54 protein-coding genes (1 of these 54 running past the window's edge) are annotated in these 55,169 nt (G+C 73.8%); 40 read left to right on the top strand and 14 right to left on the bottom strand.

The features are described 5' to 3' along the window. From ABT048_RS33250 to ABT048_RS33215, 8 genes are all read left to right on the top strand, one after another. Positions 1-962, top strand: partial view of a glycosyltransferase gene (locus ABT048_RS33250; RefSeq protein ID WP_350525295.1) — the 3' portion only. 193 nt of this gene lie to the left of the window's left edge; the window shows 962 of its 1,155 coding nt (coding positions 194-1,155); its start codon lies off the left edge, out of view; the stop codon is at positions 960-962. A gap of 393 nt (positions 963-1,355) precedes the next feature. Then, positions 1,356-2,879 carry a sugar transferase gene (locus tag ABT048_RS33245; protein WP_350525294.1) on the top strand — a complete coding sequence of 508 codons (1,524 nt, stop codon included), beginning with the start codon at positions 1,356-1,358 and terminating at the stop codon, positions 2,877-2,879. A gap of 5 nt (positions 2,880-2,884) precedes the next feature. Further along, positions 2,885-4,228: an O-antigen ligase family protein gene (locus tag ABT048_RS33240; protein WP_350525293.1), complete on the top strand. Its 1,344-nt coding sequence runs from the start codon at positions 2,885-2,887 to the stop codon at positions 4,226-4,228. Further along, positions 4,225-5,952 (top strand): murein biosynthesis integral membrane protein MurJ, encoded by a 1,728-nt coding sequence (gene murJ / locus ABT048_RS33235; RefSeq protein ID WP_350525292.1) that lies wholly within the window; start codon positions 4,225-4,227, stop codon positions 5,950-5,952. The genes ABT048_RS33240 and murJ overlap by 4 nt, the downstream gene beginning before the upstream one ends. Further along, positions 5,942-6,808 carry a polysaccharide deacetylase family protein gene (locus ABT048_RS33230; protein WP_350525291.1) on the top strand — a complete coding sequence of 289 codons (867 nt, stop codon included), beginning with the start codon at positions 5,942-5,944 and terminating at the stop codon, positions 6,806-6,808. The genes murJ and ABT048_RS33230 overlap by 11 nt, the downstream gene beginning before the upstream one ends. Next, positions 6,805-7,920 carry a glycosyltransferase gene (locus ABT048_RS33225; protein WP_350525290.1) on the top strand — a complete coding sequence of 372 codons (1,116 nt, stop codon included), beginning with the start codon at positions 6,805-6,807 and terminating at the stop codon, positions 7,918-7,920. Before ABT048_RS33230 ends, ABT048_RS33225 begins: the two co-directional genes overlap by 4 nt. Before the next feature lie 49 nt (positions 7,921-7,969). Beyond that, positions 7,970-8,923 carry a Wzz/FepE/Etk N-terminal domain-containing protein gene (locus tag ABT048_RS33220; RefSeq protein ID WP_350525289.1) on the top strand — a complete coding sequence of 318 codons (954 nt, stop codon included), beginning with the start codon at positions 7,970-7,972 and terminating at the stop codon, positions 8,921-8,923. Beyond that, positions 8,920-10,077, top strand: a complete 1,158-nt coding sequence (locus tag ABT048_RS33215; RefSeq protein WP_350525288.1) for a GNAT family N-acetyltransferase — start codon at positions 8,920-8,922, stop codon at positions 10,075-10,077. The genes ABT048_RS33220 and ABT048_RS33215 overlap by 4 nt, the downstream gene beginning before the upstream one ends. Before the next feature lie 4 nt (positions 10,078-10,081). Here ABT048_RS33215 and ABT048_RS33210 read toward each other — a convergent pair whose 3' ends face one another. Continuing rightward, entirely contained in the window at positions 10,082-11,338 is a 1,257-nt protein-coding gene (locus ABT048_RS33210) for a glycoside hydrolase family 26 protein (RefSeq protein ID WP_350525287.1), read from the bottom strand. Positions 11,339-11,707: 369 nt separating this feature from the next. Here ABT048_RS33210 and ABT048_RS33205 point away from each other — a divergent pair, with 369 nt between their 5' ends. The 9 genes from ABT048_RS33205 to ABT048_RS33165 all read left to right on the top strand — a co-directional run bounded on the left by ABT048_RS33205 (position 11,708) and on the right by ABT048_RS33165 (position 19,087). Beyond that, the gene (locus ABT048_RS33205; RefSeq protein ID WP_350525286.1) at positions 11,708-12,844 is read left to right on the top strand and encodes a PQQ-binding-like beta-propeller repeat protein; all 1,137 of its coding nucleotides are present in this window, start codon (positions 11,708-11,710) and stop codon (positions 12,842-12,844) included. Positions 12,845-13,062: 218 nt separating this feature from the next. Beyond that, a complete protein-coding gene (locus ABT048_RS33200; protein ID WP_350525285.1) occupies positions 13,063-14,661 on the top strand; it encodes an ABC-F family ATP-binding cassette domain-containing protein in 1,599 nt (532 codons plus the stop codon). A 327-nt stretch (positions 14,662-14,988) separates the two neighbouring features. Beyond that, on the top strand, positions 14,989-15,222 hold the full coding sequence (locus ABT048_RS33195; RefSeq protein WP_030059940.1) for a helix-turn-helix domain-containing protein: 234 nt from the start codon (positions 14,989-14,991) through the stop codon (positions 15,220-15,222). A gap of 250 nt (positions 15,223-15,472) precedes the next feature. After that, a complete protein-coding gene (locus ABT048_RS33190; RefSeq protein ID WP_350525284.1) occupies positions 15,473-16,279 on the top strand; it encodes an enoyl-CoA hydratase/isomerase family protein in 807 nt (268 codons plus the stop codon). A gap of 203 nt (positions 16,280-16,482) precedes the next feature. Continuing rightward, on the top strand, positions 16,483-16,995 hold the full coding sequence (locus ABT048_RS33185; RefSeq protein ID WP_350525283.1) for an Asp23/Gls24 family envelope stress response protein: 513 nt from the start codon (positions 16,483-16,485) through the stop codon (positions 16,993-16,995). A 49-nt stretch (positions 16,996-17,044) separates the two neighbouring features. Continuing rightward, on the top strand, positions 17,045-17,236 hold the full coding sequence (locus tag ABT048_RS33180) for a hypothetical protein (protein WP_350525282.1): 192 nt from the start codon (positions 17,045-17,047) through the stop codon (positions 17,234-17,236). After that, a complete protein-coding gene (locus ABT048_RS33175; protein ID WP_350525281.1) occupies positions 17,236-17,577 on the top strand; it encodes a hypothetical protein in 342 nt (113 codons plus the stop codon). Before ABT048_RS33180 ends, ABT048_RS33175 begins: the two co-directional genes overlap by 1 nt. Positions 17,578-17,738: 161 nt before the next feature. Further along, positions 17,739-18,443 carry a DUF6286 domain-containing protein gene (locus ABT048_RS33170; RefSeq protein ID WP_350525280.1) on the top strand — a complete coding sequence of 235 codons (705 nt, stop codon included), beginning with the start codon at positions 17,739-17,741 and terminating at the stop codon, positions 18,441-18,443. After that, on the top strand, positions 18,440-19,087 hold the full coding sequence (locus ABT048_RS33165; RefSeq protein WP_350525279.1) for an alkaline shock response membrane anchor protein AmaP: 648 nt from the start codon (positions 18,440-18,442) through the stop codon (positions 19,085-19,087). The genes ABT048_RS33170 and ABT048_RS33165 overlap by 4 nt, the downstream gene beginning before the upstream one ends. 3 nt (positions 19,088-19,090) lie before the next feature. On the opposite strand, the gene ABT048_RS33160 is transcribed toward ABT048_RS33165, so the two are convergent. Continuing rightward, positions 19,091-19,852, bottom strand: a complete 762-nt coding sequence (locus ABT048_RS33160; protein ID WP_350525278.1) for an SDR family oxidoreductase — start codon at positions 19,850-19,852, stop codon at positions 19,091-19,093. Between the two features lie 108 nt (positions 19,853-19,960). On the opposite strand from ABT048_RS33160, the gene ABT048_RS33155 reads away from it, so the two are divergent. Further along, positions 19,961-20,368 carry a MerR family transcriptional regulator gene (locus ABT048_RS33155; RefSeq protein WP_350525277.1) on the top strand — a complete coding sequence of 136 codons (408 nt, stop codon included), beginning with the start codon at positions 19,961-19,963 and terminating at the stop codon, positions 20,366-20,368. A 3-nt stretch (positions 20,369-20,371) separates the two neighbouring features. Beyond that, positions 20,372-20,710, top strand: a complete 339-nt coding sequence (gene trxA / locus ABT048_RS33150) for a thioredoxin (RefSeq protein ID WP_350525276.1) — start codon at positions 20,372-20,374, stop codon at positions 20,708-20,710. 13 nt (positions 20,711-20,723) lie between these two features. On the opposite strand, the gene ABT048_RS33145 is transcribed toward trxA, so the two are convergent. Together ABT048_RS33145 and ABT048_RS33140 are read right to left on the bottom strand one after the other, a co-directional pair. Continuing rightward, on the bottom strand, positions 20,724-21,524 hold the full coding sequence (locus ABT048_RS33145) for an SURF1 family cytochrome oxidase biogenesis protein (RefSeq protein WP_350525275.1): 801 nt from the start codon (positions 21,522-21,524) through the stop codon (positions 20,724-20,726). A gap of 31 nt (positions 21,525-21,555) precedes the next feature. After that, complete coding sequence (locus ABT048_RS33140) at positions 21,556-22,539, bottom strand: DEDDh family exonuclease (protein WP_350525274.1); 984 nt, start codon at positions 22,537-22,539, stop codon at positions 21,556-21,558. 125 nt (positions 22,540-22,664) lie between these two features. Here ABT048_RS33140 and ABT048_RS33135 point away from each other — a divergent pair, with 125 nt between their 5' ends. From ABT048_RS33135 to moaA, 4 genes are all read left to right on the top strand, one after another. After that, the gene (locus ABT048_RS33135; RefSeq protein ID WP_350525273.1) at positions 22,665-23,708 is read left to right on the top strand and encodes a zinc-dependent alcohol dehydrogenase family protein; all 1,044 of its coding nucleotides are present in this window, start codon (positions 22,665-22,667) and stop codon (positions 23,706-23,708) included. 259 nt (positions 23,709-23,967) lie between these two features. After that, positions 23,968-24,324 (top strand): DUF485 domain-containing protein, encoded by a 357-nt coding sequence (locus ABT048_RS33130; RefSeq protein WP_350525272.1) that lies wholly within the window; start codon positions 23,968-23,970, stop codon positions 24,322-24,324. Further along, positions 24,321-25,940: a monocarboxylic acid transporter gene (locus ABT048_RS33125; RefSeq protein WP_350525271.1), complete on the top strand. Its 1,620-nt coding sequence runs from the start codon at positions 24,321-24,323 to the stop codon at positions 25,938-25,940. Before ABT048_RS33130 ends, ABT048_RS33125 begins: the two co-directional genes overlap by 4 nt. Positions 25,941-26,016: 76 nt before the next feature. Then, positions 26,017-27,006 (top strand): GTP 3',8-cyclase MoaA, encoded by a 990-nt coding sequence (gene moaA, locus ABT048_RS33120; RefSeq protein ID WP_350525270.1) that lies wholly within the window; start codon positions 26,017-26,019, stop codon positions 27,004-27,006. A gap of 116 nt (positions 27,007-27,122) precedes the next feature. Here moaA and ABT048_RS33115 read toward each other — a convergent pair whose 3' ends face one another. From ABT048_RS33115 to ABT048_RS33090, 6 genes are all read right to left on the bottom strand, one after another. Further along, on the bottom strand, positions 27,123-27,350 hold the full coding sequence (locus tag ABT048_RS33115; RefSeq protein ID WP_350525269.1) for a hypothetical protein: 228 nt from the start codon (positions 27,348-27,350) through the stop codon (positions 27,123-27,125). A 263-nt stretch (positions 27,351-27,613) separates the two neighbouring features. Then, the gene (locus tag ABT048_RS33110) at positions 27,614-27,997 is read right to left on the bottom strand and encodes a DUF3099 domain-containing protein (RefSeq protein ID WP_350525268.1); all 384 of its coding nucleotides are present in this window, start codon (positions 27,995-27,997) and stop codon (positions 27,614-27,616) included. A gap of 231 nt (positions 27,998-28,228) precedes the next feature. Further along, on the bottom strand, positions 28,229-28,777 hold the full coding sequence (locus ABT048_RS33105) for an RNA 2'-phosphotransferase (protein ID WP_350525315.1): 549 nt from the start codon (positions 28,775-28,777) through the stop codon (positions 28,229-28,231). Positions 28,778-28,808: 31 nt separating this feature from the next. Next, entirely contained in the window at positions 28,809-30,206 is a 1,398-nt protein-coding gene (locus ABT048_RS33100; RefSeq protein ID WP_350525267.1) for a metallopeptidase TldD-related protein, read from the bottom strand. Next, positions 30,206-31,759: a TldD/PmbA family protein gene (locus ABT048_RS33095; RefSeq protein ID WP_350525314.1), complete on the bottom strand. Its 1,554-nt coding sequence runs from the start codon at positions 31,757-31,759 to the stop codon at positions 30,206-30,208. Before ABT048_RS33095 ends, ABT048_RS33100 begins: the two co-directional genes overlap by 1 nt. 213 nt (positions 31,760-31,972) lie before the next feature. Then, complete coding sequence (locus tag ABT048_RS33090; RefSeq protein ID WP_350525266.1) at positions 31,973-33,118, bottom strand: MBL fold metallo-hydrolase; 1,146 nt, start codon at positions 33,116-33,118, stop codon at positions 31,973-31,975. A 314-nt stretch (positions 33,119-33,432) separates the two neighbouring features. On the opposite strand from ABT048_RS33090, the gene fabG reads away from it, so the two are divergent. After that, on the top strand, positions 33,433-34,152 hold the full coding sequence (gene fabG / locus ABT048_RS33085; protein WP_350525265.1) for a 3-oxoacyl-[acyl-carrier-protein] reductase: 720 nt from the start codon (positions 33,433-33,435) through the stop codon (positions 34,150-34,152). A 2-nt stretch (positions 34,153-34,154) separates the two neighbouring features. After that, complete coding sequence (gene fabI / locus ABT048_RS33080) at positions 34,155-34,922, top strand: enoyl-ACP reductase FabI (protein ID WP_350525264.1); 768 nt, start codon at positions 34,155-34,157, stop codon at positions 34,920-34,922. A gap of 111 nt (positions 34,923-35,033) precedes the next feature. Here the strand turns inward: fabI and ABT048_RS33075 are convergent, their stop codons facing one another. Continuing rightward, on the bottom strand, positions 35,034-35,708 hold the full coding sequence (locus tag ABT048_RS33075) for a FadR/GntR family transcriptional regulator (protein ID WP_350525263.1): 675 nt from the start codon (positions 35,706-35,708) through the stop codon (positions 35,034-35,036). Positions 35,709-35,831: 123 nt separating this feature from the next. On the opposite strand from ABT048_RS33075, the gene ABT048_RS33070 reads away from it, so the two are divergent. From ABT048_RS33070 to ABT048_RS33060, 3 genes are all read left to right on the top strand, one after another. Next, positions 35,832-37,130: a CynX/NimT family MFS transporter gene (locus ABT048_RS33070; RefSeq protein ID WP_350525262.1), complete on the top strand. Its 1,299-nt coding sequence runs from the start codon at positions 35,832-35,834 to the stop codon at positions 37,128-37,130. A gap of 146 nt (positions 37,131-37,276) precedes the next feature. After that, positions 37,277-37,399 carry an SGM_5486 family transporter-associated protein gene (locus tag ABT048_RS33065; protein WP_267883116.1) on the top strand — a complete coding sequence of 41 codons (123 nt, stop codon included), beginning with the start codon at positions 37,277-37,279 and terminating at the stop codon, positions 37,397-37,399. A 134-nt stretch (positions 37,400-37,533) separates the two neighbouring features. Then, entirely contained in the window at positions 37,534-38,061 is a 528-nt protein-coding gene (locus ABT048_RS33060) for a SixA phosphatase family protein (RefSeq protein WP_350525261.1), read from the top strand. A 178-nt stretch (positions 38,062-38,239) separates the two neighbouring features. Here ABT048_RS33060 and serB read toward each other — a convergent pair whose 3' ends face one another. Beyond that, positions 38,240-39,502, bottom strand: a complete 1,263-nt coding sequence (serB, locus tag ABT048_RS33055) for a phosphoserine phosphatase SerB (protein WP_350525260.1) — start codon at positions 39,500-39,502, stop codon at positions 38,240-38,242. A 224-nt stretch (positions 39,503-39,726) separates the two neighbouring features. Between serB and ABT048_RS33050 the strand changes: the two genes are divergently transcribed. The 4 genes from ABT048_RS33050 to ABT048_RS33035 all read left to right on the top strand — a co-directional run bounded on the left by ABT048_RS33050 (position 39,727) and on the right by ABT048_RS33035 (position 45,241). After that, on the top strand, positions 39,727-42,306 hold the full coding sequence (locus ABT048_RS33050; protein ID WP_350525259.1) for an FHA domain-containing protein: 2,580 nt from the start codon (positions 39,727-39,729) through the stop codon (positions 42,304-42,306). A gap of 295 nt (positions 42,307-42,601) precedes the next feature. Further along, the gene (locus ABT048_RS33045) at positions 42,602-43,699 is read left to right on the top strand and encodes a GAF domain-containing sensor histidine kinase (RefSeq protein ID WP_350525313.1); all 1,098 of its coding nucleotides are present in this window, start codon (positions 42,602-42,604) and stop codon (positions 43,697-43,699) included. Further along, positions 43,692-44,360: a response regulator gene (locus ABT048_RS33040; RefSeq protein ID WP_350525258.1), complete on the top strand. Its 669-nt coding sequence runs from the start codon at positions 43,692-43,694 to the stop codon at positions 44,358-44,360. Before ABT048_RS33045 ends, ABT048_RS33040 begins: the two co-directional genes overlap by 8 nt. Positions 44,361-44,416: 56 nt before the next feature. Further along, positions 44,417-45,241 carry a hypothetical protein gene (locus ABT048_RS33035; RefSeq protein ID WP_350525257.1) on the top strand — a complete coding sequence of 275 codons (825 nt, stop codon included), beginning with the start codon at positions 44,417-44,419 and terminating at the stop codon, positions 45,239-45,241. A 100-nt stretch (positions 45,242-45,341) separates the two neighbouring features. On the opposite strand, the gene ABT048_RS33030 is transcribed toward ABT048_RS33035, so the two are convergent. Continuing rightward, positions 45,342-46,145, bottom strand: a complete 804-nt coding sequence (locus tag ABT048_RS33030) for an Rv1486c family protein (RefSeq protein ID WP_350525256.1) — start codon at positions 46,143-46,145, stop codon at positions 45,342-45,344. Between the two features lie 148 nt (positions 46,146-46,293). Here ABT048_RS33030 and ABT048_RS33025 point away from each other — a divergent pair, with 148 nt between their 5' ends. The 7 genes from ABT048_RS33025 (at position 46,294) to ABT048_RS32995 (ending at position 52,533) form a co-directional block, all read left to right on the top strand. Further along, positions 46,294-47,085 (top strand): ABC transporter ATP-binding protein, encoded by a 792-nt coding sequence (locus ABT048_RS33025; RefSeq protein WP_350525255.1) that lies wholly within the window; start codon positions 46,294-46,296, stop codon positions 47,083-47,085. A gap of 153 nt (positions 47,086-47,238) precedes the next feature. Then, on the top strand, positions 47,239-47,661 hold the full coding sequence (locus ABT048_RS33020) for an NfeD family protein (protein WP_350525254.1): 423 nt from the start codon (positions 47,239-47,241) through the stop codon (positions 47,659-47,661). 10 nt (positions 47,662-47,671) lie between these two features. Then, positions 47,672-48,721: an SPFH domain-containing protein gene (locus ABT048_RS33015; protein WP_350525253.1), complete on the top strand. Its 1,050-nt coding sequence runs from the start codon at positions 47,672-47,674 to the stop codon at positions 48,719-48,721. 215 nt (positions 48,722-48,936) lie between these two features. Continuing rightward, entirely contained in the window at positions 48,937-49,695 is a 759-nt protein-coding gene (locus ABT048_RS33010) for a sulfite exporter TauE/SafE family protein (RefSeq protein WP_350525252.1), read from the top strand. A 60-nt stretch (positions 49,696-49,755) separates the two neighbouring features. Next, positions 49,756-49,935 (top strand): DUF1272 domain-containing protein, encoded by a 180-nt coding sequence (locus ABT048_RS33005; protein ID WP_350525251.1) that lies wholly within the window; start codon positions 49,756-49,758, stop codon positions 49,933-49,935. A gap of 61 nt (positions 49,936-49,996) precedes the next feature. Beyond that, a complete protein-coding gene (locus ABT048_RS33000) occupies positions 49,997-50,302 on the top strand; it encodes a 4a-hydroxytetrahydrobiopterin dehydratase (protein ID WP_350525250.1) in 306 nt (101 codons plus the stop codon). Positions 50,303-50,418: 116 nt separating this feature from the next. Continuing rightward, positions 50,419-52,533: an outer membrane protein assembly factor BamB family protein gene (locus ABT048_RS32995; RefSeq protein ID WP_350525249.1), complete on the top strand. Its 2,115-nt coding sequence runs from the start codon at positions 50,419-50,421 to the stop codon at positions 52,531-52,533. Between the two features lie 81 nt (positions 52,534-52,614). Here ABT048_RS32995 and ABT048_RS32990 read toward each other — a convergent pair whose 3' ends face one another. Next, entirely contained in the window at positions 52,615-53,145 is a 531-nt protein-coding gene (locus ABT048_RS32990) for an HNH endonuclease (RefSeq protein ID WP_350525248.1), read from the bottom strand. Between the two features lie 316 nt (positions 53,146-53,461). Between ABT048_RS32990 and tyrS the strand changes: the two genes are divergently transcribed. After that, positions 53,462-54,730, top strand: coding sequence for a tyrosine--tRNA ligase (tyrS, locus tag ABT048_RS32985; RefSeq protein ID WP_350525312.1), 1,269 nt, complete (start codon positions 53,462-53,464; stop codon positions 54,728-54,730). Positions 54,731-55,169 lie beyond the last annotated feature (439 nt).

The following is a 55,169-nucleotide window of genomic DNA, read 5'->3' as shown; positions in this document are numbered from 1 at the left end:
GCACCGCCGCCGAGGCCTGGCGGCTGCGCCGGATCGTCCGCGCGGCCGCGCCCGACGTGGTCCACCTGCACAGCGCCAAGGCCGGACTGGCCGGCCGGCTGGCGGTGCGCGGCGCCGTCCCGACCGTCTTCCAGCCGCACGCCTGGTCCTTCGCCGCCGTGGACGGCGCGCTGGCCGCCGCCACCCTGCGCTGGGAACGCTTCGCCACCCGTTGGGCGCACCGGCTGCTGTGCGTCAGCGTCCAGGAGCGGGCCGACGGCGTGGCCGCCGGGGTGCACGCCGACTGGGCGGTGGTGCCCAACGGCGTGGACGTCCGGCACTACGCGCCCACCGACCGCCGGGCCGCCCGGATCGCGCTCGGCCTGGACCTGGACGCCCCGCTGGCGGTCTGCGTGGGGCGGCTGTGCCGGCAGAAGGGCCAGGACGTGCTGCTGGCGGCCTGGCCGGAGGTGCTGCGCCGGGTGCCGCAGGCCCGGCTGGCGCTGGTCGGCGGCGGGCCGGAGGAGCAGCGGGTGGCGGAGCTGGTCCGGGAGACCGTCGAGCCCGCCCGGGTGCGGCTGGTGGGGGACGTGGCGGACCCGCGCCCGTGGCTGGCTGCGGCCGACCTGGTGGTGCTGCCCTCGCGCTGGGAGGGGATGGCGCTGGCCCCGCTGGAGGCGATGGCGGCCGCCCGTCCGGTGCTGCTGACCGACGTGCCGGGTGCGCGGGAGTGCCTGCCGGCGGCGGAGCGGGAGCACGCGGTGGTCCCGCCCGAGGACGTGCCGGCCCTCGCCACCCGAATGGCGGAAGCGCTGTCCGATTCGATCGAGTGCGAGCGACGCGGCGCGCGACTGCGCGAGCACGTCGTCGCGAGGCACGACGTGCGCACCGTGGTCGAACAGGTGGACGTCCTCTACCGCCATCTGCTGGGTGCCGGGCCGGTCGCCGGGCGCCGCCGGGCCCGTGTCCCAGAGCGGATCTGATCGTTTCACAAGCCGTGAATGCCCGCTGGTCCGGCGCCGGCGTATTCGCACCCTCAACCGGATAAGGGCGAGGCGTCAAATCCGAATTACCTATTAATGGGCGGCTGGAATGAAACGGCAAGTCAACTTCCAGCCCACCGCGCCAGGTTCGGTATTGTCGGATTTTGCCTGCTTCGTTCGGATTCCATGCGGGGAATTCACGGCTGAGCCCCTCGCGACCGAGTCCGGTGCGACCCGCCCCTCCGCGATCGGCCTCGCCGCGGGAGAGCCGAAAGCCACCGGCGGCAGCAGGTGCTGTCAGGACCGCGCCCACCAGGCCGGGACGGCCGCCCCGCGCAAACCGGTGCCGGGGCGCCGTCACCCCGGGCACACAGCAGGGGAGATCGTGCGCTGATGACCATTGACCATGACAGCGTGCCGCGATCCGGCGGGCCCCTGTCCGGCCCCCGCCGGCCGGGTACCGGACTGCTCGACCGCCCGGTGGGGGCGGCCCGCAGCCGGACGGTCCCGGCGCCGCACCGGCACCGCGGGACGGTCCGCAACCGGCTGGCCCTGCCGCTCGCCCTGGTCCAGGCCGACACCATCGCGCTGTGCTCCGCCGGCGGCATCGCCAACCGCGCCATCGACCCGGGCGCCCCGCTCGACCCCCTGCTCGGCGTGCCCGCCGTCCTGCCCCTGCTGATCCTGCTCAACCTGGTCGGCGGCCTCTACCGGGCCCGGCTCACCCTGTCCGTCCTGGACGAACTGCCCGCGCTGGCCGCCCGGGCGGTGGTCGCCACCGCCTTCGCCGTCACCCTGTCCGGCTGCCTGGGCGGCCGCTGGCCCGACTACGGCCCGGCCACCCCGGCCCGCCTCACCGTCCTGCTCGGCACCCAACTGCTGGTCGCCGCCATCGGCCGCGCCGTCCTCTACCACCTCGTCCGGCGGATCCGCCGCAGCCGCCCCAACCCGGTCCTGGTGCTCGGCGCCGGCGGGCTCGGCCGGCGGGTCGCCGCCGCCCTCCGCGAGCACGCCGAGTACGGGATGCGCCCGGTCGGCTTCCTCGACGCCGACCCGCCGCTGCTGGCCGGTGACACCGACCCGCCCGTCCTCGGCGGCCGCGAGGTGCTGGAGCGCGAGGTGCGCCGGCACCGGATCCAGCACGTGATCGCCACCGCCGGCGCCGCCGACGAGGCCGAGACCGCCGCCGCCCTGCGGGACGCCGCCCGGCTCGGCTGCCAGATCTGGCTGGTGCCCGCGCTGCGCGAGTTCGGCGCGCTGCCCACCGCCCCGATCGCCGGCGGCGACCACCTGTGGGGCTTCCCCTGCCTGCGGGTCGCCGGCCCGGCGATGCGCCGGCCCGGCTGGGCCGCCAAACGCGCCCTGGACATCACCGCCGCCGCGTTCGGCCTGCTGCTGCTCGCCCCCGTCCTCGCGCTCTGCGCCCTCGCCGTCCGCTTCGACACCGGCCCGGGCGTGCTGTTCCGCCAGCAGCGCACCGGGCTGGACGGCCGGGTCTTCACCGTCCTCAAGTTCCGCACCCTGCGCCCGAGCAACGAGCACGAGTCCGCGACCCGCTGGAACATCTCGCAGGACCACCGGATGGGCGCCGTCGGCCGGCTGCTGCGCAAGAGCTCGCTGGACGAGCTGCCGCAGCTGTGGAACGTGCTGCGCGGCGACATGAGCCTGGTCGGCCCGCGCCCCGAACGCCCGTACTTCGTGATGCGCTTCGGCCAGGCCTACCCCGAGTACGCCGACCGCCACCGCGTCCCGGTCGGCCTCACCGGCCTGGCCCAGGTCAACGGCCTGCGCGGGGACACCTCCATCGAGGACCGCGCCCGGTTCGACAACCGTTACATCGAGAGCTGGAGCCTCTGGCAGGACGTCAAGATCCTGTGCCGCACCGCGGCCCTGATGCTCCACCCGGACGGGAGCTGACCCCCGTGGCCCTGACCCTGCCCGCCGTCCCGCGTCCCGTCTTACGGAAGGCGCTGCCCGCACTCGCCGACCGGCCCAGCCTGCTCGCCGCGGCCACCGTCCTGCTGGTCTGCGTGCCGACCGGCGAGAAGGACGTCACCGCCGCCGTCCACATCACTGCCGCCGACCTCGCCTCGCTGGCCCTGGTCGCTCTCACCGCGGTGGACCTGCTGCGCGGACGGCTGCCCGCCGTCGACCGGAGCACCGGAGCGCTGTTCGCCGGGATCGTGGTCGCCGCCGCCGTCGCCACCGTGGGCTCGATCGACCCGGCCACCAGCGTCACCGGCTTCGTCCGGCTGGTCCAGGTCTTCGTGCTGGTGCCCGCCGCGGTGCTCTGCTCGCTGCGCGACCGCACCGACCAGCGACTGGTCCTCGGCTCCTTCGTCCTCGCGGCGCTGATCCAGGGCGTGGTCGGCGCGAAGCAGTACCTCACCCACACCGGCGCCTCCTACACCGGCCAGCCGATCCGGGCCGTCGGCACCTTCGGTGCGCTGGACGTCATGGCGATGTCCACGGTGGTCAGCTTCGGGCTGCTCGCCGCCCTCGCGCTGGCGCTGGGCGAGCGCCGGCCCGGCGGCGACGCCCGGCTGCGGCGGTCGATGTTCGCCGCCGCCGCCTTCCTCGCCTTCCCGCTCGCCGTCTCGTTCAGCCGCGGCAGCTGGATCGCCACCGGCGCCGCCGCCACCGTGCTGCTGCTGCGCGCCGACGCCCGGCTGGCCGTGCGCAGCGCCGTCCTCGGCCTGGCCGCCGCGGTCGTCCTGGTCGGCGGCCTCGGCCTCGGCGGCTCCGGCGTCACCAAGCGGCTCAGCTCGATCGGCTCCGTCTCCGCCGCGCCCGACCAGTCCGTCTCCGACCGCTACGACCTGTGGGCCACCGCCGGGCGGATCTGGCAGGACCACCCCGTCCACGGCGCCGGGCCCAAGGCCTTCCAGCAACTGCGCGACAGCCACGCCCCGTTGCGGCTGTCCTCCGGCAGCGACGCCGCCGACCCCACCATCGGCTTCCAGCGCGAACCGCTGCTCTCCCCGCACAACATGTACTTCCTGGCCCTCAGCGAGCAGGGCCTGATCGGCATCACCGCCTACGCCGCGCTCTTCCTCGGCCTCCTGCTCGGCTGCCTGCGCCGCTCCCGCGGCCTCGGCCTCGCGGCGCTCGCCCTGCTCACCTGGGTGCTGGTGGACTACCTGTACGCCGACATCGGCGGCACCACGACCGTGCTGACCTCCGTCGTCCTCGGCCTCGCCGCCCGCGCCGCGGCCCACCGCCCCCGGCCGGAGGGACACGCCGCCGACGGGGAGGCGGATCAGTGACCACCGACCGCCCGGCCGCCCTGGCCTCCACCCTCCCGGCCCCGCGCAGCGCGCCCGGCGAGCACCCGGCCGCCGTGCCCGGCCCGGCGCCCCGGGGCGGCTTCCTCGCCAGGGCCTTCGGGATCACCGCCCTGCTCAGCGCCGCCGGCTCCGGTCTCGGCCTGCTGCGCGACCTCCTGCTGGCCCGCTACTTCGGCGCCAACCAGGGCACCGACGCCTTCCTGGTCGCCTGGACCGTCCCCGAGACCGCCGCGCCGCTGCTGATCGAGGACGCCATGTCCTTCCTCATGGTGCCCGCCTTCGCCCTCGCCCTGGTGCTGCGCGAGGAGGACCCGGACGCCCCCGACCCGGTCCGCCAACTGGTCCGCGCCACCCTGCCCTGGCTACTGCTCGCGCTCAGCGGCCTCGCCCTGGCCACCGCCCTCGGCGCCCCGCAGCTGGTCGCGCTGCTCGCCCCCGGCCTGCCCGACCCCGGCCTCGCCGTCACCTGCACCCGGATCACCGCGATCACCGTGCTGCCCTTCGGCATCGCCGGCTACCTGGCCGCCGCGCTGCGCGCCCACCACCGCTTCACCGCCCCGGCCGGCATCTACGTCGTCTACAACCTCGGCATCCTGGCCGTGCTGCTCGGCTTCCACGCCTCGCTCGGCGTGCGCTCCGCGGCCCTCGGCGTCGCGGCCGGCAGCCTGCTGATGACCGGCCTGCTGGTCGGTCCGTTCCTGCGCCGGCTGCGCCAGGGCCAGCCCGGCGCCGGCCGCGCCCGCCGCCCGGGCAAGGCGCTGGTGCTGATGCCGCTCGCCCTGCTGCCGGTGGGCGCCTTCACCCTGACCCGGCAGTCGCAGGTGTTCGTCGAGCGCTACCTCGGCTCGGCGCTGCCGCCCGGCACCATCTCGCACCTCAACTACGCCGCCAAGGTCTCCCAACTCGCCATGACGGCGGGCATCCTGATCTGCACCGTCACCTTCCCGCTGGTCGCCCGGGCGCTCGCCGCCGGGGACCTCACGGCCGCCCGCGACCGGGTCGAGAAGGACCTCGGCCAGGCGGCGGCGGTCGTCCTGCTCGGCACCGCCTTCCTGATGGCCTGCGCCCCCTCCGTCGTCTCGCTGCTGTTCGAGCGCGGCGCGTTCGGCCCCCGCGACACCGCCGCCACCGCCGACGTCATCCGGGTCTACAGCTTCGGCCTGCCCGCCCAGGCACTGATCGGCGTGATGATCCGGCCGTACTTCTCGCTGCGCCCGGTGGTCCGCCGGGCCGGCGATCCCGGCACCGAGGACGGCCGCCGCCGGCTGCTGGACTGGTACCCGGCCGCCGCGATGGTGCTCGGCCTCGGCGTCACCGTCGCCACCGGCCTGCTCGCCACGCCCGGCTTCGGTGCGCTCGGACTCGCCGCCGGCAACGCGGCCGGCATCACCACCACCGCCGCGCTGCTGCTGCACGGCCTGGTGCTGCGCGGCATCCCGCTGCGCCTGCGCCGGGTGCTCGGCGGCCACGGCCGCCTGGTCGCCGCCGCCGGCGGCGCCACCGTGCTCGGCACCGCCGTCGCCGGACTGGCCGCCGACCCGCTGCTCTCCACCCTCCTCGGGGGCCTCACCGTGGCGTTGACCTTCGCCGCCCTCGGCACCGGCCTCGGTGCCAGCGAGGTGCGCGGCCCGGTCCTCGCCGCCGCCCGGGCCCTGAACCCGCCAACCCTCGCCGATGAAGGGAAGCGTCCCCATGGACAATGAACGGGGAACCGTCCGCTCGGCCCAGGCGGGCGTCGGCAACGCCCCGCCGCACCGGGCGCGACTGCCCAGGAGTCGTCACCCGGTCGGTGAACCGCCGATCCCCGGCTCCGCCTCGCCGTGGATCCTGATGTACCACTCGGTGGCGGTCGAGAAGGAGGACCCGTACCGGCTCACCGTCAGCCCCGAGCGGTTCGCCGAGCAGATCGCCTGGCTGCACCGGCGCGGGCGGCGCGGCGTCTCGGTCCGCGAGCTGATGCGGGCCCGCGCCCAGGGCCGGGACGACAAACTGGTCGGCCTCACCTTCGACGACGGCTACGCGGACTTCGCCCACTACGCCGTGCCGATCCTCCAGGCCTACGGCTTCACCGCCACCGCGTACGTGGTCGCCGACCTGCTCGGCCGCGCCAACGACTGGGACACCGAAGGCCCGCGCAAGAAGCTGCTCACCGTCCCGGAGGTCACCGAACTCGCCGCCGCCGGCTGGGAGATCGGCTCGCACGGCCTCGGCCACCAGGCGCTGCCCGGCCTGCCGGCCGAAGCCCTCGCGGTGCAGGCCCGGGACAGCCGGCGCCTGCTGGAGGAGGTGGTCGGCGGCCCGGTCACCGGCTTCTGCTACCCGTACGGAGCCGTCGACCTGCCCGCCGCCCTGGCCGTCCGCGACGCCGGGTACGACTACGCCTGCGCCATCGCGCACTCCCCGCTCACCGGCCGCTTCGCCCTGCCGCGCTGCTACGTCGGCGACCGCGACGGCGCCTGGCGACTGCGCGCCAAGAAGGGCCGGCACCGGTTGCGCGACGCCGTCACCGAGCTGCGCCGCGCGCGCGGCGAGCGGGAGAACACGGAGCGCCGGCCATGAGGGTGTTGCACATCGTCACCGGGCTCGCCTCCGGCGGTGCGGAGCGCCAACTCCACCTGCTGCTGAAGCACCTGCCCGCTCACCAGCAGTGCGAGGTGCTCGCCCTGACTAACCCCGGCGCGGTCGCCGCCGCCCTGCGCGCCGACGGCGTGACCGTCCACCACCTCGGCATGCGCGGCAACCGGGACCTCGGCGCGCTGCCCCGGCTGGTGCGGCTGGTCCGGGCCGGGCGCTACGACCTGGTGCACACCCACCTCTACCGGGCGCAGCTGTACGGCCGGCTGGCCGCGCGGCTGGCCGGGGTGCGCGCGGTGGTCTCCACCGAGCACTCGCTGCACGCCGGAGTGATCGAGGGCCGCCCGGTCACCCGGGGCGTCAAGGGCCTCTACCTGGCGGCCGAACGGCTCGGCAGCACCACCGTCGCGGTCTCCCGGCAGGTCGCCCAGACACTGCGCTCCTGGGGGGTGCCGCCGACCCGGATCGAGCTGATCCCCAACGGCATCGACACCGGCCGCTACCGCCTCCCGCCCGTCGACCGGGCCGCCACGCGCCGACGGCTGCGGGCCGAACTCGGCCTGCCGGAGACGAGCTGGGTGGTCGGCGGGGTGGGCAGGCTGGTCCCCGGCAAGCGCTTCGACGTGCTGGTCGAGGCGCTCGCCGGACTCGACCCGGCCACCCGGCTGGTGCTGGTCGGCGAGGGCCCGGAGCGTGCCGCGCTGGAGCGCAGGGCCGCCGAACTCGGCGTCCGGGAGCGGCTGGTGCTCACCGGCGAGCGCGACGACGTGCCGGAGCTGCTGGCCGCCGTGGACGTGCTGGCCGCGCCGTCCACCGCGGAGACCTTCGGCCTCGGCGTCCTGGAGGGCCTCGCGGCCGGGCTGCCGGTGCGGCACAGCGCCTGCCCGGCGCTCGACGAGCTGCCGCCCACCGCGGCCCCGCAGGCCCGCCGGATCCCGTCCGAGCCCGCCGCCTACGTCGCCGCGCTGCGCGACCTGCGGCACCTCGACGACCACACCCCCGACCCGCTGCCGAACCCGCCGGCCGTCGGTCACTACGACATCGCCCGGGTCGCCGCCGACCTGGGCGCCCTCTACGACCGGCTGGCCCGCGTCTGACCGCCCGCCACCGCCGGAACCACCGTCCCATCCCCAAGGAGCCACCCCCATGACCACACCGCGCCGAAGCGCCCGCCGCCTGGTCCGCCGCTGGTGGCCGGTGGCGCTCGCGGTTCCGCTGGGCGCCGCGGCCGGCGCCGGGTACGCCGTCGTCTCGCCCCCCTCGTACGCCACCAACGCCTACGTCCTCGTCGTCCCGCAGAACCCGGGGGAGGCGGCGACCGCGACCAACTTCGCCCAGGCGTACGGGCGGCTGGCGGGCCAGCCGCAGGTGCTCGCGGTGGCGGCCGCCGAGACCGGCCGCACCCGGGCCGAGCTGGAGGAGCTGGTGCACGGGACGACCTCCCCGGACGCGCCGATGATCGAGATCACCGGCACCGGGACGCGCGCCCAGGACGCCGCCCGGACGGCCGACGCGGTGGCCCGCTCGCTGGTCTCCTTCGCCAACACCAGCAGCAAGGACACCAACGTCCGGCTGGTGACGCTGGCCCCGGCCGCCGCGCCGGACAAGCCGACCACGCCCTCCGGCAAGCTGGACGTCGCGGTCGGCGGCGCGGCCGGGCTGCTGCTGGGCGCCCTGGTGATGATGACCCGCCGTCGGGACGGGGCCGCGGCACCGGACACCGCCGAGGGCGCCGAGGGCGCCGTACCGGCCGGGGTCCCGACGCCGCCGCGCCCGCGCACCGGGGAGCGGCCGGTCGAGGCCGCCCCGGGCGCGAAGGCCGACGCGGCGGGGGCGGGCCCGGCGGCAGCGGACGCGAAGGCCGGCCCGAAGGCGGACACGAAGGCGGACACGAAGGCCGGCGGGACGACCGCGGCCGCCGACGCCGGGCCCGCCGCAACCCCGGAGCCCGCAGCCGGGGAACTCGTCGGGGAACCTGCCGAGGCACCGGCCGGGGCGCCGGCCGCGAAGAAGACGGCCGCGAGGAAGACGGCCGTCAAGGCGACAGCCGCCAAGCCGACAGCCGCCAAGGAGAAGACCCCGGCCGGGAGCGCCCGATGAGCACCGAGATCCGCAGACCCGGCCCGCCGGCCCAGTCGGCGGCGCCGACCTGGACCACCGAGCTGCGCCGCGAGGACGACGCCCTGGACACCCTCGCCGAGGAGTGGGACGACCTGGCCGCCCGCTGCCGGACCGCCACCTTCTTCCAGGCGGCCGCCTGGCAGCGCTCCTGGTGGCGGCACTACGGCCGCCCGGGCGCGCTGGTCGTGGTGCTGGTCCGCCGGGACGGCCGGCTGGTCGGCGCGGGCGCCTTCCGGCGCCGCGGCGGACCGTTCGGCGGCCTGACCGGCCTCGGCGCCGGGCTGGTCGACTACACCGACGTCCTGCTCGACGACGACTGCGCCGACCGCGCCGCCGCCGAGTTCGCCGCCGCCCTCCCGCTCACCCGCCCCTGGCACTGGCTGGAGCTGCGCGAGGTGCACCCCGAGGCGGCGGTGCAGCGGGTGTTCGCGCACTGGCGCGGCGACCGCCGCCGCTTCGAGGACTCGCTCTGCCAGTACCTGCCGGCCGTCCCGATGGAGCGGCTGCTCAAGCGGGTGCCCGGCAAGACCGCGCAGCGCAGCCGGGTGAAGCTGCGCAAGATCGCCGAGGCCGGGGTGCAGGTCAGCTCGACGCCGCCGGCCGAGGTGCCGGAGGCGCTGGAGGGGCTGCTGCGGCTGCACTTCCTGCAGTGGCAGGAGCGCGGCGTCACCCCGGAGCACCGCACCGAGCGGTTCGTCCGGCACCTGACCGAGTCCACCACCGGCCTGGTCGCCACCGGCAGGGCCGCCGTCCACCGCTTCCACCTGGACGGCGAGCTGGTCGCGGTGAACCTGCTGCTGCTCTGCCCCTCCTTCGGCGGGCTGTACCTGTACGGGGCGCACCCGGTGCTGCGCGAGCGGCTGGACATCGCCGGGCTGCTCTTCAGCGCGGCGCTGGACGAGACGGTCGGCGCCGGCATCCCGCTGCTCGGCCTGCTGCGCGGCCGGGAACCGTACAAGCAGCGCTGGCGCCCGGACCCGCTGCCCAACCAGCGGCTGCTGCTGGGCCCCGCGGGGGCGGCGCCGGCGGCGGCCGCCCGGGCGGCGGCGGTGCGCGTCCGGCAGGCGGCGGCGCACCGGCTGAGCACCCGCTTCCCCAGGGTCAAGGAGGCGCTGCTGGCCCGGCGCGGCTGACCGCTCAGCGCCGGGCGGGCGTGGCAGCCGTCGACGGGCTCGCGGTCGGGCCCGGCGTCGGCCTCGGCGTCGCTGCCACGCTCGGCGTCGCCGCTGCGCTCGACGGGACGGCGGTGCCCGCCGGGGCGGGGGCACCAGGCGAGGCGGTTGCGGTCGGCGCCGGGGGAGAGGCGGGCGCCGCGGGTGAGGTCGGCGCCGGGGGCGCCGTCGGCACCACCGCCGGCGCCCCCTTGGACCCGGCCATCAGCTGCTTGAACCGCGCCGCCGAGCGCGGATTGCCGGAGCACTGGAAGAAGCCGTGCGGGCAGTAGTCCGTGACGGTCTGGTACGCGGTGTCATGGGTGCGGATCCAGTCGACCATCCGCTGGACGAACTCCGGGTTGTCGCCGTTGCGGAACAGCCCCCACTCCGGGTACGAGACCGGCTTGCCGCGCTTGGCGGCGAACTCCACCTGGTCCTGCAGGCCGTACGGCTCGCGCACGTAGTCGTCGAAGGTGGCCCCGGCGGGCTGGTCGTAGCTGTCCATGCCGATGACGTCGACCACGTCGTCGCCGGGGTAGCACTTGGTCCACGGGATGGCGTCCAGGCCCCGGTTGGGCGCGAAGTCGAAGCGGAACCGCTGCCCGGGCACCGAGCGCATCACCCCGACGATCCGCCGCCAGTACGCCTTCCAGGCGGAGGGGTCGGGCTTGCAGCGGTGGGTGTAGGTGGTGCCGTTCATCTCCCAGCCGAGGGTGAGCACGGTGTCCGCGCCGCCGAGCGCGACCAGCCGCCGGGCGAGCTTGAGGAAGTGCCCGTCGAAGTCCCCGCGGACGCCCTGGGCGAGCAGCCTGGCCACCTCGCCGTCCGACACGTGCGCCTCGTTGGGCACCAGCATCGGCACGCCGAGCACGAGCAGCCGGGACGGGTCGGCCAGCCGCCACTGCGACCACATGCCGAGCACCACCGGCTCGCCCTCGACGTCGGCCCAGCCGTTGCCGGCCAGGTAGGTGTGGCCGACCTGGAGGTTCGCGCCGCCCAGCCACTGCGCGTACCGGCCGATCTGCGGGATGTAGTTGTCCCAGGAGCCGACGAAGGCCCCGAACGGCGGCTCGTGCCTCGGCCGCTGGACCGGCGGGCGGGGGGCGGCGCCGCGCGGCTCGAAGGCGTCGGAGGAGAGGGAGTGCCGTTCGGCCCGGCTGAGCGGCGAGCCGGCCGGGACGCTGGCCGTGGCCATCAGCAGCAGGGCGGCGGCGGCCAGGGTCAGACGGCCGATGCGCATGGTCTCTCCTCCGGACATCGCGTGTGCGGGGCGCCCGGTCTCGGCGTGGACGGACCGTGGCGCCCCGCTCGCCGACAGTAGGCCCGCCGGAGGATCGAAAAGCCGAATGTCACCCTAAAGTGGGCGATATTCGAACGCCGTCTGCCGCAACGCTCCGCGACCGGCCCCCGTGTATCAGATCTGTAACGGTCCGTTCGGGCCCCCGCGGCCCGCCCCGGACCGCCCCGCGCAACGGTCGGGGTGCCGAACCGCGCAGGTGGGCGGGTGGGCGTACGGGCGGGGCGCGCGGGGCCGGGCACACGGTCGGCCGCGCGGTCGGAACCCGGAACCGGGCTGACTCGCCCGCCCGGCGAAAGGTACGCTCCGGCCGTGTCCCGGAAGCCGCTGCGTGTACTGACCCCCCGCTCGATCCTGCCTGCCCTGGCGGTGATGCTGGTCCTTGCGGCCGGCGCGGCGGCCCACGCGAACAAGCCGGTGCCGTTCGGCGACCGGGTGGCCGGTCCGGGCGCGGAGGCGACGCCGGTGAACTCGGAATCGCTCAGCGCGGCCGACCTGGACCTGCGGGTCGGGCCCGGCCTGGAGGCCTTCCACAAGCAGACCGGCGAGCAGGCCTGGTCCTACCGCCGCGAGGGCGCCGAGGCGCTCTACCTGGCGATGGCCGGGGACAACGCGATCGTGGTCTGGGACGACGGCATGGTCACCTCGGTGCGCCCGGGCGACCACGAGGTGCGCTGGCACCGCGCGGTACCGGGCCTGGCCGACTGGCTGCGCGGCGACGGCGAGCCCGGCGCCGACAAGCGGACCGACGCCCAGCGCAAGCAGCTCGCCAAGCAGCGGGCCGCCGGGGCGCTGCACACCGTCCAGCGGGACGGCTCGCCCTGGCTGGCCCTGGTGACGCCGAACCTGACCATGGGCCTGCGCGACGCCGACGGCGACCTGCGCTACAACGACAAGCCGGCCAACGGCTGCGCCTACGACCCGCTGCGCGCCGTGCACACCGACTACGCCGTGCTCATCCCGCGCACCTGCACCAACAGCAGCGGGCTGGCCGTCTCCGGCGGCATCACCGGCTACCGGCTGGACAGCAACGGCTGGTCGATGAGCACCGGCCCGGCCGCGACGGTCAAGGTGCTGGACCGCACCCGGGTGGAGATCACCGACGGCCCGATCGTGCCGCCGAAGATCTTCGACACCAAGGTGGCCGCGCCCGAGACCGCGTGCGGCGCCCTCGACGCGCCCTTCGCCGCCGTCCGGCCGCAGGGCGGCTGCGTCGACCCGTCGGCGGCCCCGGCCGCGGACGCCCCGGCGGCCCCCGCCGCCCCGGTGAGCCCCGCGACCCCGGTGGCCCCGGTGGCGCCCGACACCACGACCGCACCCCCGGTCGACACCACGACAGCACCCCCGGCCCCGGCCGACGCCCCGGCCGGCCCGGACACCCCGGCCGGGCCCGACGGCGCGGCTCCCACGGCGCCGGTGGACGACCAGCCGGCCGCGCAGCAGCCGTAACCGACGGGCCGTCGGGGTCGACGGGTACCCCCGGACGGTAGTCCCCCGGGGCGTTTCGCGGCGCCCGGTAGACTTGCCGCCATGGCTATCTTCTCCGGGCAATAGCGGGCGGCGGCGCTCCGTGTGCTGCGCCGACCGTCGATGAAGCCCCTTCCCGCTCGCCCGGCCCCGGCCCACCGCCCGGCCGCCCGCCCACGTCCCAGGAGTAGTTCCCAGCCATGATTTCCGCCAACGCCCTTGAGCTGCGCGCCGGTGCCCGGATCCTGATCGAGTCCGCGAGCTTCAAGGTCGCCTCCGGCGACCGGATCGGCCTGGTCGGGCGCAACGGCGCCGGCAAGACCACGCTCACCAAGGTGCTGGCCGGCGAGGGCCTGCCCGCCGCCGGGACCGTCACCCGTTCGGGCGAGGTCGGCTACCTCCCGCAGGACCCGCGCACCGGCGACCTGGACGTCCTCGCCAAGGACCGCATCCTCTCCGCCCGCGGCCTCGACACCGTGCTGAAGAAGATGCGCGAGAACGAGGACCGGATGGCGAACGGCAAGGGCGCCACCCGCGACAACGCGATGAAGAAGTACGCCCGCCTGGAGACCGAGTTCCTCACCAAGGGCGGGTACGCCGCCGAGGCCGAGGCCGCCACCATCGCCGCCGCGCTGGGCCTGCCGGACCGCATCCTCGCCCAGCCGCTGCACACCCTCTCCGGTGGTCAGCGCCGCCGCGTCGAGCTGGCCCGGATCCTCTTCTCGGACTCCGACGTGCTGCTCCTCGACGAGCCCACCAACCACCTGGACGCGGACTCGATCGTCTGGCTGCGGGACTTCCTGAAGACGTACAAGGGCGGCTTCATCGTCATCTCGCACGACGTCGACCTGGTCGAGACGGTCGTCAACAAGGTCTTCTACCTGGACGCCAACCGCTCCTGCATCGACGTCTACAACATGGGCTGGAAGCAGTACCAGCAGCAGCGCGAGGACGACGAGAAGCGCCGCAAGCGCGAGCGCGCCAACGCCGAGAAGAAGGCCGCGACCCTGAACGCGCAGGCCGACAAGATGCGTGCCAAGGCCACCAAGACGGTGGCCGCGCAGAACATGGCCCGCCGCGCCGACAAGCTGCTCTCCGGTCTGGAGCAGGTCCGGATGAACGACAAGGTCGCCAAGCTGCGCTTCCCGGAGCCGGCCCCCTGCGGCAAGACCCCGCTGACCGCCAGCGGCCTGTCCAAGTCCTACGGCTCGCTGGAGATCTTCACCGACGTCGACCTGGCGATCGACCGCGGCTCCCGGGTCGTCGTGCTGGGCTTCAACGGTGCCGGCAAGACCACCCTGCTGCGGATGCTGGCCGGGGTCGAGCAGCCGGACACCGGCGAGGTGATCCCGGGCCACGGCCTGAAGGTCGGCTACTACGCCCAGGAGCACGAGACCCTGGACCCGGAGCGCAGCGTCCTGGAGAACATGCGCTCGGCCGCGCCGGACACCGACCTGGTGCAGATCCGCAAGATCCTCGGCTCCTTCCTGTTCTCCGGCGACGACGTCGACAAGCCGGCCGGGGTGCTCTCCGGCGGTGAGAAGACCCGCCTGGCGCTGGCCACCCTGGTGGTCTCCTCCGCCAACGTGCTGCTGCTCGACGAGCCCACCAACAACCTCGACCCGGCCAGCCGCGAGGAGATCCTGGGCGCCCTGCGCGAGTTCTCCGGCGCGGTCGTGCTGGTCACCCACGACGAGGGCGCGGTCGAGGCGCTCGACCCGGAGCGGATCATCCTGCTGCCGGACGGCGTGGAGGACCTCTGGAACCCGTCCTACGCCGATCTGGTCTCGCTGGCCTGACCGGAAGTAGACGCGGCATCCGCTTTTCGGACCAGAAAAACTAGTCCATACGGCGTGTCCGGGAATGAAGTAGACCCGGATTCCGTTTAAGGACTTCCCGTCGGCCCGCCACTCGATCGTGGTCGGGCCGACGCTGCTGATCAGCCCTTTCACGGCGAACGGCGGCACCGGCCCGGGGGCGTGCACTCTGCGTGAGCGCCCTGGTGCGCTCGGATCACCACCGGAGGACCACGCATTTCCGACATCGACCTTGTCGAATGGGTGGCCAGGACGCGGTGGATGGGTGATCATGGGAATCTGACCGAGCAACGCTACGAGGAGGCACGGGTGGCCGAGACTCTGAAAAAGGGCAGCCGGGTGACCGGTGCCGCGCGTGAGAAGCTCGCGGCCGATCTCAAGAAGAAGTACGACTCCGGGGCGAGCATTCGCGCTCTCGCGGAGGAGACCGGTCGTTCGTACGGCTTCGTGCACCGGATGCTGAGCGAGTCCGGAGTGATCCTCCGGGGCCGCGGCGGTGCCACGCGGGGCAAGAACAAGGCGACTGCCGGGGCCGGTTCCTGACGGTTCGTCAGCTATTGGCTGGATGACGCGGCGGCAGGGCGCCGACCGAGGAGACGACGGCTGACCGACAGCCGGGCGTCCGCCCTCGGGTCGTGTGGACCGGCCGCCGATCGTCATGTCCGGGGTGTGTTCCGCCCCCGGCCCCCTTCCGCCCGAGCTCCGTCGATCTTTCCGGGCCGGGCCCCTGCCCTCGCGCGCCCAGTTTTGTTACTCTCCGGTAGCCACATCCCCCGCCACCGGAGGTCCACGCATGACCGCCCCCGCCACCGACCCGCAGGCCCCGAGCTGGGAGCGGGACGGCGTCCGCCTGGAGATCGAGGGCGAACTCGCCGTCGTCACCCTCTGTCAGCCCAAGCGGCGCAACGCCCAGTCGCCCGCGCTCTGGCGCGCCCTCACCGACGCGGGCCGCGAGCTGCCCGGCAGCGTCCGGGTCGTCCTGCTGCGCGCCGAGGGCGTCTCCTTCTCGGCCGGGCTGGACCGGGCCATGTTCACCGCCGAGGGCATCCCCGGCGAGCCCACCTTCCTGCAGCTCGCGGCCGCGGCCGACAAGGAGCTGGACGACACCATCGCCTCCTATCAGGAGGCCTTCACCTGGTGGCGCCGCCCGGACCTGATCTCCATCGCCGCCGTCCAGGGGCACGCCGTCGGCGCGGGCTTCCAGCTCGCCCTCGGCTGCGACCTGCGGGTGGTCGCGGAGGACGTGCAGTTCGCGATGAAGGAGACCTCGCTCGGCCTCGTCCCCGACCTGGCCGGCACCAAGCCGCTCACCGACCTCGTCGGCTACGCCCGTGCGCTGGAGATCTGCGCGACCGGCCGCTGGGTCCACGCCGAGGAGGCCACCGCGATCGGGCTGGCCAACCTGGCCGTGCCGGGCGCCGAGCTGGACGCCGCCGCCCGCGACCTCGCGGCGGCCCTGCTGGCCGCTCCGCGCGGCGCGGTGATCGAGACCAAGGCGCTGCTGCAGGGTGCCGCCGGGCGCTCCTTCGAGGAGCAGCGCTCGGCCGAACGGGTGGCCCAGGCCCGTCGGCTGCGGGAGCTCGCCGGGATCGGCGACTGACCTCGCGCCCTTCGGCCTCGCGCTGCGACCGACGGCCCGACCTCGGGGGATGCCCCGGGTCGGGCCGTCGGCGTTTCCGGGGTGCGCCGCGGGGCCCGGGTGGGCGCCGGCCGGGTGTCGTTCGGCGGGCGCGGAACGTGGCGAAATGCCAGAGTTGGGGAGGTTTGCGATATAGCTGGAGCCGTACGACGGGAGATGTGCCCATGCCTGACACTCCGACGCCCGCGACCCTGCACAAGAACGCCGGCGGTGCTCCGACCCCCGGTCCGCCGCCGGGCTCCCCGGGCGGTGCGAAAGCGGTCGGGGAGCGCGGCCGTACGGCGCTGGCCGTCGGCGTGGTGGAGAAGATCGCCGGGATGGCCGCCCGGGAGGTGTCCGGGATCCACGCGTTGGGCTCCGGGCTCGCGCGCACGTTCGGCGCGATGCGGGACCGGGTGCCCGGTGGCAAGTCCAGCATCGGGCGGGGCATCAAGGCCGAGGTCGGCGAGAAGCAGACCGCGATCGACATCGCACTGGTGGTCGAGTACGGCGTGGTCATCCCCGAACTCGCCCGCCAGGTGCGGGAGAACATCATCGCGGCGGTCGAGCGGATGACCGGCCTGGAGGTCGTCGAGGTGAACATCGCGGTCAACGACGTCCACCTCCCGGACGAACCGGAGTTCGAGGAGGAAGAGGAGCCGGTGGTGGCGCCGGGGCAACGGGCCAAGCTCAAGTAGCGGGCGGCGCCGACGGCGCACCACGCAGCGAGGAACGAGGGAGTAGCGGATGAACCTGGCCATCGTCGGCCTGGTGGTGGGCATGGCCCTCGGCTTCGCCGGGTACTTCGGGGGGTTCGCGGCGTTCCTGCTGGTGGGCGCGCTCGGACTGGTCGGCTTCGTGGGCGGGCGTCTGCTGGAGGGGGACATCGAGCTGGGTGAACTCGGGGACCTGTTCCGCGGCCGCGACCGGCGCCGTTGATGGCGGCCTCTGCCCCCGGCCCGGTTCCGGTGTCGGGGCGGCGGGGGCGGCTGCGGGTCGCCGACCGGGTCTACGCCAGGATCGCGGCCCGGGCGGCCCGGGAGGTGCAGGTCGGCGCCTGGCCCGCCGGGCGGGCGAAGGGGGCGCCGCCGCACGTCTCGGTGGCGGTGCCCGGGAGCACGGTGACGGTCCGGGTCGAGGTCGAGCTGCCCTTCCCGGCGGACATCGCGGGGCTGGCCCGGACGATGCGGGCGGCGATCGCCGAGCGGGTGCTGCGGCTGACCGGGACCAGGGTGTCGGACGTGGTGGTCGTGGTCGAGAAGCTGGTGGGGGCGTCGTGAGCGACGTGAGCGACGCACCTGCGGGCGACGTGTCTGCGGGCGGCGCGCCTGCGGGTGACGTGCCAGCGACCGGCGCGGACACGGAGGCCGTCGAGGGTCCGGGAGCGGGGGCGGGGACGGTACGGAGGCTGCGGGCGCCGCGGACGGTGGCGGCCACGGCGGTGGCGACCGTGCTGCTGCTGGCCGCGGGGGCGCTGCTGTACGACGTGATCGCGGTCCGCGCCGGGCAGCCGGCGCGGGCGTGGCGGGCGCAGATCGTGGACGAGCTGGCGACTCGGCACCTGGACGACACGTGGGTGCTGGTCGGGGCCGGGGTGGCCGCACTGCTGGGCGGGTGGCTGCTGTGGCTGGCGATCGCGCCCGGGCTGGGGCGGTGGCTGGTGCTGCGGCCCTACGGGGCCACCGCGGCGGCCGTCGAGCGGGCCGGGATCGGGCACCTGCTGACGGACCGGGCGGCGGGGCTGGCCGGGATCGACCACCTGAGGATCAAGGTGGGGCGGCGCAGGGCCCGGGTCTCGCTGGTCGGTCCGGCCGATCCGGCTTCGGTGCAGCGGCAGTTGCGGGACGAGCTGGACCGGGTGGGGTTGGCCCGGCCGTTGCGGTTGGACGTGCGCACGGCCGGTGGGCGCGCGGCGGGCGGCGACGCGGGGGCCGGCCCGGAGGCGGAGGCAGAGTCGGAGGCAGAGCCCGAGGCGGGGACAGCGGCGACGGCGGAGGCAGAGCCCGAGGCGGGGACAGCGGCGACGGCGGAGGCAGAGCCCGAGGCGGGGACAGCGGCGACGGCGGAGGCAGCGCCCGAGCCAGGGGAAGCGCCCGAGACGGGACCCGGCACGGGGGCCGGGCCGGGAACGGGGGCCGCGCCGTGACGCGGGTGGTCGTCAACCGGGTGCTGCTGGGGGCGGTGGGCCTGGTGCTGCTGGGTGTCGGGGTGCTGGTGCTGGCGGGCGGGCTCGACCTGTACCGGCGGTTGGGCGTGAGCCCGCCGCACTGGTGGCCGTGGACGTCGCCGGACCAACCGGTGGTGAGCGTGCGCACGCGCAGCCGGTGGGTGGACTCGACGTGGTGGTGGCCGACGGTGATCGGCGGGCTGGCCGTGCTGATGGCGGGGATGGTGTGGTGGCTGGTGGCGCAGCTGCGGCGCACCGGGCTGTCCAGCATCGCGGTGCCCACGCCGGGGGTGAGCGGGCTCCGGCTGCGGGTCGGCGCCCGGGCGTTGGAGGAGGCGATGGAGAGCGGGACGGCCGTGCTGCCCGAGGTCGAGCGGGCGGGGATCCGGCTGGTGCGGGCGCCGCGGCACCCGCGGTTGCGCGGTGCGGTGCGGTTGACGCCGGGCGGGGATCCGGCCGGGCTGGTGGCGCACTTCGAGGACGGGCCCCGGACCGACGCGTGCCGCAGCCTGAGCCTGCCGGAGCTGCCCGCCGACCTGCGGATCCGGGTGTTGCAGGCGGCCCCCGCCGAGCCGCGGCACCGGTGGCCCCGGCGGTGGCGGAGGCGGTCGCGGGTGGTGTAGGGATCAGAGGGTGCGCAGGGCGCCGCCGTCGACCGGGACCATCAGACCGGTCAGGTAGGAGGCGGCGGGGGAGAGCATGAAGGCGGCGACCTTGCCGAACTCTTCGGGGGTGCCGTAGCGGCCGAGCGGGATGCCGGCGCTGGCCGCGGTGCGGGCGGCCTGCGGGTCGTCGGCGAGGGCGTCGAGTTCGCGGACCCGGTCGGTGTCGATCCGGGCGGGCAGCAGGCCGACCACGCGGATGCCGCGGGGGCCGAGCTCGTCGGCGAGCGTCTTGGCGGCCATCGCGAGGCCCGGGCGCAGGCCGTTGGACACGCCGAGGCCGGGGATCGGCTGGCGGACCGAGCTGGAGAGCACGAAGCCGATCACACCGCCGTCGGAGAGTTCGGCGGCGGCCGCGCGGGCGAGGCGGAGGGCGCCGAGGAAGACGGACTCGAAGGCGTCGCGCCAGGCCTCCTCGGGGGTGGTCTCGACCGGGCCGGCCGGGGGGCCGCCGACGCTGATCAGGATGCCGTCGAAACGGCCGAAGTGCTGCCTGGCCTCGGCGATCAGGCGCTCGGGGGTGTCGGGGGAGGCGTTGTCGGCGACCATGCCCCGGGCGGTGCCGAGGGCGCCGAGTTCGGCCACGGCCTTGTCGACGGCCTGTCGGGTGCGGCCGCTGACCAGGACGCGGGCGCCGTCGGCGGCGAGTTCGCGGGCGGCGGCGAGGCCGAGGCCCCGGGTGGCGCCGGTGACGATGTAGGCCTTGTCTTCGAGTCCGAGATCCATGGGGGACATCTTGCCGGGTGGGGCGGGCGTTCGGCGGCGCGGGCTGGCGTTGACGCCGGGGGGAAGGTTTACGGTCGTCGCCGGAAGTGCGGGAGGAGCGGGTTCGGCATGCGGATCGGGGAGTTGGCGGAGCGGGCGGGGACGACCACGCGGGCGCTGCGGTACTACGAGCAGTTGGGTCTGTTGCCGGCCCGGCGGGCGGGCAACGGGTACCGGGCGTACGACGAGGGGGACCTGCGGCTGTTGCGGGAGATCCGGATGCTCCAGGACGCCGGGTTCGGGCTGGAGGAGACCCGGCCGTTCGTGGAGTGCCTGCGGGCGGGTCACCCGGAGGGGGACTCGTGCCCGGCCTCGCTGGAGGTGTACGAGCGCAAGCTCGCCGAGTTGGACGACTGCATCGCGCGGCTGCAGGAGGCGCGTGCGCAGGTGGCCGGGCAGTTCGAGCGGGCGGTGCGGGCACGGGACGACCTCGCGGCTTCCGAGCGACCACCACGGTGTGAACTGGCGGAGGAGTAGACGATGGTGGAGATCACGGGTGTGCCGGCGGTGACGGACGACACGTTCGCCGCGGAGGTGTTGGCGGCCGAGGGGCCGGTGCTGGTGGACTTCACGGCGGACTGGTGCCCGCCGTGCCGGATGATGGCCCCGGTGCTGGCGGACATCGCCCGGGAGGAGGCGCACCGGCTGCGGGTGGTGAGCGTCGACGTGGACCACAACCCGCGGACGCAGGCGGCGTACGGGGTGCTCTCGATGCCGACGCTGATGGTGTTCCGCGGCGGGCAGCCGGTGCGGTCGGTGGTGGGGGCGCGGGCGAAGGCGCGGCTGCTGCGCGAGCTGGACGACGTGCTCCGCGCTTGAGGACGGACCCTGGCTAGGCCGGGACGGGTTCGGCGACGGTCTCGGGCTCGGCGGCCTGCTTGGCGCGGTCCTTGGCCTCGCGGCGGGCGAGGATCCAGACGCCGACCGGGATCATCGCCGTGAACAGCCACCACTGGATGGCGTAGGCCATGTGCGGGCCGATGTCGGAGTGGTTGGGCTCGGGGATCAGCTGCGGCTGGTCGGCCGGGGCCGGGGTGGTGGCGGAGAGTTCGAGGTAGCCGCCGAGGAGGGTGGCGCCGGTGTCCTTGACCTGCTCGGCGGTGTTGATCAGGTTGAACTGGCGGTCCGGCAGGCCGGACCGGTCCTTGATGCCGCTGGCGCCGTAGGTCTCGTCGGCGCGCATCCGTCCGGTGACGGAGACCTCACCGGTGGGGGCCGCGGGGACGGGCGGGTACTCGGTGGCGGTGGCGCCGGAGGCGACCCAGCCGCGGTTGACCAGGACGCTGCCCTTGCCGTCGGAGAGCTTCAGCGGGGTCACGACGAAGTAGCCGATCGTGTCCCCGCTGGAGTCGGTCCGCTTGCGGACCACGAACTCGTGTGCCGGGTCGTACTGGCCGGTGGCGGTCACCGCGCGCCAGGTGAGGTCCTTGGGGACCGCGAAGCCGGGCGTCGGGGACAGCGTGTCGAAGGGGACCGGGGCGTCCGTGAGGGCCTTGCCGATCAGCTCGTTCCGGGCCACCCGCGCCTCGTGGCGGTGCAGCTGCCAGAAGCCCAGCTTGATCGTCGCGGGGATCAGCAGCAGCGCGATCAGCATGGTGATCAGCCACTGGCGGGTCAGCAGAAAACGGTACACATGGGAACGGTACGCCGACCTCACAACGGGCTCACGCACCGGGGTGCGGGGCGACCTCGCGCAGCAGCTGCAGGAAGGCGTCCTCGGTGACCACCGGGGTGCCGACCTCACGGGCCTTGCGGGCCTTGCCGCTCCAGCTGTCCGGTTCGTTGGTGACCAGCAGGCTGGTGAGGCGGCTCACAGAGGTGGCGATGTGCAGGCCGGCCTCGACGGCGCGGTCCTCCAGCAGCTCGCGGTCGGTCGCGGTGTCGCCGGTGAAGGCCACCCGCATGCCCTGGACCAGCGGCTCGCCGTCCTGCCAGCGTCCCGGGTTGGGGTGCGGGCAGGGCGGGCGCTTCTTGGCCTGGCGGTAGTTCGCGCCGGTCCAGGAGGCGCGGCCGGGGGCGGCGGGCTCGTCCTCGCCGAGGTCGGTGACCGCGACGCAGTTCTGCAGCGGCAGCGGGACGCCGCCGAGGCGGGCGAGGTGCAGGCTGGGGCGGAAGGCCTCGGCGAGCACCCGGGCGTCGTCCAGGGCGTTGTGGGCGTGGCGCTGCCGGACGCCGAAGTGCGCGGCGAGCGAGGCCAGCTTGCCGTTGGGCAGCGGCAGGCGCAGGTCGCGGGAGAGGACCATGGTGCACAGCCGCTGCTCGACCGGGGCGTGCAGACCGGCCCGGGAGAACTCGCGGGAGATCATGTTCCAGTCGAAGAGCGCGTTGTGCGCGACCAGGACCCGGCCACGCAGCCGGTCGGCGAACTCGTCGGCGACCTGCGGGAAGGTCGGGGCGGAGGAGAGCAGCTCGGTGGTCAGGCCGTGGATCCAGACCGGGCCCGGGTCCCGCTCGGGGTTGACCAGGGTGTACCAGTGGTCGGTGACCTCGCCGTCCGGGTCCAGCTGGTAGACGCCCGCCGAGATGACGCGGTCCGTACGGCCGAGACCGGTGGTCTCGACGTCGACGACCGCGAAGCCCTCGGTGGGGGCGGCGGAGCGCTGTGCGGGGACCGGGGCGGTCCTCGGCGCGGGCTGGATCGGTTGCATGGTCCAACAGGATAAGGGGCGGGGCGGAGGGGCCTGGCCGGAATGTTCCGACCGACCGGCCGGAATAGAGTGGTCGACGGGGGTGTCGTACACCTGGTCGAGTTCGTTTCAGTTAAGGACAGCGCATGCGTGCCACCGTGATCCACGGCCCCAACGACATCCGGATCGAGGACGTACCGGACCCGGTGATCCAGCACCCGACGGACGTGGTGCTCCGCGTGCTGAACGCCTGCATCTGCGGCAGCGACCTGTGGGCGTACCGCGGGGTGGCCCAGCGGGTGGCCGGCCAGCGGATCGGGCACGAGTTCCTGGGCGTGGTCGAGGAGGCCGGTGCCGAGGTGCGCGGCTTCGCCAAGGGCGACCTGGTGCTGGCGCCGTTCGTCTGGTCGGACGGGACGTGTGATTTCTGTCGCGAAGGCCTGCACACCTCCTGCCCGCACGGCGGGTTCTGGGGGCAGGTCGGCTCGGACGGCGGACAGGGCGAGGCCGTACGGGTGCCGTTCGCGGACGGGACGCTGGTGAAGCTGCCGAAGGAGGCGGCCGGTGACGAGAAGCTGCTGCCCGGGCTGCTGGCGCTGTCGGACGTGATGTCGACCGGGCACCACGCGGCGGTCTCGGCGCGGGTGCGGCCCGGTTCGACGGTCGCGGTGGTCGGCGACGGCGCGGTGGGCCTGTGCGGCGTCCTGGCGGCGCACCGGCTGGGCGCGGGCCGGATCATCGCGCTGGGCCGGCACACCGCCCGGACCGAGCTGGCCCGTCGCTTCGGGGCGACGGACGTGGTCGCCGAGCGCGGGGACGCCGCCATCGAGGCGGTCAAGGAGCTGACCGGGGGCCAGGGCGCGCACGCGGTGCTGGAGGCGGTCGGCACCGAGGAGTCGATGCGGACGGCCGTCTCGATCGCCCGCGACGGCGGCGCGGTGGGCTACGTCGGGGTGCCGCACGGCGGCAGCGCGGGCGTGGACATCGGTCAGATGTTCGGCCGAAACGTTTCGCTGAACGGTGGCGTCGCCCCGGCCCGCGCGTACATCCCCGAGCTGCTGCCGGACGTGCTCTCCGGGGCCATCGAGCCGGGCCTGGTGTTCGACCGCACGGTCGACCTGGACGGCGTGCCGGACGGCTACCGGGCGATGGACGACCGCTCGGCGCTGAAGGTCCGGATCGCCTTCTGACGCGTCGTCACGAGGGGCGGCACCGCTGGTCGGTGCCGCCCCTTTCGCATGCGCCGGGGGTGGTCCGAAGGGGTGCAAGTGGTCGTTTTCGGCCATTCGGGTGGCGCGAGGGGGTGAACGCCTGGCTGATCGCGGTCAACTCCTATCCGGTATGGGCACGACGCTCCTAGCATTGCGCGGCGCGTCAGCCACATGTGACGCCCCTCACGTTCGATCGTTCCCCTGTGTGCCAGCTACGCCGAAGGAGTGAGGAGAAAGAGTGGATTCGCCGCCGATCACCACTGCCCCCACGGAAGTCCAACTCATCGACGACAGCGAGGAGTTCCGTACCCTCCGGCGCTCGTTCCGGAGCTTCGCCTTCCCGGTCACCATCGGCTTCGTGCTCTGGTACCTGCTCTACGTCCTGCTCTCCTGCTACGCCCCCGGCCTGATGCGCGCCAAGGTCGCCGGGCACGTCAACGTCGCCCTGGTGCTCGGGCTGCTGCAGTTCGCCACCACCTTCGCGATCGCCGCCTGGTACGCCCGCTACGCGGACCGGCGGATCGACCCCGCCGCCACCGCGATCCGCGAGGCGCACGGTGCCGTCGTCCACGCCCCCCGGGAGTCCGCCGAATGACATTGCTCTCCAGCTCCGCCACCGAGCACCGCGGCCTGACGATGACCCTGTTCGGGGTCTTCGTGGTGGCCACCCTGGTCATCACCGTCTGGGCCGGGCGGCAGAACCGGAGCGCCTCCGACTTCTACGCCGGCGGCCGCGGCTTCACCGGCTTCCAGAACGGTCTGGCCATCTCCGGCGACTACATGTCCGCCGCCTCCTTCCTCGGCATCGCCGGGCTGATCGCGCTCAACGGCTACGACGGCTTCCTGTACTCGATCGGCTTCCTGGTCGCCTGGCTGGTCGCGCTGCTGCTGATCGCCGAACCGCTGCGCAACTCCGGCCGCTTCACCATGGCGGACGTGCTCGCGTTCCGGATGCGCCAGCGTCCGGTGCGCACCGCGGCCGGCGTCTCCACCATCGTGGTGTCGATCTTCTACCTGCTCGCCCAGATGGTCGGCGCGGGGGCGCTGGTGGCGCTGCTGCTGGGAGTCACCGGGGACGGCGCCAAGCGGTGGACCATCCTGGCGGTGGGCGCGCTGATGATCATCTACGTGGTGATAGGGGGCATGAAGGGCACCACCTGGGTGCAGATCGTCAAGGCGGTCCTGCTGATCGCCGGTGCCGCGCTGATGACCGTCCTGGTGCTCGCCAAGTACCACTTCAACCCCTCCGAGCTGCTCGGCGCGGCGGCCTCCGCCAGCGGCAAGGGTGCGGCCTTCCTCGAACCCGGGCTGAAGTACGGCGCCAGCGACACCTCCAAGCTCGACTTCATCAGCCTCGGGATCGCCCTCGTGCTCGGCACCGCCGGCCTGCCGCACATCCTGGTCCGCTTCTACACCGTCCCCACCGCCAAGGCGGCCCGGAAGTCGGTGCTCTGGGCGATCGGCATCATCGGCGTCTTCTACCTGATGACCCTGGCGCTCGGCTTCGGTGCGGCGGCCCTGGTCGGCCGCAGCGGCATGGTGGCCGTCGAGGGCAAGACGCCGTCCGGGAACACCGCGGCGCCGCTGCTCGCCGAGCAGCTCGGCGGCGGGGCCGGGACCACCGGCGGGGCGATCATGCTCGCGGTGATCTCGGCGGTCGCCTTCGCCACCATCCTCGCCGTGGTCGCCGGGCTCACCCTCGCCTCCTCGGCCTCCTTCGCGCACGATCTGTATGCCAACGTGATCCGGCGCGGGAAGGCGAGCGAGAAGGAGGAGGTGCTCTCGGCGAAGTGGGCCGCGGTGGTGATCGGCGCGATCTCCATCGTGCTCAGCCTCTACGCCGGCAAGCTCAGCACCGCAGCCCTGGTGGCGCTCGCCTTCGCGGTGGCCGCCTCGGCGAACCTGCCGACCCTGCTGTACTCGCTGTTCTGGAAGCGCTTCACCACCGTCGGCGCGGTCAGCTCGGTCTACGCCGGCCTGATCTCCTCGGTGGTGCTGGTGGCGTTCTCCCCGGTGCTGTCCGGGAGCGAGAAGTCGCTGTTCCCGCACGCCGACTTCCACTGGTTCCCGCTGGAGAACCCCGGCCTGGTCTCCATCCCGATCGGCTTCCTGGCGGGCTGGCTCGGCACCCTGCTGTCCACCGAACGACCCGACCCGGCGAAGTACGCTGAACTGGAGGTCCGCTCACTGACCGGACTGGGCGCCCATTGATCGTTCCGCGATGACTATGCTGGCCCGGCCCGCCGTGACGGTGGCCGGGCCGGCCGCATCTCGGGGAAGGACGCACGTGCTGCTCGACAGCTTCGGACGACAGGCCGTGGACCTGCGGGTCTCCCTCACGGACCGGTGCAACCTGCGCTGCACCTACTGCATGCCCGAGGAGGGCCTGCAGTGGCTGGCCAAGCCGGAGCTGCTGACCGACGAGGAGATCGTCCGGCTGGTCACGATCGCCGTGCGCGACCTGGGCGTCCGCGAGGTCCGCTTCACCGGCGGCGAGCCGCTGCTGCGCCCCGGACTGGTCCCCGTGGTCGCCGCCTGCGCGGAGCTGGAGCCCCGCCCCGAAATCTCGCTGACCACCAACGGCATCGGCCTGGCCCGCACCGCGACGGCGCTGCGCGAAGCCGGCCTCGACCGGGTCAACGTCTCGCTGGACACCCTCGACCCCGAGGTGTTCCACACCCTCACCCGCCGTCGGCGCCACCAGGACGTACTGGACGGGCTGGCCGCCGCCGAGGCCGCCGGGCTGGCGCCGGTCAAGCTGAACGCGGTGCTGATGCGCGGGGTCAACGACCACGAGGCGGGCGACCTGCTGGCCTGGTGCCTGGAGCGGGGCTACGAGCTGCGCTTCATCGAGCAGATGCCGCTGGACGCCCAGCACGGCTGGGACCGCTCCTCGATGGTCACCGCGGAGGAGATCCTGGAGCTGCTCCGCGCCCGCTTCGCGCTCACCCCGGAGCCCTCCGGCAGCCGGGGCGCGGCCCCCGCCGAACGCTGGCTGGTGGACGGCGGCCCGGCCCGGGTCGGCGTGATCGCCTCGGTCACCCGCCCGTTCTGCCGGGCCTGCGACCGCACCCGGCTGACGGCCGACGGCCAGGTGCGCAACTGCCTGTTCGCGACCGGGGAGACGGACCTGCGCACGGCGCTGCGCTCCGGCGCGGACGACGCCGAGCTGGCCGCGCTGTGGCGGGCGGCGATGTGGGGCAAGAAGGCCGGGGCCGGGATCGACGACCCGGAGTTCCTCCAGCCGGAGCGGCCGATGTCCGCGATCGGCGGCTAGGACGGGGCCGGCGAGCGGGCCGCGGTGGGCGGCCTGCGCCCGGTGTGCAGCGCCGGGGTGCGGTCGGGTCGGGGTGCGGTCGGGTCGGGTTGGGGCGCGGTCGGGTCGGGGCGCGGTCAGGCCGGGGTGCCGGGCTCGGGGGTCCAGTCGGCGAAGGCGACGACCTCCTTGAGGAAGCCGCGCACGCCGAGGAACTGCGACAGGTGCTCGCGGTGCTCGTCGCAGGCGAGCCAGGTCTTGCGGCGGTCCGGGGTGTGCAGCTTGGGGTTGTTCCACACCAGCACCCAGCCGGCGTCCGCCCGGCAGCCCTTGGCGGAGCAGATCGGCGTCTGCGGGGTGTCCATCGGGCCGTCCTCAGCGTTAGGCGGGAAGAATGCACCGCCAGTCTGTCACGCCCGGTCGGGACGACCGGATCCGGGCATGGCGACGCCGGGCAGCCACGGGGGGAGCTGCCCGGCGTCGGTCCGTCGCTCCGACGGGGGATGCGGAGCGCGTACGCAGTATGTCACGCCACGACCCCCGGATGGGGAGGTCTTGCATGATTAATCTGAGCTTCTTTTGAGCTTTCGCCGAGCGGGGCGCGGGCGAAGCGGGGTGAAAAGGACGGTCAGTTCACGTCCTGTGAAGGATCGGTGGCAGAGGCCTTTGCCTCTCCTGTACCGGCAGTCGCACCCGCCCCACCCCTCCCACCGGGGCCCAGCATCAGCGGGGTGTCCGAGGGGATGTCGAAGGCGCTCGGCAGGCCCGGGGCCCGCTCCCGTCCGGCGTTCGCTATCAACACGGCGAAGTAGGGCAGCAGCACGCCGCCGGCCAGTGCCACGAACGCCAGCCAGCGCTGGACGTCCCACAGCACCACCGCGAGCAGTACGCAGACGGTGCGGAGCAGCATCGAGACGACGTAGCGGCGCTGGCGCCCCCGGACGTCCTCGCTGAGGCTGCTGCGCGCCCCCGTGATCCGGAAGACCCGGCCGTCGCCGGCGCTCTTGCCCATGTGTCCTACCGCCCTCGTCACGCACCCGCGCGCCTGGCCGCGCGGCCTCCTCACGGTACGCCCGGGTTGGCGGGGCGACGAGACCGGGTGGGGCGGACCCACCCGGTCGGGTGCCCGATGGGCCTGTCCGGCGGAGCGGACGGCCCGGCCCGGGGCGGCCGGCGGGTGTGCGCGTCGAGGGCGCGCGTCGGGTGGGCCCGTCGGAGGTGCCCGCCGGGGGCGGGTGCCCGGCTACGAGCGCCGGGAGAGGTACTGCGGCGGTACGGCGTCGGTGAGCCAGACGCCGTTCTCGCTGACCCGGAACTCGTGGCCGGCCGCCGCCATCGCGGCGGCGTTCACCGTCAGCACCACCGGGCGGCCGTGCCGGGCGCCGACCCTGGTCGCCGTCTCGGTGTCGGCCGAGAGGTGGACGTCCTGGCGGGCCATCGGGCGCAGGCCCTCGCGGAAGATCGCCGCGAGGTGCCGGTCGGCGGTGCCGTGGTAGAGCACGTGGGGCGGCACGGCGGCGGCCAGACCGAGGTCGACCGCCACCGTGTGGCCCTGGTTCGCGCGGATCGAGAGGCCGTCCGGTGAGTAGCCGAAGCGGCGTTTGTTGTTGGTGGTCACCACGTGGTCCAGCTCGACCCGGGTCAGCCGGTTGCCCTTGGCCGCCAGCGCGGCGAGCAGCACGTCGATCCGGACCCAGCCGGCCTCGTCCAGCGTGACACCCACCCGGTCGGGGTCGTGCCGCAGGATGCGGGCCAGCATCTTGCTGGTCTTGACCAGCCGCTTCTCGTCCATCATGTCTCTCGTATCCCCCGTCGGTCAGTGGCTATGAGGCCTGGCTGACCGAACTCATGTTGAAGTCCGCGACACGCACGGGTGGCATCGCGGTGCGGGTGAACCAGTCGCTCCACTCGCGGGGCAGGCAGTGCTCGGTGCGGCCCACCTCGGTGATCCGGTCCAGGAGGTCCACCGGGGACTCGTTGAACCGGAAGTTGTTGACCGCGCCGACGACCTCGCCGTTCTCCACCAGGTAGACGCCGTCCCGGGTGAGGCCGGTGAGCAGCAGCGTCGCCGGGTCCACCTCGCGGATGTACCAGAGGCAGGTGAGCAGCAGGCCGCGTTCGGTGCGGGCGATCATCTCGTCCAGGGTCGGCGCCGACTCCTGGTCGGCCGTCTCCAGGACGAGGTTGTCGATCGCCGGACGGACCGGCAGCCCGGTCAGGCCGGCCGAGTGGCGGCTGGTGACGAGGTCGTTCAGCACGCCCCCGCGGATCCACTCGGTGGCGGCGACCGGTTCGCCGTTGTCGAAGACCGAGGCGTCCCCGCCGGTGGAGTGCGTGAGCACGAACGGCGGGGCCTGCAGGCCGGGCTCCTGCGGGTCGGAGCGCAGCGTCAGCGGCAGCCCGCTGAGCTTGTCGCCGATCCGGGTGCCGCCGCCGGGCTTGGAGAACACCGTCCGGCCCTCGTGGGCGTCCCGGCCGCCGCAGGACCAGCTGAGGTAGACCATCAGGTCGGCGACGGCCGACGGCGGCAGCAGCGTCTCGTAGCGGCCGGCCGGCAGGTCCACCTTGCGGGCGCCCCAGCCGAGGCGCTTGGTCAGTTCGGTGTGCAGGGCGGCGACGTCGACGTCGGTGAAGTCCCGGGTGGCGGCGCCGATCCAGGCCGAGCCGGACAGGTCGGCGGTCTTGGCGTTGAACTCGACCATGCCGGTGGGCTGGTCGTGGCGCAGCCGCAGGCCGGTGGAGCTGCCCAGGTAGCTGGAGGTCACCTCGTGCCGGGCGAAGCCGTACAGCAGCTCGCCCTGGGCGGCGGCGCGGGCGAAGGCCTCGCCGAGGGCCGGGCCGAAGGCGTCGAAGACCGCGATCGAGGTCTCCGCGGGCGGCTCGGTGAAGTCCGGGGACGCGGGCCGGTCGGCGACCAGGGGCTGGGCGTCCTCGGCCGGGCCGGCCGCGCGGGCGGCCTGCTCGGCGGCCCGGACCAGGCCCTCGACCTCCTCCGGGGTGACGGCGTCGCGGGAGACCACGCCGGAGGCGGTGCCCTCGGCGCCGGCGACGGTGGCGATCACGGTCAGCCGGCGGCCGCGGGTGACGCCGTTGGTGGTCAGGGCGTTGCCCGCCCAGCGCAGGTTGGCGGTGGAGTCCTCGTCGGCGATCACCACGCAGCCGTCGGCGCGGGAGAGGCCGAGTGCCAGCTCGACGAGTTCGTGGGGCTGCATCGCGGTCATCAGTGACCCGCCTCCTGCTGGGTGTTGAGCACGTTGACGTTCCGGAACAGCGCCGACGGGCAGCCGTGGCTGACGGCCGCGACCTGACCGGGCTGCGCCTTGCCGCAGTTGAAGGCGCCGCCGAGGACGTAGGTCTGCGGGCCGCCGACCGCCGCCATCGAGCCCCAGAAGTCGGTGGTGGTGGCCTGGTAGGCGAAGTCCTTGACCTGGCCCGCGAGTTCGCCGTTCTTGATGGCGTAGGCGCGCTGCCCGGTGAACTGGAAGTTGTACCGCTGCATGTCGATCGACCAGGAGCGGTCGCCGACGATGTACAGGCCGTTCTCCACGTCGGCGAACAGGCCCTCGGTGTCCGGGCCGTCGGCGGCCGGCCGGAGCGAGACGTTGGCCATCCGCTGGACCGGGACGTGCGCCGGGGAGTCCGCGAAGGCGCAGCCGTTGGAGCGCTCGAAGCCCTTCAACTTGGCCATGCCGCGGTCCAGTTGGTAGCCGACCAGGACGCCGTCCCGGACCAGGTCCCAGGACTGGGTGGCGACGCCCTCGTCGTCGTAGCCGATGGTGGACAGGCCGTGCTCGGCGGTGCGGTCGCCGGTGACGTGCATCAGCTCGGAGCCGTACTTCAGTGAGCCGAGCTTGTCGAAGGTGGCGAAGGAGGTGCCGGCGTAGGCGGCCTCGTAGCCGAGCGCGCGGTCGAGCTCGGTGGCGTGGCCGATCGACTCGTGGATGGTGAGCCACAGGTTGGTCGGGTCGATGACCAGGTCGTAGCGGCCGGCCTCGACGCTCGGGGCCCTCATCTTCTCGGCGAGCAGGACGGGCAGCTCGGCCAGCTCGGCGTCCCAGTCCCAGCCGGTGCCGGTGACGTACTCGTAGCCGCGGCCGACCGGCGGGGCCAGCGTCATCATCGAGTCGAAGGCGCCGGTGCGCTCGTCGACCGAGGTGGCCTCCAGCTCGGAGTGCACCCGGATCCGCTGCTGGGTGGTCACCGTGCCCGCGGTGTCCGCGTAGAACTTGTTCTCCTGGATGGTCTTCAGGGCCGCCTGGACGTGCGAGACGCCCTCGGCGGCCAGCAGCCGGGAGCTGCGCTCGGCGAGCAGCGCGGTCTTCTCGGCGTCCGGCACCTCGAAGGGGTTGACCTCGTACGCGGAGACCCAGGTGACGTCCCGGTGGACCGGCTCGTCGGCCAGCTCGACCCGCTCGGTGGAGCCGGCCGCCCGGCTGATCCCGCCGGACAGGCGGGCCACCGCGACGGCCTGCTCGGCGACCTTCGCCGCGGCGGCGGTGGTGAGGTCCACGCCGGCGGCGAAGCCCCAGGCGCCGTCCAGCAGCACCCGGACGGCGAAGCCCAGCTGCACGCCGTCGGAGGTGCCGGCCGGACGGGCGTCGCGCAGCCGCCAGGAGGCGCTGCGGATCCGCTCCAGACGGAAGTCGGCGTGGTTCGCGCCGAGTTCGCGGGCCCGGGTGAGGGCGGCGTCGGCGAGGGTGCGCAGCGGCAGGGCGAGGAACAGCGGGTCGACGGCGCGCCCGGTCGGGGCGCCGGAGCGGTCGGCCGGAGGGATCGGAGGCAATCGGGCTCCCAGGTCGCGGAGGGTGGCGGTGCGGCGCCACAGGGGCGTCCGCACCGCATCATTCCCGTCCACCGGGCTTCCGGCCAGCGCATTTCGTCCGGTGCGCTGCGGTTTCGGCCAGTACGACCGTCAGACCGGCAGCCTTTTCGGGCCGTCGACCACCTCCGTGGCGGGAGCGGTCGGGGCCCGCGCCGCGGCGGGCCGTCAGCCGACGGACTCCCACCAGCCGTCGAGCTCCGGCGGGTTGTCGACGTCCACCCGCTCGCCGGGGCGCGGCACCGCCAGCGGGACGGCGTGCGCCTTGGCCTCGTCGACCAGCCGCTCGATCGGCTCGGCCCACCGGTGCAGGCCCAGGTTGAAGGTGCACCAGTGGACGGGCACCAGCAGGCCGGCCGTCAGGTCCCGGTGGGCGAGGACGGCGTCCTCGGGGGTCATGTGGATGTCCGCCCAGGCCGCGTCGTAGGCGCCGATCTGGACCAGCGCGGCGTCGAACGGGCCGTGCTGCTCGCCGATCCGCGCGTAGCCCTCGAAGTAGCCGGAGTCGCCGGTGTAGAACACCTTGCGGTTCGGGCCGGCGATCACCCAGGAGCCCCAGAGGGTGGTGTTGCGGGTCAGCCCGCGGCCGGAGAAGTGGTGCGCGGCGGTCAGGGTGAGCACCAGCTCGCCCAGGTTGCAGGTCTCGTCCCAGTCCAGCTCGATGATCCGGTGCTCCGGGACGCCCCAGCGGCGCAGGTGGGAGCCGATGCCGAGCGGCACCGCGAAGGGCGCGGACTGGCTGCGCACCAGGCGCTTGACCGTCGCCATGTCCAGGTGGTCGTAGTGGTCGTGCGAGATCAGCACCGCGTCGACCGGCGGCAGCTCCTCCAGCTCGACCGGCACCGGGTGCAGCCGCTTGGGGCCGATGTGCGCGGAGGGGGAGCAGCGGTCGCTCCAGACCGGGTCGAGCAGTACCCGGAAGCCCTCGATCTCCACCAGCGCGGAGGCGTGCCCGTACCAGGTGATCTCCACGCCCTCGGCGGCCGGACCGGGCGGGGTGGCCGGGCGGACGGTCGGCACCGGGTGGGCGGGGACGCGGCCCTCGCGCTCGAAGAGCATCCGGCGGGCGGTGGCACCGTCGAAGCCGGGGGCCCCCGAGGTGCGGGCGAGCGTGGAGGGCGCGTTGTGGAAGACGCCGTCGCGGTACTGCGGGGAGTTGCGCACCCGCTCCTCGCGTTCGCCGTCCGGCCGGCGTCCGAACGCCGCCGGAAGGTCACGCAGCGACCAGGCGGCCGTGCCCAGGCCGGCCGCCAGGGCGGTGAGGGCCAGCAGTCGTCCGCGTCGGGAGGTGTTCCCGGGCCGTGCCTTGGTCATCCGCTCTGCCTTCGTCGCTCGCCGGGATGGTCGGGTGAACGGTACGGCAGGTTCCGGGCCCGCCCGTACCGAGGGGGCAACGGGTGCGCCCGCCCGTGTTGTTCCCGTACAGTCCCGCCGATCCGGGCCGGGCCCGGGGCCTGGGCGGTTTCGCCGGGACGGCCCGGGGACGGCGGGCACGCGTTGTCGGATTGCGACAGTTCCTTCGGTGCGGCGCTGTGGGAGCCCGATGCGCCGACACCGCCGACCGCCCGATAGCGTCACACTGCGTACGCAATCCGACGTACCGCTCACACACGGAGAGAGGTGGATCGTTGAGCCGCTCGGTTCTCGTCACCGGAGGAAACCGGGGCATCGGCCTCGCGATCGCCCAGGCCTTCGCCGAGGCGGGCGACAAGGTCGCCATCACCAGCCGCTCGGGCGAGGTGCCCGAGGGCCTGGAGAAGTACGACGTCCTCGCGGTCCGCTGCGACATCACGGACGCCGCACAGGTCGACGCCGCCTTCACCGAGATCGAGCAGAAGCACGGCGCGGTCGAGGTGCTGGTCGCCAACGCGGGCATCACCAAGGACACCCTGCTGCTGCGCATGTCGGAGGAGGACTTCACCTCCGTCGTGGACACCAACCTGACCGGCACCTTCCGGGTGGTCAAGCGCGCCTCCAAGCTGATGATGCGCGCCAAGAAGGGCCGTGTCGTGCTGATCTCGTCCGTGGTGGGCCTGTCCGGCTCGCCGGGCCAGGCGAACTACGCCGCCTCCAAGGCCGGCCTGGTGGGCTTCGCCCGGTCGCTGGCGCGCGAACTCGGCCCGCGCAACATCACCGTCAACGTGGTCGCCCCCGGCTTCGTCGACACCGACATGACCGCCGTGCTCAGCGACGAGCGCCGCGCGGAGATCGTCGCGGGCGTGCCGCTGGGCCGCTACGCTGCGCCCGCCGAGGTCGCGTCCACCGTGCGGTTCCTCGGGTCGGAAGAGGCCGCGTACATCACCGGAGCCGTCATTCCCGTCGACGGCGGATTGGGCATGGGTCACTGATCATGAGTGGAATCCTCGAAGGCAAGCGCATCCTGATCACCGGCGTGCTGATGGAGTCCTCCATCGCCTTCCACGCCGCGAAGCTCGCGCAGGAGCAGGGCGCGGAGATCATCCTCACCGCCTTCCCGCGCCCGAGCCTGACCGAGCGGATCGCCAAGAAGCTGCCGCACCCGGTCAAGGTGCTGGAGCTGGACGTCTCCAACCCGGAGCACCTGGCCGGCATCGCCGACCAGGTCCGCGAGCACCTGCCGAGCCTGGACGGCATCGTCCACTCGATCGGCTTCGCCCCGCAGGACGCCCTGGGCGGCAACTTCCTGAACACGCCGTGGGAGTCCGTGGCCACGGCGATGCACGTCTCGGCGTACTCGCTGAAGTCGCTGACCATGGCGCTGCTGCCGCTGATGCAGGACGGCGGCTCGGTGGTCGGCCTGACCTTCGACGCCCAGTTCGCCTGGCCGCAGTACGACTGGATGGGCCCGACCAAGGCCGCCTTCGAGGCGACCAACCGCTACCTCGCCCGCTACCTGGGCGAGCGCGACATCCGCTGCAACCTGGTCTCGGCCGGTCCGCTCGGCTCGATGGCCGCCAAGTCCATCCCGGGCTTCGAGCAGCTGGCCGACACCTGGAACCAGCGCTCCCCGCTGAAGTGGGACCTGAGCGACCCGGAGCCGGCCGGCCGCGGCATCGTCGCGCTGCTGTCGGACTGGTTCCCGAAGACCACCGGCGAGATCATCCACGTCGACGGCGGTCTGCACGCCATCGGCGCCTGACACCCCGCCCGTACGCCGCTGCCCGGCACCCCTCCCGCAGGGGGTGCCGGGCAGCGGCGTTCCGTCATGCCCGCACGTCGGCGACGTGCGACGGCCCGCGGTGCCCGGGGGTCACCCCTCGGTCGTCCCGCAGGCGCCGATGGCGCGGCCGGCCTCGACCGAGGCGCGCTGGGCGTCGCGCGCCCGGATGGCCTCCAGGATGGTGTCGTGGCCGATGTAGCGCTCGGCGATCAGCTCGGGGCCGACGTCGTGCCGCAGGTGCTCACGGGTGACCTCGCCGAGGTCGGCGTAGACGGCGAGCAGCACGTCGTTGTGGGAGGCGGCCACCACGGCCTGGTGGAAGGCGGCGTCGGCCTGGACGAAGTCCTCGGCGTCACCGGAGTGCCAGGCGTTCTCCCGGCGGGCCAGCGCGCCGTCCAGCAGCTCCAGGTCGCGCTCGGTGCGGCGCCGGGCGGCCAGGCCGGCCGCCGACGTCTCCAGCGCCGCCCGCAGCTCGGCGACCTGCGCCTGGTCGGCGTCGGCGAACCGGCGGTGCATCACCCCGGCCAGTTCGCTGGTGGCCAGCACGTAGGTGCCGGAGCCCTGCCGGATGTCGAGCAGGCCGTTGTGCGCGAGGGCGCGCACGGCCTCGCGCACGGTGTTGCGCGCGACGCCCAGCTGCTCCACCAGGGCGGCCTCGGTGGGGATGCGCGAGCCCACCGGCCACTCCCCGGAGGTGATCTGGGCGCGCAGCTGGGCGATCACCTGGTCGGACAGCGGGGTGCGCCTCGGCGAGGACAGCGCCACGGGGACTCCTTGCGACTACGGCTCGGGGCGGCCTTGGTGGAACGTGACCGGTGGATGAACGGTCGGCACATCATGCCAATTCCAGGGTGCATCAATTCATCCCATCATTCTATGATGGCGCACATGCCCGCAGCAGAGACCACCGCTTCCCCGCGGAACGAGGCCGGGCCGCAGACCGAGCGGCCCGTCGATTCCGCCCCTTCCAAGACCCCCTCCAAGTACCTCGGCGTGCTCTTCGCCGTCGCGATCGCCGCCGCCGCCGTCAACCTGCGCCCCGTGGTCACCAGCCTCGGGCCGCTGCTCGACCCGGTCCGCGCCGACCTCGGGATGAACCCGACCCTCGCCGGGCTGCTCACCGCCGTCCCGTCGCTGTGCTTCGCGCTGTTCGGCTTCGCCGCGCCGGCCGCGGCCCGCCGGATCGGCCCGATCGCGGTGGTCACGGCCGGCATGGCCGCCATCACCGCGGGCGTGCTGGCCCGCTCCTTCGCCGGCGGCACCGCGGTGTTCCTGCTGCTGACCGCGCTCGCCCTGGCAGGCGTGGCGGTCGCCAACGTGCTGCTGCCGGTGGTGATCAAGCGGTACTTCCCGGAGAAGGTCGGCCCGATGATCGGCCTCTACTCCATGGCGCTGTCCGCCGGCACCGCGCTCGCCGCGCTGGTCAGCGTGCCGCTGACCAACGCGCTCGGCGGGGACTGGCGCCACGGCCTGGGCGCCTGGGCCGGACTGGGCGCGCTCGCCCTGGTGCTGTGGCTGCCGGTGCTGATCGCCAAGCGCGAGCGCGGTGAGCGGGCCGCCGGCGCCGCCGCCCCCGCCAGGCTGCCGATCACCCGCAGCCGTACGGCCTGGGCGCTGGCCTGCTTCTTCGGCCTCCAGGCCACCGGTGCGTACGTGGTGATGGGCTGGCTGCCGAAGATCTTCCAGGACTCCGGTGTCGACAAGGGCACCTCGGGGGCGCTGCTCGCGGTCACCATGGTGGTCGGCGTGCCGGTCTCCTTCGTGCTGCCCAACCTGGCCGCCCGGCGCGGTGACCAGCGGCTCTTCGTGGTGGTACTGGCCTGCTGCGGCATCGCCGGCTACACCGGTCTGGCACTCGCCCCGGACGGGGCGCCGTGGGTCTGGGCCGTCCTGGTGGGCCTGTCGAACTGCGCCTTCCCGCTGGTGCTGACCATGATCGGGCTGCGGGCCCGGACGGCGGGCGGGGTGGCCCAGCTGTCCGTCTTCGCGCAGGGCGTCGGCTACCTGATCTCCGTCCTGGGCGTGATCCTGATCGGCCCGATCTACCAGATCACCGGCGAGTGGTACTGGCCGCTGGGCTTCCTGGCGCTGCTGCTGGTGCCGCAGATGCTGTTCGGCCTGCGGGCCGCCCGGCCCCGCCACATCGAGGACGAGGCGGTCCGTCCGGCGGCGGCCGTCCGGGCCTGACACCGGGCGGCCGGACGCGGGCGGCCGGGGCCCGGGCTCTTCGGGGTCGGGCCCCGGGGTCGGTCCCCGGGCTCGAAGGTCAAGCTCCGGCCAAGGCGGCGGGGCCGCCGGGGGACGGGCGTGTTCGGGATGGGAGAATTCCCGACATGCCCGTTCTCGACCCGAACCCCACCGACGGCCGCAAGCAGCTCGGCCGCATCGCCCTCGCCTTCGCCGCCATCGTGGTGCTGGTGGCGGTCATCGCCTCCGTCGCCACCTCGATGGGCTGACGGCCGTCCGACCGTAGCCCGACCGCCGTCCGAAGCCCCGGTGAACGGGGCATGATGGCACCCGACACCCGAGGGGGTGGCGGCAACCGGGAGCATCGCGCCGCCGGGCGGCTTTTCTGCCAAGCTTGCTGGGTATGAGCGCCGACACGCCCCGCAGGATCATCGTTCTCCGCCATGCCAAGGCCGACTGGCCGAACGGCGTGGACGACCATGAGCGGCCCCTGGCCGACCGGGGCCGCCACCAGGCCCCGGACGCCGGCCGCTGGCTGGTCGATTCCGGCATCAATCCCGACTACGTGCTCTGCTCCACGGCCCTGCGCACCCGCGAGACCTGGAAGCTGGCGGTGCACGAGCTGCCCAAGCGGCCCCGCAAGACCGTGTACGAGGACCGGATCTACGAGGCCAGCCCGGGCGAGATCATCGCGGTCCTCCAGGAGACCCCGGAGGAGTACGCGGACGTGGTGCTGGTCGGCCACAACCCCGGTGTACTGGGCCTGACCCAGGTGCTGGCCGGGGACGCGGGCGACCGGGACGCGCTGGAGCGGCTGCGGCTCGGCGGATTCCCGACGGCGGCGATCGCGGTGCTCAGCTTCAGCGGCTCCTGGAAGGGCGTCGAGCCGGGCGTTGCCGAGCTGGTCTCGTACTACACGCCGCAGGACTGACCCGGTACGCACGCGGAACGCAGGCGAGGGGCGCGCGGACCGGTCCGCGCGCCCCTCGTCGTCGTGGCCCTCCTCGGGCGGGCCCTGCCCGGTCGGCCGCTACTCGGTCGCTACTCGGCCACTGCTCGGCCGCAGCTCGGCCGCTACGCGCCCGCGGTCGCTCGTCCGCGGGCCGCGCTCACTCGTCCTCGGTCGGGGTGCCGTGCAGCGCGTCGGCCGCCTCGACCTCCTCGCGGGTGATGCCCAGCAGGTAGAGCACGGTGTCCAGGAACGGCACGTTCACCGCGGTGTCGGCGGCCTCGCGCACCACCGGCTTGGCGTTGAACGCCACCCCGAGCCCGGCCGCGTTCAGCATGTCCAGGTCGTTGGCGCCGTCGCCGATCGCCACCGTCTGCTCCAGCGGCACCTTCGCCTGCTCGGCGAAGCGGGCCAGCCAGCGGGCCTTGCCGGCCCGGTCCACGATCTCGCCGACCACCCGGCCGGTGAACCTGCCGTCCACCACCTCCAGGGTGTTGGCCGCCGCGAAGTCCAGCCCCAGCTGCTCCACCAGGTGGTCGGTGACCTGGGTGAACCCGCCGGAGACCACCGCGACCTGGAAGCCGAGGCGCTGCAGGGTGCGGATCAGGGTGCGCGCGCCCGGCGTGAAGCGGACCTCGGCACGGACCTTCTCCGTCACCGAGGCGTCCAGCCCGGCCAGCAGTGCCACCCGGGCCCGCAGCGACTCGGCGAAGTCCAGCTCGCCGCGCATCGCCGCCGCCGTCACCTCGGCGACCTGCTCCTCGCAGCCCGCGTGGGCGGCGAACAGCTCGATCACCTCGTCCTGGATGAGCGTGGAGTCGACGTCCATGACCACCAGGCGCTTGGCCCGGCGCTCCAGCCCGGCCGCGACCACCGCGACGTCCACCCGCTGGGTGGCCGCCTCCTGGGCCAGCTCGGCCCGCAGCTCCTCGGTGGCCACACCGGAGACGGCCAGCTCGACCGCCGTCACCGGGTACTTGGCGAGCCGGAAGACCCGGTCGATGTTGCCGCCCGCCGCGGTGATCCGGGAGGTCAGCGCGGAGACGGCGGCGGCGGTCAGCGGGTGACCGAGCACCGTGACGTGCGAACGGCCCTCGCGGCGCGGCCGGTTGTCGCCGATGCCGGAGAGGATCTCGGCCTGGAGCTTCTGCTCGTCGGCCCAGCGGTGGACGGTGGCCCGCAGCCCGCCCTCGGCGCCGGGCGCGGCGGGCGGGGTGACCAGGGCGCACAGCGTGATGCGGCCACGGGTCACGACCTGCTCGATGTCGATGACGTCGACGCCGAAGCCGGCCAGCGTCGCGAAGAGGCCGGCGGTGATGCCGGGGCGGTCCTTGCCGAACACCTTGACGAGCAGGGTGCGCTCGTCCGCGGTCCGGGGCTGGGCGGCAGGGAGGGGCTCAGCGGCCAGGGGCGATGCGTTCATGGTGTCTCCCACGCTACCCGTCGGCGGGTGGCCCGAGGGCACCCGTCCCACCTCGCGGGACGCCGCGGTCGCGCGCTCCGGTAGCAGCCTGGTCACAGTCACCCGGGCCGACTTTCATCGGCGGTCGGCGGGCTGGAATGATTCCCCCCGTCAGTCATCAGGAACATCGCACCCCCGGCGGGGGGCCAAATTCGGGGGAACCGAGAGAGCGGGGCAGGCGAGCAGTGCCGCAACTCGTCATTGAGATCAACGGACAGCAGCGGACTCTGGAGCCCGGGCGGTCCTACACCATCGGGCGCAACCCGCAGTCGGACTTCCCGTTCGACGACGCCAGGGTCTCCTGGCACCACGGGACCATCAGCTTCAACGGCAGCGGTTGGCAGCTGGACGACCACGGCAGCACCAACGGCACGTACGTCGCCGGCGCCCGCACCATGCAGGCCCAGCTGTTCCCCGGAGCCGTCGTCAACCTGGGCAACCCGGAGAACGGCCCCCGGCTCGGTTTCTCCGCGCCCGCACAGGCCGCCGCCCCGCACACCACCCCCGTGCACGAGGCCGCCACCGCCCGCGGCCCGGTGCCGCAGCCGCAGGCCTGGCCGCAGCAGGACCCGTACCAGCAGCCGCAGCAGCAGGCGTGGGCCGGCCAGCAGCAGGCCCAGCAGCCGTTCCCGCAGCAGCAGCAGTACGCGCCGCAGGCCCAGCACGGCTTCCCGCAGCAGCAGGGCTTCCCGCAGGACCAGGGCTTCACCCCGCCGCCGCAGCAGCACGACGGCGGTGGCCCGCAGCCGACGATGATCCGCCGGCTGGCCGACATGACGCGCACGCTGCGCATCGGCCGTGCGCTCGACAACGACATCGTGGTCTCGGACCTCCAGGTCTCCCGCCACCACGCCGAGCTGCGCCAACTGCCGGACGGCCGCTGGGAGATCGTCGACCTCGGCAGCCACAACGGCATCTTCCTCAACGGCCAGCGGGTCCAGCGTCAGCTGATGGGCGCGCAGGACCGCCTGACCGTCGGCCACTCCACCTTCACCCTGGTCGGCGACCAGCTGCAGGAGTTCGTCGACACCGGCGCCGTCTCCTTCTCCGCCCGCCACCTGACCGTCGAGGTCGAGCACAAGGGCGCCAAGAAGATCCTGCTCAACGATGTCAGCTTCGGCGTCCCGGAGAAGTCCCTGGTCGCGGTCATCGGCCCGTCCGGCTCCGGCAAGTCCACCCTGCTGCGCGCCCTCACCGGCTACCGCCCCGCCGACCGCGGCGAGGTGCTGTACGACGGGCGCAACCTCTACAAGCAGTTCGCCGAGCTCCGCTCGCGCATCGGCCTGGTGCCGCAGTCCGAGATCCTGCACCGCGAGCTCACCGTCCGGAAGGGCCTCAAGTACGCGGCCCGGCTGCGCTTCCCCGGCGACACCGAGGCCCGCGAGCGCGACGCCCGGATCGACGAGGTGCTGTACGAGCTGCGCCTGGACAAGCGCGCCGACAACAAGATCACCGCGCTCTCCGGCGGCCAGCAGAAGCGCGTCTCGGTCGCCCTGGAGCTGCTCACCAAGCCGTCGCTGATCTTCCTGGACGAGCCCACCTCGGGCCTCGACCCGGGCATGGACCGCGAGGTCATGCAGATGCTGCGCGGCCTCGCCGACGACGGCCGCACCATCCTGGTCGTCACCCACTCGGTGGCCGAACTCGCGCTCTGCGACCGGCTGCTGGTGATGGCGCCGGGCGGTTCGGTGGCCTACTTCGGCCCGCCGGACGAGGCGCTGCACTTCTTCGGGTACGAGACCTGGGCGGACGTCTTCCAGGCCTTCGAGAACTACCCGGACCACGACTGGGCCGGCCGCTACCGCGGTTCGGTGCACTACCAGCAGTACTCCGCCCCGACCGTCGAGGCGGGCGAGGTGCAGCACGTCCAGGTCGCCCAGGAGGCCGTCAAGCCGCCGAAGCCGCAGAGCTGGGGCTCCCAGCTGTGGACCCTGATGCGGCGCTACATGTCGGTGCTCGCCTCGGACCGGGGCTTCCTGGCACTGTCGGTGCTGCTGCCCGCCGTCATCGGCGCGGTCAGCGTGCTGATCCCCAACGCGCCGGGGCTCGCGCCGAACCCGAAGTCGCAGCTCGGACTGAACAGCGGGGCCGCGACGATCCTGCTGATCCTGGCCATCGGGGCCTGCTTCTCCGGCGCCGCCAACTCGGTCCGGGAACTGATCAAGGAACGGGCGATCTACGAACGGGAACGGGCCACCGGGCTCTCCCGGTCGGCGTACATGATGTCCAAGATCATCGTGCTGGGCTTCTTCAGCGTGATCCAGGGCGCCATCATCTCCGCCGTCGGCTTCCTGCCGCGCAAGCTCCCCGAGCACGGCCTGATCGTCAAGAACCTGCCGATCATCGAGATGACCATCGGCATGATCCTTCTCAGCTTCGCCGCCATGATGTTCGGGCTGATGATCTCCGCCCTGGTGAAGACCGCCGAGAAGACCATGCCGCTGCTGGTCATGTTCGCCATCGTCCAGGTCGTCTTCACCGGCTGCCTGTTCCAGATCTTCGGCAAGCCCGGCCTGGAGCAGGTCGCCTGGCTGATGCCGGCCCGCTGGGGCACCGGCATCGTCTCCACCACGCTCGACCTGTCCAAGCTCATGGGCCCCTGGAACAAGGACTTCCAGCACCCGGACTACGACCCGCTGTGGAAGCACGCGGTGGCCCAGTGGGCGATCGACGCGGGCGTGCTGATCGTGATCTCGGTCGCGATCGGCGTCCTGGTCACCCGGCTCCAGCGCCGGCACGAGCCCGAGGTCATGCAGAAGGGCTGAGCCCGCTGCCCGACCGCCGAGGGGCGGCCTTCCCGACCGGGGAGGCCGCCCCTCCGCCGTTCCCCCCGCCCGCCGCCCGGCCCGAACCACGGGCCCGGCGCCGTGTGGGTCCGACGGCCTAGGTCCCCGGACCTGCGACCGCCCCGGCCGCAGGCGGACGCGACCGCCCCGGCCGCGGCGGTAGTTTGGCGGTATGCCCAGCACCACCGGAGACCACCCGGCCCACCAGGGCCCACTGCCCGCCTGCGACCCCTGCCTGTCCGGGATCGAGGCCGTCAGCCAGGCGCTGCTCGCCATGAGCCGACACCTGGAGGTCCGCGAGGTCCTGCGCCGCATCACCGCCTCCGCCCGGGAACTGCTCGGCGCCGAGTACGCGGCCCTGGGCGTGCCCGACGACCACGGCGGCTTCGCCCAGTTCGTGGTCGACGGCGTCACCGACGAGCAGTGGCGGGCGATCGGCCCGCTGCCCCGCCAGCACGGCGTGCTCGCCGCGATGCTGCACGAGACCGGCCCCATCCGCCTCGCCGACGTCCGCCGGGCGCCCGCCTTCGGCGGCTGGCCCTCCGCCCACCCCGAGATGGACGCCTTCCTCGGCATGCCGATCCTGGACACCGACGCGGCCGAGGACGAACCGCAGGTGCTGGGCGTCGTCTTCCTCGCCAACAAGCGCGGCGGCGGCCTCTTCACCGACCACGACGAGGAACTGCTGCGGATCCTCGCCGCCCACGCCGCCCTCGCCCTCTCCAACGCCCGGCTGTACGAGCGCAGCCGCGAACTGACCCTGGCCGGCGAGCGCGCCCGAATCGCGCACGACCTGCACGACGCCGTCTCGCAGAAGCTCTTCTCGCTGCGCCTCACCGCCAAGGCCGCCGCCAAGCTCGTCGACCGCGACCCGGCCCGGGCCCGCGCCGAACTCGCCGAGGTGGCCCGGCTGGCCGCCGAGGCCGCCGACGAACTGCGCGCCGTCGTCGTGGAGTTGCGCCCCGCGGCACTGGAGGAGGACGGGCTGAGCGCCACCCTCGCCTCCCAGGTGCAGCTCCTCGACCGGGCGCACACCGCCGACGTCGCCTACGCCGCCGACGGCGTCCGCGCCCTGCCGCCCGCCCAGGAGGCCGCCCTGCTGCGGGTCGCGCAGGAGGCGCTGCACAACGCGCTGCGGCACTCCGACGCCGGCCGGGTCACCGTCACCCTGACCGGGACGCCCGCGCGCGGCGCCGTGCTGCGGGTGCGCGACGACGGGCGCGGCTTCGACCCCGAATCCGTCCGCCGGGCCGGCCGCCACCTCGGCCTGGCCTCGATGCGCGACCGCGCGGCCGCCGTCGGCGGCACGCTCACCCTGGAGTCGGCCCCCGGCCGGGGGACGCTCGTCGAGATGGAGGTCCCCGGTGCCTGAGAGCACACCGTCGATCCGCGTCCTGTTGGTCGACGACCACCAGGTGGTCCGGCGCGGGCTGCGCACCTTCCTGGAGGTCCAGGACGACATCGAGGTGGTCGGTGAGGCCGCCGACGGGGCGGAGGGCGTCGAGCGGGCCCGCGCACTCGACCCCGACGTGGTCCTGATGGACCTCAAGATGCCCGGCGTCGACGGGATCGAGGCGCTGCGCACCCTCAAGGGCGAGGGCAGCCGGGCCCGGATCCTGATCGTCACCAGCTTCACCGAGCACCGCACGATGGTCCCCGCGCTGCGGGCCGGCGCCGCCGGGTACGTCTACAAGGACGTGGACCCGGAGGCACTGGCCGGGGCGATCCGCTCGGTGCACGCCGGCCACGTGCTGCTCCAGCCGGAGCTGGCCGAGGCCCTGCTCTCCGACGACGGCCCGCGCGCCCCGCAGGGCCGCGGCGGCACCCTCACCGAGCGCGAGCGCGAGGTGCTCGGTCACATCGCCGACGGCCGTTCCAACCGGGAGATCGCGCGCAGCCTGCACCTGTCGGAGAAGACGGTGAAGACCCACGTCTCCAACATCCTGATGAAGCTGGACCTCGCGGACCGCACGCAGGCCGCGCTCTGGGCGGTCCGCAACGGCGAGACCCGGGACGCCGCCGCGGACGCCTGAGGGGATGTCAGTGGGGTGTGCGAGGGTGGGCGCTGACACCGCATCGAGGGGGAGCCGTGGGGGAGCCACGCACGGTCTACGGGCCGGTCACACTGGCCGAGGCGCTGGGGCTGACGCAGCGCCTGTTCAAGCGGGCCCTGCGGTTCGGCCTGGTGCCGCCCCCGGACGTCGAGGACAAGCGCTGGTCCCGGGCGCTCGCCGAGCCGGTGCTGCTGCGGCGCGAGGAGATCGCCGCCGCCCTGGAGGCCGAGGCCGCCGAGCGCGCCGCGAAGTTCGCGCGGGCGACGGCCCGGGAACGCGATTCCTACGGGCCGGAGCTGCTGCGGCGCAGGCTCGGGCTGACCGGCTGGCAGTTCGAGGAGGCCCGGCAGCAGGGCCTGCTGCCCGAGCCGGACACCGAGGACGGCCAGTGGTCCGCGGACCTGGAGGCCCGTCTGCGGGCCGGTGCCGCGGAGCTCGTCGCCCGGCTGGGCACCGTGCCCCGGGTCGGCGCCGTCAAGGCCGCCACGGCCCTCGGGCAGGCCACCGGGCTCCCGGTCGTGGCCGAGGACGTCCACCGGCTCACCGAAGCCGGGGTGCTCCGGCCCGACGGAGAGTTCAAGGGCAACCCCACGTACGGCGCCGAGTCCCTGCTCGCGGTGCCGGCCGCCGCGGTCGAGGAGGCGGTCACCGACCGGCTGCGCCGGGCCGAGGCCGCCGCGGAGGCACTGCGGGCGCGGTCGGCGCAGAGCCTGTCGGCGGCGGAGGCGGCCGAGGAGCTGGGCTGGTCCGCCCGCCGCCTGGAGACCGTCACGGCGCGCGGCGGCCTGGCCGTCGGGCCCGACGGCCGGTACGACCGGGCGGAGGTGGCGGCCCTGGCCGAGGCGGACCCGTGGCGCTGACACCGCGGCCCGCCCCGGCGGCGCGCACCGTCCAACGGGTCGGCGTCCGGTGCACGAGGGGTCGCATTCCGGCCAGGTACGAGAGCCGTCCCGCGCGCCCTCAGCGGGCCTCGCGCTCGTCCACCAAGGCGTTGTAGGCGGCCACCTGGGCCCGCCGGGCGGTGCGCCGCAGCGGCGCCAGGACGGACTGCCGCGCGGCCATCTCGGAGGCGCTGACGGCCGCGCCGTGGCCGCCGGAGGCGATCGACAGCAGGGCGGACACCTGCCGGGCCGACTCCAGCACCCGCACCGCACGAGGCGGGTAGCCGGGCGCCAGCAGCTCGGCGTGCCCGCGCCGGCGGTACGCCTCCAGGGCGCGCAGCGCCTCCGGCCCGGCGCCGGCCACGTCGAGCCGGGTGAGCAGCACGGTCGCCTCGCGCAGCCCGTCCGCCAGCTCACGCTCGGCCTCGTGCAGCGACGGCACGTCCGCCGGCGGTGTGTCGTTCACCTCGGAGCAGCGCCACAGCACGGTCGCGGAGCGGTCCCCGGCCGGGCCGAACACCTCGACCTCCGGCACCAGCCCGAGCGGCACCCCCACCGCCAGGACGGCCTCGCCCGCGGCCATCGCGCGCTCGTTGAACGGCCCGGGGCCGGTCAGCCCCAGCGGGTGCCCGGCCGAGGGCAGCGCGAGGCGCAGGCCCTTCACCCCCAGCACCCGCAGCCGGCCCAGCGCCCAGGTCAGCCCGTGCTGCTCGCCCGGCTCGTCCCCGGGCAGCCCGGTCACCCGGTGGCTCTCGTCGGCGCCCAGCACGGCCGCGGCGGCGTTGTCGGGCGGCACCAGGCCCGCCAGCAGGGCGTTGCCCCAGGCGGCCAGCCGCCCCGAACGGGGCTCTTCGTACGGATTGTCGGCAGGAGTCGCGAGCATCCGGCCAGCCTACGGAATCGGCGGTCATCCGCGTGGCGTAGGTTTGCCCATGCGTGTGCGGCGCACCCACCCGTGCCCACCGGCTGCCGGAGTCGGCGTGCCGCCCGCACCGACGGCCGAGAATCTTGTTTTTGGGGAAGGCGTAGGCATGAGCGACGTGCTGGAGCTGGTGGACGTATCCGTGGTCCGGGAGGGGCGCGCGCTGGTCGACCAGGTCTCGTGGTCCATCTCCGAGGGTGAGCGCTGGGTCATCCTGGGCCCGAACGGCGCCGGCAAGACCACCCTGCTGCAGATCGCCTCCTCGTACCTGTTCCCGACCTCGGGCAAGGTCACCGTGCTGGGCGAGAAGCTGGGCGAGATCGACGTCTTCGAGCTGCGCTCCCGGATCGGCCTGGCCGGCGCCGCCATGTTCGACAAGCTGCCGGCCGAGCAGACCGTGCTGCAGACGGTGCTCACCGCCGCCTACGGGATGACGGTCAGCTGGCAGGAGAGCTACGAGCAGTCGGACGAGTCCCGCGCCCTCGCGCTGCTCGACCGCCTCGGCATGGCCGGCCTCACCGGCCGCAAGTTCGGCACCCTCTCCGAGGGCGAGCGCAAGCGCACCCTGATCGCCCGCGCCCTGATGACCGACCCCGAGCTGCTGCTGCTCGACGAGCCGGCCGCCGGCCTGGACCTCGGCGGGCGCGAGGACCTGGTCCGCCGGCTCGGCGCGCTCGCCCAGGACGAGTTCGCCCCGGCGATGGCGATGGTCACCCACCACGTCGAGGAGATCGCCCCCGGCTTCACCCACGTCCTGATGATCCGCCAGGGCAAGGTGCTCACGGCGGGCCCGATCGACACCGAGCTGACCGCCCGCAACCTCTCCAAGTGCTTCGGCCTGCCGCTCACCCTGGAGCGCCACGGCGACCGCTGGTCGGCCCAGGGCCTGCCGCTGGGCTGACGCCCCGTCCGCCGCTCCTCCGCCCCCCGTTCCGCCCCCTCTCCGCCCGTCCTGCGCGAGGCCGTCGGAACCGGTCGCACGTGCGACCGGTTTCCGCCCCTCGACCTGCGGGAACTGTCCGCCTCGAAGGCCTTCGCTCCCTAGGATGGACGTGTGGACAGCTGGATCTGGTGGCTCCTGGCCGCCGCAGGGCTCGGCATACCGCTGGTTCTCACCGCGATGCCGGAGTTCGCCATGTTCGCGGTCGGAGCGCTGGCCGCCGCCGGCGTGGCCGGGCTGGGCGGGGGAGTGGTCCTGGAGACCGTGACCTTCCTCCTGGTCTCGGTCGGGCTCGTGGTCTTCGTCCGCCCGATCGCCTACCGGCAGCTCCAGAAGGGCCCTCAGGTCAAGATGGGCATCGAGGCGCTGCACGGCGCCACCGCGGTCGTCGCGGAAACCGTCGACGGGGAGGGCGGCCGGATCAAGCTGAACGGCGAGATCTGGTCGGCCCGCGCGCTCCACCCGGAGCAGGTGTACCAGCCCGGGCAGCAGGTCGACGTCGTCGAAATCCAGGGCGCGACCGCCCTGGTCGTCTAGGGGAGAGTCCGTGGAACCCGTCCTTATCGTCCTGGTCGTCCTGGTCGTGGTGGCCTTCATCGCGCTGATCAAGACGATCCAGGTCATCCCACAGGCCAGCGCGGCGATCGTGGAGCGCTTCGGCCGCTACACCCGGACGCTCAACGCCGGACTGAACATCGTCGTCCCGTTCATCGACCGCGTCCGCAACCGGATCGACCTGCGCGAGCAGGTCGTCCCGTTCCCGCCGCAGCCGGTGATCACCCAGGACAACCTGGTCGTCAACATCGACACCGTCATCTACTACCAGGTCACCGACCCCCGCGCGGCCACCTACGAGGTCGCCAGCTACATCCAGGCGATCGAGCAGCTGACCGTCACCACGCTGCGCAACATCATCGGCTCGATGGACCTGGAGTCCACCCTGACCTCCCGCGAGGTCATCAACGCCGGTCTGCGCGGCGTCCTGGACGAGGCCACCGGCAAGTGGGGCATCCGGGTCAACCGCGTCGAGCTGAAGGCGATCGAGCCGCCGACCTCCATCCAGGACTCGATGGAGAAGCAGATGCGCGCCGACCGGGACAAGCGCGCGGCGATCCTCACCGCCGAGGGCCAGCGCCAGGCGCAGATCCTCAAGGCGGAGGGTGAGAAGCAGGCGGACGTCCTGCGGGCCGAGGGTGAGGCGCAGGCCGCGGTGCTGCGCGCCGACGGTGAGGCGGCCGCGATCCGGACGGTCTTCGAAGCCATCCACGACGGTGACGCCGACCAGAAGCTGCTCGCCTACCAGTACCTGCAGACCCTGCCCGAGCTGGCCAAGGGCGACTCCAACAAGCTCTGGATCATCCCGAGCGAGGTCGGCGACGCGCTCAAGGGCCTCGGCGGCGCCTTCAACGGCCTGACCGGCAACGGCGGCGGGATCAACGGCGGTGCCGTCGCGGCGCCGAGCGTCCCGAAGGCGTCCCCGGCCACCCAGGTGCCGATCGACCCGGCGTCCGGGCCGCGGCCGGTGGACACCGACAAGGGCGCCGCCCGTCCCCGGGTGGACCCGACCCGGGAGTTCCCCAAGATCGACCCGGAGTGACCCGGACCGCAGTGACCCGGCCGCAGTGAGCGGTCGAGGCGTGCTCCGTCGAGGGCCCGCCGCCGTACGCCTCCCGTACGGCGGCGGGCCCTCGGGGTTTCCACGGCGCCGTTCGCGGCGGTGTGGCGTGCGTCCCGAATCGTGGGCGGGCCTGGCCGGGCGGGAGGGCGGTCCGGCATGATCCCCTCGGACAGGACCGAGAGGAGGAGTGACCCATGACGCTCTGGGAGGCGGTCGCCGTCCTGGTGGCCGGGGTCGGCGCTGGGATGATCAATGTGATCGTCGGTTCCGGCACCCTGATCACCTTCCCCGTCCTGCTCGCCGTCGGGATCCCGCCGGTCACCGCCAACGTCTCCAACTCCTTCGGCCTGGTGCCCGGTTCGCTCAGCGGCGTGATCGGCTACCGCCGCGAACTCGCCGACCAGGGGCGCCGGGTGCTGCGCCTGGGAACCGCCTCGCTGCTCGGCGGGCTGCTCGGCGCACTGCTGCTGATCAAGCTGCCGAGCGCGGCCTTCGACGCGATCGTCCCGGTGCTGATCCTGCTCGCGCTGGTCCTGGTGGTGATCCAGCCCCGGGTGGCCAGGGCCGTCGCCGCCCGCCGCCGGCCCGGTGGCGACCCGGACGGCAGCCCGGTGCTGCTGGTCGGGGTGTTCCTCACCGGCATCTACGGCGGCTACTTCGGCGCCGCGCAGGGTGTCCTGCTGATGGCGCTGATGGGCATGCTGCTGCAGGAGGACCTGCAGCGGATCAACGGGGTGAAGAACGCCCTGGCGATGATCGTCAACGCCGTCGCCGCGCTCTTCTTCCTGTTCACCTCCACCGTGAACTGGGCGGCGGCCGGGCTGATCGCGGTGGGTTCGCTGGTCGGCGGCCTGGTCGGCGCCAAGGTCGGCCGCCGGCTGCCGCCGGCCGTGCTGCGCGGGGTGATCGTGGTGGTCGGCCTCGCGGCGGTCACCAAGCTGCTGGTGGGGTGAGCGGCCGTAGGGCCGCCGTTGTACAGATGTCGGATCGTACGAGAGTCACAGGAGTAGGCCATGGCCCTGGAGATGCGTGAGACCTGCGAGCGCTGCGCGGTGTCGCTGACCGCCGACGGCGCCGCCTCGATATGTTCCTACGAGTGCACCTTCTGCCCGGAATGCACCGAGGCCATGGCCGGCGCCTGCCCGAACTGCGGCGGCGAGCTGGTGGCCCGTCCGCGTCGGAAGGCCGCCTGACCCCGGCACCCCGGAGGACCCCGGGCGCCCGGAGCACCGACGACCGAGCAGGAGCGCAGCGATGAGCAGCAGGGCACGGCTGAGCGAGGACGAGATCACGGCGGCCCTGGCGGCGCTGCCGCAGTGGACCCGCGAGGGCGACGGCATCGTCCGCAGCGCCGACGCCCCGGACTTCCCCGCGGGGATCCGGGTGGTCGTCGCCGTCGCCGAGCAGGCCGAGTCACTCGACCACCACCCCGACATCGACATCCGCTGGCGCACCCTGCGCTTCGTCCTGTCCACCCACAGCGCCGGCGGCCTCACCGGCCTGGACTTCACCCTGGCCGCCCGCATCGACGAGGCACTGCGCGCCGAGTCCGCGGCCTGATCCCGGCCGGCCGGCCCGCCGGGAACGTACGCCGAGGGCCCGGGTCGTCCCTCCGAGCGGGCGTGAGATGCTGACTGCCGCATCGGCAGGCAGGCGGGCACGGAGGGACGGAACGGATGGCGCAGGAGCCCTTCGGAGACGCCCACGCCGGGCAGCAGCCGTGGCACCCCCAGGGACAGCCGGGCCAGGGGCAGCAGGCCCAGGGCCTGCCGGACTGGCAGGGCGGCGGGTACTACGGGCAGCAGGCGCAGGAGCAGGCGCACTGGCAGCAGCAGTACGACCGGACCGGCTACGCGCACGCCGGTCACGGGCAGAGCGGCTACGACCAGGGCGACCACGGACAGGGCGACCACGGACAGGCCGGCCACGACCCCGGCGGGTACGCGCAGAGCGACTACGGGCAGAGCGGCTACGGGCAGACCGGGTACGTCGAGGGCGGTTACGTCCAGGGGCAGTACGGCGGCCAGGACCAGTACGGCGGCCAGGACCAGTACCAGCCGTTCCCGGACCACGCACAGACCGTGCAGCCCCCGCAGTACGCGCCGTACCCCGAGCACGCGCAGCAGTACGCGCCGTACGCCGCCGCGCAGCCGGCCGGGGAGGGGCTGTACGTCCCGGCGGGAGCGGAGTACTCGGCGGACGGTTACGTGCACGTCGAGGAGGCCGAGCCGGAGCCGGAGTCGGGGCCGACCAGGCCGGGGAAGACCCCGGGTTCGACCGGGGAGGACGCTCCGGAACCCGAGGCCGAGGCCCGGTCCACCGCCCGGTCCGCCGCCCGCTCCCGGTCCGCTTCCCGCAGGGGCGGTGACGGCGGTTCCGGTCCCGCGTCGGGTACGGCGTCCGGCCCGAAGCCGGGCCCGGAGTCCGGCAGCTCGCTGTCGGCCAAGGCCCGGAAGGCCGCCGACGCGGTGCTGACCGGGGAGCACGTGCCCAGCCGCAAGGCCCTGTTGGTGCGGGCCGGCGCCGGCGTGGCCGCACTGGGGGTGCTGGTCACGGCCGGTCTGATGGTCGGTGCGGAAGGCGGCGGCAGTGCGGCCGCGAGCAGCGGCGGCGAGCCCGGGTTCACCGTGGCGCACACCCGGGCGTGGTCCGCGCAGCCCGCCGCGGCCGGGCAGTCCGCGGGCGACGACACGCTGGTCGGCAGCTGGCTGCTGACGGACGCGGTGGTCCGGGCCGACGGCTCCGGGGTGCACGCGTACGACCGCGCCGGCGGCAAGTCGACCTGGTCGGTGGAGCCGCCGGCAGCCGGCGCCGTCCCCTGCGGACTGTCGACCGGAGTGACCCAGGCGGGCCTGGGCGCGGTGCTGTTCCGCCCGAAGGCGGACCCGAAGAGCCCCTGCGCGCTGGTGGCCGCCGTGGACACCAAGACGGGCAAGACGACCTGGACCAAGGCCCTCTCGGACACCAAGGGCGCCTACTCCGCGCGGGTCGGCGTCACCGAGGACAAGGTGGTCGCGATCGGCGACGACCACGCGGTGGCCTGGGAGTCGGCGGACGGCAAGGACGTCTGGCAGTACACCGGGCAGGGCAAGTTCTGCACCCTCTCCGGCGGCGTCAGCGGCAAGACCGTGCTGGTGGCCTCCTCCTGCGCGGACTCGACGCCCGCCGACCAGGCCGTCTCGCTGAACGTCGCGGACGGCAAGGTCGGCTGGTGGCGGGGCCTGAACAACCAGCCGAAGACGGTGACCGTGCTGTCCGCGGAGCCCGCTGTGGTCCTCACGACCGGCGACAAGCCGGAGAACGACCGGGTGTTCGCCTGGGGCGCCGCCGGGGACCCGGCCGCCGAGATCCCGGTGGTCACGGAGAGCGGCCGGCTGGACGTCACCCACGGCGCCTTCACGGCCACTCCCGAGGTGTTCTTCGAGGGCCGCACCATGGTCACCACCCTGACCCCGGCGAACGGCGGCGGGCCGGCCGCCGCGGTCGGCTACGACCTGGAGACCGGCAAGCAGCGCTGGAAGGTCCCGATGTCCGCCAAGGGCACCGCCCGGGCGGTCGGCATCGACGGCGGCTCGCTGGTGATCGCCGCCGACGAGCGCCGCGACGAGCCCGCCCACCTGACCCGGTTCCCGCTGGCCGGCGGCGGAGAGGCGACCGGCGGCAACTTCCCGCCCGGGACCGGCTCGCTGCTGGTCTCCGGGCGGGTGCTGATCGGCGGCGGTCAGGTGGTCGTGGTGCCCGAGCACTCGGCCAACTACGGCACGGCTGCCGGGTACCAGGCGAAGGGCTGAGGCCGCTTCCTCCGCCGTCCCCGGCCGTGGGCTTCCGGCGTCCCCGGCCGGAGGGCTGCTTCCGCGGCCCCCGCCCCGGGGCTACGCGGCCGGGACGGGCAGGCCCGGCACCGGCGGCAGCCAGTCCGCGAGCTCCCGCGCCTCCGAGCCGCGCAGGCCGAGCGCCAGCATCAGGCTGGCCTGCGGGGTCGGCACGAACGGGCGCCGCAGCAGCTTCATCCCGGCCTGCTCCGGCGTCCGGTCGGCCTTGCGCTGGTTGTCCTCCGCGCACGCGGCCACGGTGTTCAGCCAACTGTCGGCACCACCGCGCGACTTGGGCTGCAGGTGGTCCACCGTGGTGGCCCGCCGCCCGCAGTACGCGCACAGGTGCTGGTCCCTGGCCAGGACACCCCGCCGCGTCCACGGGGCTTGTTGTCGGAACGGCACCCGTACGTACCGTTGCAGTCTGATCACCCTCGGGACCGGGACGGCGACACCCGTCCCCCGGATCGAGCGCAGCGGGTGCGCCTGCTCCACCACCGCCTTGTCCTGGAGCACCAGGACGACGGCGCGCTGAAGCGACACCGTCGTCAGGGGCTCGTAGCTCGCGTTCAGAACCAGCGTGTTGCGCACTCGGCACACCCTTCCCACGGGCGTGCCACGGCGGCACGACCGTCTCCACACACGTCACTGCCGCCGCACGGCGGTGACACCACTCTGAACGGGCCCGCAGCCGACGAACAACGGAATTTCCGGTATCACGGAGGGGCCCGGGGGATCGGGGAGCCGCAGCCGGGAGGGTGCTCAGGGGGAAACGAGGGGGTGCCTCGGGGAAAACTCGCTGGCCGGAACCGCGTAGGCTCTATCAGGCTGGAGTCGTACCGACCCGGGGCCCGGACGGAACCGGGCCGCAAACGGGCGGACGCCCGACAGAAGGAGAAGCGTGACCGTGACGGACATCGTCGACGAGCTGCAGTGGCGTGGGCTGATCGCCCTGTCCACCGACGAGGACGCACTGCGCAAGGCGTTCGCGGACGGCCCGGTCACGTTCTATTGCGGCTTCGACCCGACGGCCCCCAGCCTGCACCTCGGCAACCTGGTGCAGATCCTCACCATGCGCCGCATCCAGCAGGCGGGGAACCTCCCGCTCGGCCTGGTCGGCGGCGCCACCGGCCTGATCGGGGACCCGAAGCCCACCGCCGAGCGCGTGCTCAACGACCCCGAGACGGTGGCCGGCTGGGTGGAGCGCCTGCGCGGCCAGATCTCGCGCTTCCTCGACTTCGAGGGCCCGTACGCGGCGCGCATGGTCAACAACCTGGACTGGACGTCCGGGATGTCGGCGATCAGCCTGCTGCGTGACGTGGGCAAGTACTTCCGGGTCAACAACATGATCGCGAAGGAGGCCGTCGCCCGACGGCTCAACTCCGACGCGGGCATCAGCTACACCGAGTTCAGCTACCAGATTCTCCAGGGCATGGACTACCTGGAGCTGAACCGCCGCTACGGCTGCAGCCTGCAGACCGGCGGCAGCGACCAGTGGGGCAACCTGACCGCCGGCACGGACCTGATCCGCAAGGCCGACGGCAAGTCCGTCCACGCGCTGGCCACGCCGCTGATCGTCAAGGCCGACGGCACCAAGTTCGGCAAGACCGAGTCCGGCACGGTCTGGCTCGACCCCGAGCTGACCACTCCGTACGCCTTCTACCAGTTCTGGCTGAACGCGGACGACCGGGACGTCTCCAACTTCCTGCGGATCTTCAGCTTCCGCTCGAAGGAGGAGATCGAGGAGCTGGAGCGCGAGACCAGCGAGCGCCCCGCCGCCCGCCTCGCCCAGCGTGCCCTCGCCGAGGAGCTCACCACCCTCGTCCACGGCGCCGAGCAGTACGAGCGCGCGGTCGCCGCGTCCAAGGCGCTGTTCGGCCAGGGCGACCTCGCCGACCTGGAGGCCCCGACCCTGGCGGCCGCCCTGGCCGAGGTCCCGAAGGCCGAGGTCTCCGAACTCCAGCCGGTGGTCGACCTGTTGGTCGCCGTCGGCCTGGCGCCGAGCCGTTCGGCCGCGCGTCGGACGATCAAGGAGGGCGGTGCCTACCTCAACAACGTCAAGGTGACGGACGAAGAGGCGGTGCCGACCGAGGCCGACCTGCTGCACGGCCGCTGGCTGGTGCTGCGGCGCGGCAAGCGCAACCTGGCGGCGGCGGAGCTGGTCTCCGCCGGCTGACTCGTCGGCCGACCGACTCGGCTGGCTGAAAGCGCACCCGCTCTGAGCTGAGGCTTCGAGCATCGAGGGCCGGATCTGGACAGATCCGGCCCTCGACGTTTGACGATGCCGTCCAGGTGGCCTAGTGTTGAACGAGTCGCTGGAGCGGCCACCCCGTCCGGCAAGACCCACTCTCACTTCTCGTAACCCATTCACATGGGTTCGTTGGCGTTTCCGTCAACAGGGTGTGAGTGTGAATTTCGAGTGACACTCGGAATGCGCTAACGTGGTGGATGTCGCGAAAGCGGCCCCGACCAGTTCGGGAAATCGGATGAATGAAACTCCGGAAAACGGAGCGGAAAACGTCTGATAAGCTGGAAACACGAAAGAACGAAGCCCGGAGGGTCCGCTGGAAGGCGGTCCGAAGGAAGCGTCCGTTCCTTGAGAACTCAACAGCGTG

Origin of the sequence: Kitasatospora sp. NPDC096140 (assembly GCF_040303045.1) — a bacterium.
Lineage (GTDB): Bacteria > Actinomycetota > Actinomycetes > Streptomycetales > Streptomycetaceae > Kitasatospora.
Note: the sequence above shows the minus strand (reverse complement) of the source record. Positions and strands in the feature narration are given on the sequence as shown.

What these genes read in the sequence shown, in the direction of transcription:
- ABT048_RS33030 (WP_350525256.1), bottom strand. Translation starts at nt 46,145, where the DNA reads ATGCTCGCGACTCCTGCCGACAATCCGTACGAAGAGCCCCGTTCGGGG.
- fabI (WP_350525264.1), top strand. Translation starts at nt 34,155, where the DNA reads ATGAGTGGAATCCTCGAAGGCAAGCGCATCCTGATCACCGGCGTGCTG.
- ABT048_RS33200 (WP_350525285.1), top strand. Translation starts at nt 13,063, where the DNA reads ATGATTTCCGCCAACGCCCTTGAGCTGCGCGCCGGTGCCCGGATCCTG.
- ABT048_RS33180 (WP_350525282.1), top strand. Translation starts at nt 17,045, where the DNA reads ATGAACCTGGCCATCGTCGGCCTGGTGGTGGGCATGGCCCTCGGCTTC.
- ABT048_RS33105 (WP_350525315.1), bottom strand. Translation starts at nt 28,777, where the DNA reads ATGGACGAGAAGCGGCTGGTCAAGACCAGCAAGATGCTGGCCCGCATC.
- ABT048_RS33110 (WP_350525268.1), bottom strand. Translation starts at nt 27,997, where the DNA reads ATGGGCAAGAGCGCCGGCGACGGCCGGGTCTTCCGGATCACGGGGGCG.
- ABT048_RS33175 (WP_350525281.1), top strand. Translation starts at nt 17,236, where the DNA reads ATGGCGGCCTCTGCCCCCGGCCCGGTTCCGGTGTCGGGGCGGCGGGGG.
- ABT048_RS33245 (WP_350525294.1), top strand. Translation starts at nt 1,356, where the DNA reads ATGACCATTGACCATGACAGCGTGCCGCGATCCGGCGGGCCCCTGTCC.
- ABT048_RS33190 (WP_350525284.1), top strand. Translation starts at nt 15,473, where the DNA reads ATGACCGCCCCCGCCACCGACCCGCAGGCCCCGAGCTGGGAGCGGGAC.
- ABT048_RS33230 (WP_350525291.1), top strand. Translation starts at nt 5,942, where the DNA reads ATGGACAATGAACGGGGAACCGTCCGCTCGGCCCAGGCGGGCGTCGGC.
- ABT048_RS33185 (WP_350525283.1), top strand. Translation starts at nt 16,483, where the DNA reads ATGCCTGACACTCCGACGCCCGCGACCCTGCACAAGAACGCCGGCGGT.
- ABT048_RS33155 (WP_350525277.1), top strand. Translation starts at nt 19,961, where the DNA reads ATGCGGATCGGGGAGTTGGCGGAGCGGGCGGGGACGACCACGCGGGCG.
- ABT048_RS33000 (WP_350525250.1), top strand. Translation starts at nt 49,997, where the DNA reads ATGAGCAGCAGGGCACGGCTGAGCGAGGACGAGATCACGGCGGCCCTG.
- serB (WP_350525260.1), bottom strand. Translation starts at nt 39,502, where the DNA reads ATGAACGCATCGCCCCTGGCCGCTGAGCCCCTCCCTGCCGCCCAGCCC.
- ABT048_RS33045 (WP_350525313.1), top strand. Translation starts at nt 42,602, where the DNA reads ATGAGCCGACACCTGGAGGTCCGCGAGGTCCTGCGCCGCATCACCGCC.
- ABT048_RS33010 (WP_350525252.1), top strand. Translation starts at nt 48,937, where the DNA reads ATGACGCTCTGGGAGGCGGTCGCCGTCCTGGTGGCCGGGGTCGGCGCT.
- ABT048_RS33225 (WP_350525290.1), top strand. Translation starts at nt 6,805, where the DNA reads ATGAGGGTGTTGCACATCGTCACCGGGCTCGCCTCCGGCGGTGCGGAG.
- ABT048_RS33215 (WP_350525288.1), top strand. Translation starts at nt 8,920, where the DNA reads ATGAGCACCGAGATCCGCAGACCCGGCCCGCCGGCCCAGTCGGCGGCG.
- ABT048_RS33115 (WP_350525269.1), bottom strand. Translation starts at nt 27,350, where the DNA reads ATGGACACCCCGCAGACGCCGATCTGCTCCGCCAAGGGCTGCCGGGCG.
- ABT048_RS32995 (WP_350525249.1), top strand. Translation starts at nt 50,419, where the DNA reads ATGGCGCAGGAGCCCTTCGGAGACGCCCACGCCGGGCAGCAGCCGTGG.
- ABT048_RS33135 (WP_350525273.1), top strand. Translation starts at nt 22,665, where the DNA reads ATGCGTGCCACCGTGATCCACGGCCCCAACGACATCCGGATCGAGGAC.
- ABT048_RS33125 (WP_350525271.1), top strand. Translation starts at nt 24,321, where the DNA reads ATGACATTGCTCTCCAGCTCCGCCACCGAGCACCGCGGCCTGACGATG.
- ABT048_RS33060 (WP_350525261.1), top strand. Translation starts at nt 37,534, where the DNA reads ATGAGCGCCGACACGCCCCGCAGGATCATCGTTCTCCGCCATGCCAAG.
- ABT048_RS33090 (WP_350525266.1), bottom strand. Translation starts at nt 33,118, where the DNA reads ATGACCAAGGCACGGCCCGGGAACACCTCCCGACGCGGACGACTGCTG.
- ABT048_RS33160 (WP_350525278.1), bottom strand. Translation starts at nt 19,852, where the DNA reads ATGGATCTCGGACTCGAAGACAAGGCCTACATCGTCACCGGCGCCACC.
- ABT048_RS33210 (WP_350525287.1), bottom strand. Translation starts at nt 11,338, where the DNA reads ATGCGCATCGGCCGTCTGACCCTGGCCGCCGCCGCCCTGCTGCTGATG.
- trxA (WP_350525276.1), top strand. Translation starts at nt 20,372, where the DNA reads ATGGTGGAGATCACGGGTGTGCCGGCGGTGACGGACGACACGTTCGCC.
- ABT048_RS33140 (WP_350525274.1), bottom strand. Translation starts at nt 22,539, where the DNA reads ATGCAACCGATCCAGCCCGCGCCGAGGACCGCCCCGGTCCCCGCACAG.
- ABT048_RS33070 (WP_350525262.1), top strand. Translation starts at nt 35,832, where the DNA reads ATGCCCGCAGCAGAGACCACCGCTTCCCCGCGGAACGAGGCCGGGCCG.
- ABT048_RS33025 (WP_350525255.1), top strand. Translation starts at nt 46,294, where the DNA reads ATGAGCGACGTGCTGGAGCTGGTGGACGTATCCGTGGTCCGGGAGGGG.
- ABT048_RS33065 (WP_267883116.1), top strand. Translation starts at nt 37,277, where the DNA reads ATGCCCGTTCTCGACCCGAACCCCACCGACGGCCGCAAGCAGCTCGGC.
- ABT048_RS33100 (WP_350525267.1), bottom strand. Translation starts at nt 30,206, where the DNA reads ATGACCGCGATGCAGCCCCACGAACTCGTCGAGCTGGCACTCGGCCTC.
- ABT048_RS33220 (WP_350525289.1), top strand. Translation starts at nt 7,970, where the DNA reads ATGACCACACCGCGCCGAAGCGCCCGCCGCCTGGTCCGCCGCTGGTGG.
- ABT048_RS33005 (WP_350525251.1), top strand. Translation starts at nt 49,756, where the DNA reads ATGGCCCTGGAGATGCGTGAGACCTGCGAGCGCTGCGCGGTGTCGCTG.